Genomic DNA, 57,671 nt, shown 5'->3' on the forward strand with positions numbered 1-57,671 from the left:
AGCGTTTTGGCCTTCATGCTGCAAACGAGATGACGCCTCACCAGTGGTGGCAGGCAGTGAGCGGTGCGCTCGCAGAACAGCTGGATGCTCAGCCTTTGGCAAAGCCGGTGAAGAACCAGCGCCATGTAAACTACATTTCAATGGAATTCCTGATTGGCCGCCTGACGGGCAACAACCTGTTGAACCTCGGCTGGTATCAGGACGTTGGTGACGTCCTTAAAGAACACGACATTAACCTGACTGACCTGCTGGAAGAAGAGATTGACCCGGCGCTGGGCAACGGCGGTCTGGGACGTCTGGCAGCCTGTTTCCTCGACTCCATGGCGACCGTCGGCCAGTCGGCAATTGGCTATGGCCTGAACTATCAGTATGGCTTGTTCCGTCAGTCGTTTGCCGATGGCCATCAGATGGAAGCGCCGGACGACTGGCATCGCAATACCTATCCGTGGTTCCGCCACAACGCGCAGCTGGATGTGCAGGTCGGTATTGGCGGGAAAGTGACAAAGCAGGGGCTCTGGGAACCGGCGTTCACCATTACCGGTGAAGCCTGGGATCTGCCGGTGCTCGGCTACCGTAACGGCGTGGCGCAGCCGCTGCGTCTGTGGCAGGCGAAGCACGCGCATCCGTTTAACCTGACCAAATTCAACGACGGCGATTTCCTGCGCGCCGAGCAGCAGGGCATCGACGCCGAGAAGCTGACCAAAGTCCTCTACCCGAACGACAACCACCTGGCCGGTAAAAAGCTGCGCCTGATGCAGCAGTACTTCCAGTGCGCCTGCTCCGTGGCGGACATTCTGCGTCGCCATCATCTGGCGGGCCGCAAGCTGGCGCAGCTGCCGGACTTCGAAGTGATTCAGCTCAACGACACGCACCCGACGATTGCGATCCCGGAACTGCTGCGCGTGCTGATCGACGAGCACCAGCTGAGCTGGGATGACGCCTGGGCCATCACCAGCCGTACCTTTGCCTACACCAACCACACCCTGATGCCAGAAGCGCTCGAGTGCTGGGATGAGAAGCTGGTGAAAACGCTGCTGCCGCGCCACATGCAGATCATCAACAAGATTAACGACCAGTTTAAAACCCTGGTGGATAAAACCTGGCCAGGCAACAAAGCGGTCTGGGCGAAGCTGGCGGTTGTGCATGACAAGCAGGTGCGCATGGCGAACATGTGCGTGGTCAGCGGCTTTGCGGTGAACGGCGTGGCGGCGCTGCACTCGGATCTGGTGGTCAAAGATCTCTTCCCGGAATACCACCAGCTTTGGCCGACCAAATTCCACAACGTGACCAACGGCATCACGCCGCGTCGCTGGATCAAGCAGTGCAACCCGCTGCTGGCCGGTCTGCTGGATAAGACCCTGAAGAAAGAGTGGGCCAACGATCTGGACCAGCTCATCAACCTGGAAAAACAGGCTGACGACGCGAAATTCCGCGAGCAGTACCGCGCGATCAAGCTGGAGAACAAGGTTCGCCTGGCGGAGTTTGTGAAAGTGCGTACCGGCATTGAGATCAACCCGAATGCCATTTTCGATATCCAGATCAAACGTCTGCACGAGTACAAACGCCAGCACCTGAACCTGCTGCATATTCTGGCGCTGTACAAAGAGATCCGCGAGAACCCGCAGGCCGACCGCGTGCCGCGCGTGTTCCTGTTCGGTGCGAAAGCGGCGCCGGGCTATTACCTGGCGAAAAACATTATCCTCGCCATCAATAAAGTGGCGGCGGCGATCAACAGCGATCCGAAAGTGGGCGACAAGCTGAAGGTGGTGTTCCTGCCGGATTACTGCGTCTCGGCGGCTGAAATGCTGATCCCGGCGGCGGATATTTCCGAGCAGATCTCGACGGCAGGTAAAGAAGCGTCCGGTACCGGCAACATGAAGCTGGCGCTGAACGGCGCGCTGACCGTCGGTACGCTCGACGGGGCAAACGTCGAAATCGCCGAGAAGGTCGGGGAAGAGAATATCTTTATCTTCGGCCATACCGTGGAAGAGGTGAAGGCCATCAAAGCCAAAGGCTATGACCCGGTGAAATGGCGTAAGAAAGACAAAGTGCTTGATGCGGTGCTGAAGGAGCTGGAAAGCGGTAAATACAGCGACGGTGACAAGCACGCGTTTGACCAGATGCTGCACAGCATGGACAAACACGGCGGTGACCCGTATCTGGTGATGGCGGACTTCACGGCCTACGTTGAAGCGCAAAAACAGGTCGACGTGCTGTATCGCGACCAGGAAGCCTGGACCCGCGCGTGCATTCTGAACACCGCGCGCTGCGGTATGTTCAGCTCTGACCGTTCAATCCGTGATTATCAGGCCCGTATCTGGCAGGCAAAACGCTAAGGAAGCGCGATGGAGAGTAAACGTCTGGACAGCGCCGCGCAGGCGGCGGGGATCAGCCTCAGTTACATTAATGCGCACGGCAAACCGCAGTCTATTGGCGCCGACACCAAAAGACGTTTGCTGGATGCCATGCACAAAGCCGACGCGAAAGCGTCGGTTGCGCCGATGCCGAACGTGAAGGTGTTCACCGCAGGCAAAAAGATGCCGCTGGCGGTGGAGGGGCGCGGCGAGTTTAGCTGGCTGCTTACCACCGAAGAGGGGCATCAGCACAAAGGCCACGCCACCGGCGGCAAAACGTTAAACCTTCCGGCGAAGCTGCCGGAGGGGTATCACACCTTAACGCTCACCCAGGACGATCGTCGTTTCCACTGCCGGGTGATCGTCGCGCCAAAACGCTGCTACGAGCCGCAGGCGTTGCTCGAGGGTAAAAAGCTGTGGGGCGCCTGCGTGCAGCTCTATACGCTGCGCTCCGACAGCAACTGGGGCATCGGTGATTTTGGCGATCTGAAAAAGATGCTGGTGGATGTGGGCGAGCGCGGCGGCGCGTTTATCGGGCTCAACCCGATCCACGCGCTCTATCCGGCCAACCCGGAGAGCGCCAGCCCGTACAGCCCGTCGTCCCGTCGCTGGCTGAACGTGATTTATATCGACGTTAACGCGTTAGATGACTTCAAAAACAGCAAAGAGGCGCAGGCGTGGTGGAAACTCAGCACCACGCAGCAGGCCCTGAAGCAGGCGCGCGACGCGGAGTGGGTGGACTATTCCACCGTCACGGCGCTGAAAATGGCCGCGCTGCGTCTGGCGTGGAAAGGCTTTTCGCAGCGCGATGACGAGCAGATGGCCGCGTTCCGCCAGTTTGTGACGCAGGAGGGCGAGAGCCTGTACTGGCAGGCGGCGTTTGATGCGCTGCACGCGTATCAGGTGAAGGAGGACGAAATGCGCTGGGGCTGGCCGGTCTGGCCGGAAGCGTATCAGTCCGTCGACACGCCTGAAGTAAAAGCGTTCTGTAAAAAATATGCCGATGAAGTGGACTTCTACCTGTGGCTGCAGTGGCTGGCGTACAGCCAGTTTGCCGCCTGCTGGCAGGTGAGCCAGGGCTATAAGATGCCGATCGGCCTGTATCGCGATCTGGCCGTCGGCGTGGCAGAGGGCGGCGCGGAAACCTGGTGCGACCGCGAGCTTTACTGTCTGAAAGCTTCCGTCGGCGCGCCGCCGGATATTCTTGGGCCGCTCGGTCAGAACTGGGGGTTGCCGCCGATGGATCCGCACGTCATGGCGTCGCGCGCCTACGAGCCGTTCATCGACCTGCTGCGCGCGAACATGCAGAACTGCGGCGCGCTGCGTATCGACCACGTGATGTCCGTGCTGCGTCTGTGGTGGATCCCGTACGGTGAAACGGCCGATCACGGGGCGTACGTGCAGTATCCGGTTGACGATCTGCTGTCGATCCTGGCGCTGGAAAGTAAGCGCCATCAGTGCATGGTGATCGGTGAAGATCTCGGTACCGTGCCGGTGGAAATTGTCAGCAAGCTCCGCGACAGCGGCGTCTACTCCTATAAAGTGCTCTATTTTGAAAACGACCATGAGAAAACCTTCCGCGCGCCGAAAGCGTACCCTGAACAATCAATGGCAGTCGCGACGACGCATGACCTTCCTACGCTTCGTGGCTATTGGGAAAGCGGCGATCTGACGCTCGGCAAAACGCTCGGGCTGTACCCTGATGAAGAGGTTTTGCGCGGCCTGTATCAGGATCGCGAGCTCTCCAAACAGGGGCTGCTGGATGCGCTGCACAAGCAGGGCTGTCTGCCGAAACGTGCCGGACATAAGGCGTCATTGATGTCGATGACCGCTACCCTCAATCGCGGCTTGCAGCGCTATATTGCCGACAGCAACAGCGCCCTGCTGGGTCTGCAGCCGGAAGACTGGATTGATATGGCGGAGCCGGTGAACATTCCGGGGACCAGCTATCAGTACAAGAACTGGCGTCGCAAGCTGTCCATATCGCTTGAGAAGATGTTTGCCGATGACGGGGTGAACAAGCTGATTAAGGATTTGGACAAGCGCAGAAGAGCGGTGGGCAAGAAGCGGTAGTTTCACCCTCACCCTAACCCTCTCCCAGAGGGAGAGGAAATAGAATGTAGGCCGGGTAAGCGTCAGCGCCACCCGGCTTTTTTACATCAAACCACCATATTCAACAGCAGTACCCCGACCAGACCGCACACCGAAATAATGGTTTCCAGCGCGGACCAGGACTTGATGGTTTCACCGATCGTCAGGTTGAAGTACTCCTTGAACAGCCAGAAGCCAGGATCGTTAACGTGAGAGAAAATCACGCTACCGGAACCGACGGCGATAACCATCAGCTCAGGGCTAACACCCGTGGTCGCAATCAGCGGGGCAACGATACCGCCCGCGGTGATCGCTGCAACGGTCGCAGAACCCAGCGCAATACGCAGAACCGCGGCAATAGACCAGGCCATCAGGAGCGGCGATACGTTGGTTTCATGCATCATGGCAGCGATGTATTTATCCACGCCGCTGTCGACCAGAACCTGCTTGAATGCACCGCCACCGCCGATGATCAGAAGCATCATGGCAATGATTTTGATGGAAGAGGTCAGCGTGTCGTTGATCTGATCCATAGAACGGCCGCGGTTCAGGCCGAAGGTGAACATCGCGATCAGCACCGCAATCAGCGTTGCCATGACCGGGTCACCGAGGAATTCCGCAACGGACAGGAACGGATGACCTTTCGGCAGAATCATCTCCGCCACGGCACGCATCGCCATCAGGATCACCGGTACCAGAGAGGTCCAGACGCTGACGCCAAAGCCCGGCATCTCTTCTTCGGTGAAGGTTTTGGCGCTGTACAGACCTTCCGGGATCGGCTTATCAATGCCTTTCAGGAAGCGGGCATAAACCGGGCCCGCCAGAATCACGGTTGGGATCGCCAGAATCGTACCGAACAGCAGGGTTTTACCCATATCCGCGTGGAAGATGGTTGCGATAGCGGTTGGGCCCGGGTGCGGCGGCAGGAAGCCGTGAGTCACGGACAGCGCCGCAGCCATTGGCACACCGACATACAGCAGCGGGATGTTTGCCGCAGCCGCGATGGTGAACACCAGCGGCAGCATCAGCACGAAGCCCACTTCATAGAACAGCGCGAAGCCGACGGTAAAACCGGTTAATACCACCGCCCACTGGATGTTCTTCTTGCCAAATTTGGCAATCAGCGTGGTGGCGATACGCTGCGCGCCCCCGCAGTCTGCCAGCATTTTGCCGAGCATGGCGCCGAAGCCCATGATCAGCGCCAGGCTGCCGAGCGTGCCGCCGACGCCGGCTTTGATGGAACTGATAACTTTAACCAGCGGCATACCCTGCATCAGACCGACTGCAAGTGCCACCAGAACCAGAGCGATAAATCCGTTCATTTTGAAACGGATCATCAAGAGCAGTAATAACACAACACCGATAGCAACGATGACTAATGGCATGATTTACCTGGCCTTTGAATTGTTATGGGTAACGTCATTGTTTCAACGACAAATTCCGATTGTCCCAACTGGGAACAGAGTGTTAACGGCACTCATACTGATGCCTTCGAAACCATTAAGTTTAGTCGGCTGTTATAAGGATGCTGAGTGCCCACGAGAATGATACGGGTAACATGGCTCGATTGAGAATCACCCTGGGAGGCTAAATTTGAATTATGAGACGCAGGTCAACATATGGGAGGTAAACGCAAAACGGTAACCATGAGGTTACCGTTTTTAATGTTTTCACCCTCTCCCGCGGGAGAGGGCCGGGGGTGAGGGCATCAGACCTCACTATTTCTGTAGGCCCGGTAAGCGCAGCGCCACCGGGCGATACAGACGGATACTGAATTAGTAGTAAGAGTGCTCGCCGCGCTGGTGCTCGGTCAGGTCACGCACGCCTTTCAGTTCCGGGAACTCGTTCAGCAGCTGCTTCTCGATCCCTTCTTTCAGCGTTACATCGACCATTGAGCAGCCGTTACAGCCGCCGCCAAACTGCAGGATGGCAAAACCTTCGTCGGTGATTTCCATCAGGGAAACACGACCGCCGTGGCCCGCCAGCTGTGGGTTGATCTGGGATTGCAGCAGATACTCAACGCGCTCCATCAACGGGGCATCGTCAGACACTTTACGCATTTTCGCGTTCGGCGCTTTCAGGGTCAGCTGAGAACCCAGCTGATCGGTGACGAAGTCGATCTCCGCATCTTCAAGATACGGTGCGCTCAGCTCATCAACGTAGGCGGTGAGCTGTTCAAATTTAAGGGCAGTGTCAGTCGCTTCCACAGCATCCGGAGGACAATAAGAAACACCACATTCTGCATTCGGAGTGCCTGGATTAATCACAAACACGCGGATCTGCGTCCCTTCTTCCTGATTTGCCAGCAGTTTGGCAAAGTGCGCTTGTGCAGAATCGGAAATACGGATCATAGCTTTGGCCTAATAGTTGACTAAATTACCTGGGTATAATCATACGCCCATTGAAGAAGGGCTACAAGGTACGGCACAGACACCATACCTGAACCGACGCGGCGCCGCTTCGCAAAAGCAGTCGGGAAAGTTCAGCAACGGTACTGCCCGTGGTGACGACATCATCCACAATCGCGATATGGAGACCGTCGACCGGCAATTCAAGGCGAAAGGCATTTTTGAGGTTTCTTTTGCGCAGCCGTGCGCTGAGCTGATGCTGGATGGCGGTGGCATGAACGCGTGTCAGCGCGCGGGCCTCATACCGGCAGCCGAGCCACCGCGCGAGGGGACGGCAGAGCAGGTCACTCTGGTTATAGCCGCGCCGCCAGTGCCGACGTCGGTATAAGGGGACATTCACCACCATGTCAATTTTCGGCAGTGCCCGGTGACGTCGCGCCTGCAAAACCGCCAGCAACAGCAGGCGGGCAAGGGGCTGTGCCAGCGAGCTCTGCCCGGAAAACTTCAGCGCGTGGATCAGCCTGTTCAGCGGCGGAACATAATCATCCACGGCCACCAGCGCGCTCCACGGCGGGGATTTTTTCAGGCAGCGGCCACAGGGCAACGAGGGGTTCGTGGCCGGTAAACCACATTGTGGACAGATCCCGATACGCCATTGCAGCGATCGCGTGCAGACGGAGCAGACGCCCCACCCGCTGAGCGCCAGCGGCATTTGGCATAGCCAGCACAAGCCGGGTACTGTTAGCATGTGCAACCTCCATGTGAAAAAAGAGAACAGTAACTGATGAAGACGCTGTGGTGGCAGACCGTAGGGACAGGAAATTGCCATCTTGTGCTGCTGCACGGATGGGGCCTGAATGCGGAGATATGGCATTGCATACGTGAGGAACTTGCCTCGCATTTCACGCTGCATCTGGTGGATTTACCCGGCTTTGGCCGCAGCCGCGGGTATGGCGCGTTGTCGCTTGATGAAATGGCGCAGCAGGTTCTGGACGCTGCGCCGCAAAACGCGGTCTGGCTGGGCTGGAGCCTGGGCGGGCTGGTGGCGAGCCAGATTGCGCTGTCGCGGCCTGAACGCGTAAAAGCGCTGGTGACGGTGGCGTCATCGCCCTGTTTTAGCGCGCAGGAAGAGTGGCCGGGGATCAAGCCTGACGTGCTGGCGGGCTTCCAGCAGCAGCTGAGCGAAGATTTCCAGCGGACCGTAGAGCGGTTCCTGGCATTGCAGACAATGGGCACTGACACCGCGCGTAAGGATGCCCGAACGCTGAAGCAGACCGTGCTTTCGCTGCCGATGCCGGAGGTTGAGGTGCTTAACGGCGGACTTGAGCTCCTGAAAACGGTTGACCTGCGCGAGCCGCTGGCCGCGCTGACGGTACCGCACCTGCGTATCTACGGTTACCTCGACGGGATTGTGCCGCGCAAAGTGGTTCCGCTGCTGGATTCACTCTGGCCGGAGAGTGAATCGCAGATCATTGCCAAAGCCGCACATGCCCCGTTTATCTCTCATCCGACGGAATTTTGTTCAGCGCTGATTGCGTTAAGTCAACGTTTCGACTGATTATTTTCTATCCTGCCTGGAAAAAGTAACACACCGCAACCATACTCCAGATGTCGTTGCGGTTGTTCTGCCTACGATAATCAAAACAACAATCCTATGGAGAGTCAGGCTATGAAACTTGTTACAGGTATTGTCACTTCTCTGGTTATTGGGTCACTGTCATTTGGCGTCTTTGCGGCAAAAGAGCTGGAAAAAGATAAAGTTGCCGGCATGAATCTGACGAAAATTGGTGAGATTTCTACGTCTGACACCACCGCGCCGATGGATGCTCGCAGAGAGCTGTCGAAGAAAGCGGATGAGCTGGGCGGAACGTACTATGTCGTCACCAGTGCAGAAAAACAGACCAAAAACGTACGCGCAACGGCGGACGTCTACAAGTAATACGATAAAGCCGGGCAGCGATGCCCGGCTTTGTTAACGCAGCGTCCACCACTCACTGAGGCAGGCCTTTCCTTCCGGACAGCTTTTACAACTGCCGGAGAGACAACCGTCCGCTTCTTCCTGAATCCGCACGGCTTTCCCCATGGCTTCCAGCCTTTCCAGCATGGCATCGATCATCGGCTGCGGCGTATGCAGGCTGAGGCTCAGCTGTTTCGCCTCCATTCGCCCTTGCAGTGCCAGCAGGTCACGAACCTGAATCAACGATGCCATGGTTTACTCCTTAGTGACAGTCGCCCGCCGGGCTGCTGCAGCAGGTCGCGGCGGTTTTACGGTTTGCCAGCAGGTCGATGTCGACGCGGCTGCGCGCACGCCGCAGTAAACCGAGCACTATCACGTTAAACAGCACAACCGCGAGAATGCAGACCAGGCTGTAGCGCGGATGCTGGCTGAAATTAACGGTTTGATAAAAGAGCGTCGACAGCGAGTACGCAATGTTTAACCCCCACAGGATGGAGAAGCCCATCCAGCCGCGGCTGGACTCGCGGGCAATCGCCCCCATCACGGAGATGCACGGAATGTAGAGCAGAACAAAGATGAGGTAGCTGTAGGCCGCGGACGCGCTGCCAAATTTCTCGCCCATCACGCCCATGGCACCTGTTGCCATTTCGCCGTCACCTTTGCTGGCCTCAATAGGGTTCGCCAGCACGCTCAGGCTGAAGGTGTCTTTCAGGCTCTGCCAGGTCTCCTCTACGGCACCCAGCAGTTCATGACCGAGATGAAACTCTGCCGGATTAAATTCCTGTTCCTGAATGTTCTCTGCGGTGTAAAGCGTGTTCAGGGTGCCGACAACCACCTCTTTCGCCATCGCGCCGGTGAATAGCCCGACGGTTGCCTGCCAGTTATCCTCATGCACGCCAATCGGTTTGAAGACCGGCGTGATGACGCGGCTGACGGAGGCGAGGGCAGAGTCGTTGATGTTATCTGCCGCCTGCCCGCTGAGGGTGAAGCTGTTCAGCGCGCTCAGGAAAATGCTGACGATGACAATCACCTTACCGGCGCGCAGCACAAAGCCCTTCAGGCGCTGCCAGGTCTGGATCGCCAGGCTTTTCAGATGCGGCACGTGATACACCGGCAGCTCCATCACAAACGGCGACGCTTCACCGCGCATGATGGTGTGCTTCAGCATTAAACCGGTAAGAATAGCCATCACGATGCCCAGCACATACAGCGAGAAGACCGCCAGCGCGCCCTGCTGACCAAAGAAGGCTGCGGCAAAGACCGCAAAGATGGCCAGACGGGCACCGCAGGACATAAACGGCGCCATCATGATGGTCATCAGACGTTCACGTGGCGCATCCAGGGTGCGTGCGCCCATCACCGACGGTACGTTACAGCCGAAGCCGACAATCAGCGGGACGAAGGATTTACCCGGCAGACCCAGCGCCTGCATCAGACGATCCATCACGAACGCGGCGCGCGCCATGTAGCCGGAATCTTCCAGGAACGAGAGGAACAGATACATCATGCCGATCTGCGGCACCAGAGGCAGAACGGTGTTGATACCGCCGCCGATCCCCTGTGCAAGGAAGATGGTTAACCATTCCGGGAAGTGCAGGGTGTAACCCACCCACTGAATTCCGTGGACGAAGACCGCGACGGAACCGGCGTCGAAAATAGGCTGGAGTGCGCCGCCGATGTTAATGGCGAGCAGGAACATCACGTACATCACCAGCAGGAAGATGGGCAAACCGAGGAAGCGGTTAAGCACAACTTTATCCACCGCTGCCGTAAAGCGGCTGGGCTCTGCCGTCAGCGCGTTACTGACAACGTCGCAAATCGAGGCGATGGCCTGGTAACGCGCATCGGCGATGTGCAGCGCCGGGTCGTCCAGCTCGTCGCTAAGACGGGCCACCGTCGCGTCCAGCTTATCAGCCGCATGCCCGGCGTAAGCGCGGCTGTAGATATCCCCTTCCAGCATCTGCAGGCCGAGCCACAGGCGCTGTTTCGCAGGCATGCTTTTGTCCATCTCCTGCGCCAGCACATTGGCTTCGCGCAGGAGAGGCTTCGCGTAATGCACCAGCTCAATGTCATGATTTCCCTGGTGACGGTCAATGGCCAGCTTCAGCGCATCAATACCGCGAGCGCGCGTCGAGACCAGCGGAACGACCGGGCAACCCAGGCGCGCGGAGAGGGCATCGACGTCGATGCGCAGCTTTTGTTTCTCCGCAATGTCGAGCATGTTGAGCGCCACAATGCAGGGGATGCCCAGCTCCAGCAGCTGCAGCGTCAGATAAAGGTTACGTTCGAGATTGGAAGCGTCGACCACGTTGATCAGCAGGTCCGCGTCGCCGCCAAGAATATAGTGGCAGGCAATCTGCTCATCGAGCGAGGTTTGCGACGAAATGGTGGTTAAGGAGTAGGTGCCGGGAAGGTCAACCAGCGTCACCTGGTTGTCCGTTGTCGTGAACTGGCCCTCTTTACGCTCAACCGTCACGCCCGCCCAGTTGCCCACGCGCTGGCGGGCTCCGGTTAGCTGGTTAAAAAGCGTAGTCTTGCCGGAATTAGGATTGCCAATTAAGCCAATAGTTAACTTTTTCATTTTTTTAGACTCACTGAAACCGCTGGCTTGTTATCGGGATAAGGCTTCGACTTCTATTAACGCGAGGTCTTTCTTACGCAGCACCAGATTCACGCGGCGGGTTTCGATATGAACCGGATCGCCCAGCGGCGCCACGCGCACGACCTGGAATGACGAGCCGGGCAGCATGCCCAGCGACAGCAGCTTTTGCCGATAGGCCGGGCTAATTTCGCGGGTAAAACCGGTAATCTTCCATGCACTGTCTGGAGTGAATTGCATAACGCCTGATTCCACGAAAGGTTAAATTATCTACTATGGGATGATAATGAGAATAGTTTTTATCAGCAATATTAAAACTGTGACGGAATGTTGTTTACGGTATTAATTTACGGCCTGTTTGACCTGGCTCAATATTTGCTGAATTGCCTGGAAAACAAAAAGGGGAGTATTTGTTAACGGGGTGATAATTCGTGGTTTAAATATGGCTATGCAATCGGTTTCATATATTTCGATATGATTTTATTCCCCCCACCCATGAGGACGAGGGGGAAAGACCGCACCGTGCGATCCCCTCTCCCCTTTGGGAAGAGGGTTAGGGTGAGGGGCATTGCAACCTTAGCGTTTCTTACCCATCGCTGCCGCCAGCGCATCCATCATCGCGCTGTTGCCTGCAGGGTGAGCATCACGTCCGCGCGGTTTTGCCGCTTTTGCGGCCGGGCGCTGCTGCTCGCGGCCACCGCCATTGCCGCCGCGGCGCGCGCTGGTGTCGCCCGGCTGCTCGTCCAGACGCATGGTCAGCGCGATACGCTTGCGCTGCAGATCGACTTCCAGCACTTTCACCTTCACGATGTCGCCCGCTTTGACCACGGTGTGCGGGTCTTCAACGAACTTGTCGGCAAGGGAAGAGATATGCACCAGACCGTCCTGATGCACGCCGATATCCACAAACGCGCCAAAGTTAGTGACGTTAGTCACCGCGCCTTCCAGCACCATGCCGGGCAGCAGGTCGTTCATGGTTTCCACGCCGTCAGCAAAGGTCGCCGTTTTGAACTCAGGGCGCGGATCGCGGCCCGGCTTTTCCAGCTCTTTGATGATGTCGGTGACGGTGGGGACACCAAATTTGTCGTCGGTGAAATCAACGGCTTTCAGGTTGCGCAGGGCGCTGCTGTCACCCATAAGATCTTTCAGTGCCTGCTGGGTGGCGGCCAGAATGCGCTCCACAACCGGGTACGCTTCCGGGTGAACGGTGGAGGCATCCAGCGGGTTATCGCCGTGGTTGATGCGCAGGAAGCCCGCACACTGCTCAAAGGCTTTTGGCCCCAGACGGCTCACCTTCAGCAGCTGCTGACGGTTCTGGAACTGGCCGTTCTCATCACGCCAGGCGACGATGTTCTGCGCCATCATGCGGGTTAAGCCCGCCACGCGGGTCAGCAGGGGAACGGAAGCGGTGTTCAGGTCAACGCCGACGGCGTTTACGCAGTCTTCCACCACCGCATCCAGCTTGCGCGCCAGCTGAGTCTGGCTCACGTCGTGTTGATACTGGCCCACGCCGATGGATTTCGGGTCGATCTTCACCAGCTCCGCCAGCGGATCCTGCAGGCGGCGTGCGATAGAGACCGCACCGCGCAGGGAAACGTCCAGGTCCGGGAACTCCTGGGCCGCCAGCTCGGACGCAGAATAGACGGATGCTCCCGCTTCGCTGACTATCACTTTCTGTGCCGTCACTTTCGGGAACTGCTTCTGCACGTCGAGGTAGAAACGCTCGGTTTCGCGTGAAGCCGTACCGTTGCCGATGGCAACCAGCTCCACATTGTATTTTTCGCACAGCGCCGCCACCACGACGGCCGCTTTCGCTGCCTGGCCGGTGTGCGGATAGATGGTATCGGTCGCCACCAGCTTGCCGGTGCCGTCAACCACAGCGACCTTCACGCCGGTACGCAGACCCGGATCGAGACCCATGGTCGCGCGCAGGCCGGCAGGGGCGGCCATCAGCAGGTCGTGCAGGTTACGGGCGAAGACGTTAATCGCTTCGTCTTCGGCGCGCTCGCGCACGGTGCTCATCAGCTCGGTTTCGAGGTGCATCAGCACCTTGATGCGCCAGGTCCAGCTCACCACGCCTTTGCGCCAGCTGTCCGCCGGGGCGTTGTTCAGGCGCAGGCCGAGATGGTCGATAATGATCTGCTCGCAGTGGCTCTCTTTCGGCGGCTCGTCGAACTGCGGGTCGGCGTTCAGGGAGAGCTGGAGCACGCCTTCGTTGCGGCCGCGGAACATTGCCAGCGCGCGGTGTGAAGGGGCGGTAGAGATCGGTTCGTGGTGATCGAAGTAGTCGCGGAATTTCGCGCCTTCTTCCTCTTTACCCGCGACGACGGTAGAGACGATGTGGGCATTCTTCCACAGGTAATCACGCACTTTAGCGAGCAGGGCGGCGTCTTCGGCGAAGCGCTCCATCAGAATGTAGCGCGCGCCGTCAAGGGCGGCCTTGGTGTCCGCTACGCCTTTGTCGGCGTCGATAAATTTGGCAGCTTCAGTTTCCGGATCGTGGGACGGCTCGTTCCACAGCAGGTCGGCCAGCGGCTCAAGACCCGCTTCAATCGCAATCTGCCCGCGCGTGCGGCGCTTCGGTTTGTACGGCAGATAGAGATCTTCGAGTTCGGTTTTGCTCAGGGTACCGTTAATGGCGCTTTCAAGCTCGCTGGTCAGCTTGCCCTGTTCGCCGATGGATTTGAGGATCGCCTGACGACGTTCTTCCAGCTCGCGCAGATAGCCCAGACGGGTCTCCAGGTTACGCAGCTGCGTGTCATCCAGACCGCCGGTGACTTCCTTACGATAGCGTGCAATAAACGGCACGGTGTTCCCTTCATCAAGCAGGCGAACGGCAGCTTCTACCTGTTCGGCTCTGGCCTGAATATCACCCGCAATAATGCGGCAGAGCGAATCTTTCATCATGGCTTTATCATCTGTTGAGTCGAAAAATCAGGGGATAGTTATACGGGCTGACACGGCAAAATGCCAGCCGGGGAGGGCGCTCTCGGACTATTTTACGTAGACGATCTCATTGACGAACCAGCTGGCTTCACCGGCTGGAGTCTGAACGACGGCCAGATCGCCCACTTCCTTTTTCAGCAGCGCGCGAGCCATCGGGGAGTCGATGGAGATGTAGTCCTTACGACCAAAAATTTCATCGTAGCCGACAATGCGAAAACGCAGAGTGTCGCCATCGTCGTTTTCAATCTCCACCCACGCGCCGAAGAACACTTTGCCCTCCTGTTGCGGGGAGTAATCGACAATTTTGAGATTCTCGAGGCACTTCGTCAGATAGCGAACCCGGCGGTCAATTTCGCGCAGCCGCTTTTTGTTGTACTGGTAGTCAGCGTTTTCGCTGCGATCGCCCAGGCTTGCCGCCCAGGTCACCTTTTTGGTTACTTCAGGACGCTCTTCGCGCCAGAGGTAATCCATCTCTTTTTTGAGCTTTTCGTACCCTTCGCGGGTGATCAGGGGCGTTTTCATGGTAAAGCCTTTGCTGCCTGCCGGTTAACTGTCTTGCGCACAATACGTACCGCACAGTGTAACAGACAGGATTAATAATGATTTATGTGATGAAATGAGCAGATAAGCTGCTGTTAAATATGCTTTGTAACAATTTCGACTAGAATTTATACCAGAATTAACTGGTCGAATACGTGCACTTTTTTAGAATACGCTGTTACAAAGACTATCCGAACCTTTGGGAGTACACACAATGCAAGAGAACTACAAAATTCTGGTCGTGGATGACGACATGCGCCTGCGCGCGCTGCTGGAGCGTTATCTGACCGAGCAGGGCTTCCAGGTTCGTAGCGTCGCGAACGCTGAGCAGATGGACCGTCTGCTGACCCGTGAATCTTTCCACCTGATGGTTCTCGACCTGATGCTGCCTGGCGAAGACGGGCTTTCTATTTGCCGCCGTCTGCGCAGCCAGAGCAACCCGATGCCGATCATCATGGTGACGGCGAAGGGTGAGGAAGTTGACCGTATCGTCGGCCTCGAAATCGGCGCGGATGACTACATTCCAAAACCGTTTAACCCGCGTGAACTGCTGGCGCGTATTCGCGCTGTTCTCCGCCGTCAGGCGAACGAACTGCCTGGGGCACCGTCTCAGGAAGAAGCCGTCATTGCCTTCGGCAAGTTCAAGCTGAACCTCGGCACGCGCGAGATGTTCCGTGAAGACGAGCCAATGCCGCTCACCAGCGGCGAGTTTGCGGTCCTGAAAGCGCTGGTCAGCCACCCGCGTGAACCGCTTTCCCGCGACAAGCTGATGAACCTAGCGCGCGGTCGCGAATACTCCGCAATGGAACGCTCCATTGACGTGCAGATCTCCCGCCTGCGCCGCATGGTGGAAGAAGATCCTGCGCATCCTCGTTATATTCAGACCGTATGGGGTCTGGGCTACGTGTTCGTCCCGGACGGCTCTAAAGCATGAGGCGAATGCGCTTCTCGCCGCGTAGCTCGTTTGCCCGCACCCTGTTGCTGATCGTCACCCTGCTGTTCGTCAGCCTGGTGACGACCTATCTGGTGGTGCTGAACTTTGCGATCCTGCCGAGCCTCCAGCAGTTTAATAAGGTCCTGGCCTACGAAGTCCGTATGCTGATGACCGACAAACTGCAGCTGGAGGACGGCACGCAGCTCGTCGTTCCCCCGGCGTTTCGCCGTGAAATCTACCGTGAGCTGGGCATTTCGCTCTACTCCAACGAAGCGGCGGAAGACGCTGGCCTGCGCTGGGCGCAGCACTACGAATTCCTCAGCCAGCAGATGGCGCAGCAGCTGGGCGGCCCAACGGAAGTGCGCGTTGAGGTCAACAAAAGCTCGCCCGTCGTCTGGCTGAAAACCTGGCTGTCACCCAATATCTGGGTGCGCGTTCCGCTGACCGAAATCCATCAGGGCGACTTCTCGCCGCTGTTCCGCTACACCCTGGCGATTATGCTGCTGGCGATAGGCGGCGCGTGGCTATTTATCCGTATACAGAACCGACCGCTGGTCGACCTGGAGCACGCTGCGCTGCAGGTCGGTAAAGGGATTATTCCACCTCCGCTGCGCGAGTATGGCGCCTCGGAAGTCCGTTCGGTGACGCGCGCGTTTAACCATATGGCGGCAGGCGTGAAGCAGCTGGCGGATGACCGTACGCTGCTGATGGCAGGCGTCAGCCATGACCTTCGCACGCCGCTAACGCGTATTCGTCTGGCGACGGAGATGATGGGGGAAGAGGACGGTTATCTCGCCGAGTCCATTAACAAGGACATCGAAGAGTGTAACGCCATCATTGAGCAATTCATCGACTACCTGCGCACCGGGCAGGAGATGCCGATGGAGATGGCGGATCTGAACGCGGTGCTGGGCGAGGTAGTGGCGGCGGAAAGCGGCTACGAGCGTGAGATTGATACCGACCTGCAGGCGGGTGAAATTCAGGTACGCATGCACCCGCTCTCCATTAAGCGCGCAGTGGCGAACATGGTGGTCAACGCGGCGCGTTACGGCAATGGCTGGATCAAAGTCAGCAGCGGGTCTGAACTCAACCGCGCCTGGTTCCAGGTGGAAGACGACGGTCCTGGCATCAAGCCCGAGCAGCGTAAGCATCTGTTCCAGCCGTTTGTGCGCGGCGACAGCGCGCGCAGCACCAGCGGCACGGGCTTAGGCCTGGCAATTGTTCAGCGTATTATCGATAACCACAACGGACTGCTGGAGATTGGCACCAGCGAGCGGGGTGGGCTGAGCATTCGCGCCTGGCTGCCGGTACCGGTGACGCGGGGGCAGGTGAAAGAGGGTTAAAAAAAGGTGCGGCCTGATGCCCTCACCCCGGCCCTCTCCCACGGGAGAGGGAGAAAACAATAAAAAAGGCAACTTTCGTTGCCTTTTTGCTTTGACCTACAGCTTCGGTCCCGCGCTCACCAGCGCTTCGCCCGCCGGGGTATCGGTATACTTCTCGAAGTTCTCGATAAACAGCTTCGCCAGCGATTCCGCTTTCTCGCGCCACTGCTCCGGAGAACCGTACGTGTTGCGCGGGTCGAGGATATGCGTATCCACACCCGGCAGCGACGTTGGGATCGCCAGGTCAAACATCGGCAGCGTAAAGGTTTCGGCGTCGTCCAGAGAACCATCCAGAATGGCGTCGATAATCGCGCGGGTATCTTTGATAGAGATACGTTTGCCGGTACCGTTCCAGCCGGTGTTCACCAGGTATGCCTGCGCGCCGGATGCCTGCATGCGTTTCACCAGCACTTCAGCGTACTGCGTCGGGTGCAGCGACAGGAAGGCCGCGCCGAAGCAGGCGGAGAAGGTTGGGGTTGGCTCCGTCACGCCGCGCTCGGTACCCGCCAGCTTGGCGGTAAAACCGGAGAGGAAGTGGTACTGCGTCTGGCTGGCCGTCAGGCGAGACACCGGAGGCAGCACGCCGAACGCATCCGCGGTCAGGAAAATGACCTTCGTGGCATGACCCGCTTTTGACACCGGCTTCACGATATTGTCGATGTGGTAGATCGGGTAAGAGACGCGGGTGTTTTCCGTTTTCGACGCATCGTCGAAGTCGATGGAGCCGTCGGCACGCACGGTGACGTTTTCCAGCAGCGCATCGCGACGGATCGCGTGGAAAATATCCGGCTCGGCCTCTTCAGACAGGCGAATGGTCTTCGCGTAGCAGCCGCCTTCAAAGTTGAATACGCCGTCGTCATCCCAGCCGTGTTCGTCATCGCCAATCAGGCGACGTTTTGGATCGGTGGACAGGGTGGTTTTCCCTGTGCCGGACAGGCCGAAGAATACCGCCACGTCGCCTTTTTCACCGACGTTAGCCGAGCAGTGCATGGAGGCGATGCCCCGCAGCGGCAGCAGGTAGTTCATGACCGAGAACATCCCTTTCTTCATTTCGCCGCCGTACCAGGTACCGCCTATCAGCTGGATACGCTCGGTCAGGTTGAAGGCCACAAAGTTTTCGGAATTCAGACCCTGCTCTTTCCACTGTGGGTTCGTGCATTTCGCACCGTTCATCACGATGAAATCCGGGGTGAAATCCTGCAGCTCTTCGTCGGTTGGACGAATAAACATGTTTTTCACGAAATGCGCCTGCCAGGCCACTTCAGTGATAAAACGCACGGAGAGACGGGTATCGGCGTTAGCGCCGCAGAAAGCGTCGACAATAAACAGACGCTTGCCGGAAAGTTGATGGGTGACGAGCCCTTTCAGGTGCTGCCAGGTTTCCGGAGAGAGCGGTTTGTTGTCGTTCTTCCCTTTGCCCTTGTCAGCCCACCACAGCGTATCGCGGGTGGTTTCGTCTCGGACGATATACTTATCTTTCGGCGAACGACCGGTAAAAATACCGGTATCGACGGCGATAGCACCAAGATTCGTCAACACACCACGCTCGTATCCTTCCAGTGCTGGATTGAGCTCTTCCTGATACAGCGTATCGTAGTCGGGGTTGTAGACGATTTCCTGGACGTCGTGAATACCATAAGCCTTGAGATCTTGCGGGGTTAAACCAGTAACACGCATATCACTGCTCCTTAGCCAATATGTACTGCCTGAAATTGTAGGGTTTTTCTGAGGTTGTTAACCGCGACGGGGCTCATAGATTTACGCATCTGGACAAAACCCTTACTAACGGAAAACGCTGCGACTCCAGTCACAGCGCAGGCGGATTATCGCAGGAATCGCTTTTTGGTTGGGGAAAATGTTCCGAAAAGGTTAAAGAGTGGTGATTTTATCGGAAAGAATGTGAATGTAATCGCATACACGTAAGAAAATTACGTAAGAGTTACATAAGGAAAACGATTCAGCTTGGGGGGAGTTTTTTACCCCTCACCCCAGCCCTCTCCCCGAAGGGGAGAGGGGGTTCAAGTTCCCTCTCCCCTTTGGGGAGAGGGTTAGGGTGAGGGGAAAGAGGTTTAGTGAACCTGCGGATCCGCCGGGGAGGCGTTATTGCGGATCTCAGCGATATCCATCGAATTGAACACGTAGTGCGTACCGCAGTAGTCACAGTGCATATCGATTTCGCCGTCTTCCGCCATGATGCTGTCGATCTCTTCATCCGGCAGGGTTTTCAGTGCGCCAGCACAGCGCTCGCGTGAGCAGGTGCACTTAAATTCCACGGACTGCGGATCGTAAACCGTCACTTCTTCTTCGTGGTACAGACGCCACAGCACGTCGGTCGCCGACAGGTTGAACAGCTCTTCCGCTTTGATGGTTTCGGTCAGCGTCGCCAGGTGCTCAAAGTCATTGGTTTGTGCGTCCTGCGCAGGCAGAACCTGCAGCAGCATACCGCCCGCAGCAGGCTGACCGTCCACTTCACCGGTGCGGATGAAGAGACGCGTCGGCAGCTGTTCAGAACGCATGAAGTAATCTTCCAGGCAGGCTGCCAGGGTATCGCCTTCCAGACCCACCACGCCCTGATAGCGCTCGCCTTCCTCAGGGGAGATGGTGATCACCAGGTAGCCATTACCCACCAGCGTTTTGAGGTCTGCATTTTCAGGCACGTCGCCCTGAACGCGCGCCACGCCGCGCATCTGCTGCTGGTTATTGCCGTTGATCACCGCCAGCGTCATCGGGCCGTCGCCCTGCAGCTGCACGGTGATATCACCGGCAAACTTCAGCGTCGCCGTCAGCAGGCTGGTGGCAACCAGCAGTTCGCCCAACAGGGTCTTCACCGGCAGCGGGTAATTGTGGTTTTCCAGAATCTGTTTCCAGGTTTCGGATACGGTGACCAGCTCGCCGCGCACGGCGAATTGTTCAAACAGATAGCGGTGTAATTGGTCGTGTTGGGCCATTTTCATCTCTCGTGCGGGTGAGGTTAATCAGTCTCACCGTGTTTAAATTTCATCAGATCGCGACGCTCTTTTTTATCCGGTCGCCGGTCCGGGTGGGGCATCGTCAGCGCGTTCATTTTGCGCGCCAGCGCGGTCTTCTCGCGCTTTTCAATGCTCTCCGCTGTCTCTTCATAAAGCAGTACGGCTTCCGCTGCAGGTCGACGCTGTTCGGTAATGGCTTTAATCACCACCGTACGTTCATCGTTGCCCTGACGCAGCGTTAAGGTGGCATTCAGCTCAACCAGCTTGCTCGGTTTGCTGCGCTGGCCGTTGTAATGCACTTTTCCGCCGTCAACCATCTCGCGGGCAAGGGCGCGTGTTTTATAAAAACGCGCTGCCCACAGCCATTTATCCAGTCTTACCCCGTCAGAGGGTTTTTCTTTCATGGCGTCTCCTTCACGGTCAGTGAAGGGATCATCTGGCGATAGTCGTTCAGTCCAGGGTGGCGCATATAGCTTTTTTCAGCCAGGCCAGAGTCAGGATTGGTCACGCCCAGACAGTAGCGAATGCCAAACCTTGCCGCGGAATCCAGAATGGGCTCGCTGTCATCAATGAACAACGTACGTTCTGGCTGCAAACCCGTCTCTTCCTTCACCGCATGCCACAACCGCTGATCCTCTTTCGGATAACCAAATGTGTGGGTGGAAAGTAATAAATCAAGGTGCGACGCCAGACCTGTATGCTCCAGCTTCACCGCCAGATTATGTGGATGCGCGTTGGTCAACAAAATACGGCGCTTGCCGCTCGCTTTCAGCGCATCCAGAAAGGGCACGGTATCCTCGCGCAGAACGGCGCGCGGGCCCTGGGCGGTGGCCATGGCACAAATATCCAGACCGAGGCGCTCGCTCCAGTAGTCAAGACAGTACCAGTTTAGCGTATGTTGCACCGCACTATATTGCGAACGAATGAATGCCTGCGCTTCTGCCGGAGAGATCCCCTGCTGCTCGCCATAGGTTTCAGGAACCAGCGTTTGCCAGAAATAGTTATCAAAGGCGAGATCGAGCAGCGTGCCGTCCATATCCAGCAGAACGGTATCTACCTCCTGCCAGGCGATATCAAGATGCATAAGGGGGAACTCCAGCCAGAAGAAACGTGCGCGACAGGGTAGCACAACTTGCCGCGCAACGACGTTATCAGATCAGGCTCTCAGACGAGGGGATCAGCTTTGGATTGAGGCAGTTTTCATAATACTGCTGAATGTCTGCAAGCCGGGTGCGCGAGCGCTGGTAGCGGCGCAGGGCCATAAAGCCGTTCCAGAAAATGGCGATCAGCATCGCGGTCATCAGCAAAGAGGTGCCGATGTAACGCCACAAGCCTGCGCTATCCGGCATCCGGTGCAGGCCGATATGGCGAGTGCCGTTGGCGTCGGTATAAATACTCGTGACAATCCCTTCGGCGCTGAACGGCGTTTGCATCAGCATCTGCGCCAGGCGCTGGAACTGGCTCCACTGCTCCTGCGCCGGGTAGTCATAAAGCGCAACCTGCGGGTAGGGCTGATCGACCAGATCGCTGCCTTCATCGCTTGCTATCACAAAGCCGCCCGGCGCCGGGCTGTTCAGCGCCTGAGCCGCGCGGGTGGTCTCGCGCATCATGAACGGCGACGTCGAGGTGGCGACCAGGTTATCCAGCGATTCCGCGCTCACCGGACGCAGCAGCACGTTAACGCCATCCAGTCGTCCCGCTTCGGCGCGTTTTACCAGCGAGTCCCAGTCTTTGCTGTTCCCCAGGTTTACCAGGGCGTTTTTAAGGCGTATGCACTCATCCTGAGAGGAGCATAAATCCTGCGTTTTCAGGACGATGTCACCAAAATCATCCAGCAGAACCATGCCTGATTTCTGAATGGCCGAGCGCAGCGCGGGGCTGACGCGCGAATCGTCGTCCGGTTTCGGGTGCAGCTGGCGGTTAACCGTCTGGGTAAGAGCCGTGGCCTTGTTCACCACTTCGGATTCCGGCAGCGGCAGCGGCGGCGCGTCGTTCCAGATAATTTGCGAACAGTCGAACGGCATGAACGGCGAGCTCTGACGCGTGTTCCACGCCCCCGGGGTGTGAATATTACACATCCCGGTTCCCTTCAGGCGCAGCGTGTCCCCCACGCGTACACCGGCTTCATCCAGTTTGTTGACGCTTGTCGCTTCAATGGTTTGCGCCCCTTTGATCCACGACAGGGTGAATTTAATGGGCATATCCAGCGGCACGAAAAGCAGCAGCATGGCTAAGACCAGCGCGGCGCCGCCGGCAATGACCGTACTGCGTAGCCAGTGCTGAAGCGGGAAATTTTTCACTTCATCATGCAGAGACAGGAAGCGCCCCTGACGCACAACGTGGCGGTCAAGGTAGATATCAATATCGGTTTTCTGCCCTAAATCCTGTGCGATCCACGGCTGCCAGTGACGCGGGTAGATCAGGTCGATAATACCGAGCGAGATATTGTTGAGATGCTCCTGATCGTTTTCACCGAACAGGCCCCAGCGCTTTGGCGTCCCGCGCAGGCAGTGGATCTCGCGCAACGAGGTTTTAGCCGGTGGAGCAAAGAGACCCCAAAGCCCGCCGGCCAGCAGCAGCACCGCGCCGCCAGCCAGCCAGGGGACAAACACATCCGGCGTCAGCAGGCAGATGAAAAAGAGCAGGAAGGCAGCAACGATCAGAATGGCTTCACGGATGCCGTCCGGGCGGCTCAGGGCGTACTCTTCATGCGTCTCCTGGCGAATGTTCAGCAGTTCGATCTGCTCTGTCTCTTCGCCACGAATGGACGCCTGCGTTGAACTCGCGCGTTCCAGCGCAAAACGCGGGGCTTCCTGAAGGTATTCATTCAGCGTATGGCCGTTAAGCGTGATTACCAGAGGCAACGAATCGGTGTGAATCAGCTCAACGCTGTTTTCGTCATTAATGTATTGCTCCCAGGACGGGGGCAGATGCACTTCGACGGAATCAAGGTAATAGCGCCATTTGTTGGGGTCATCAGTGGTGATGCCATAGCGCGTGATGGAGCGCGTCACGCAGAGCACGGTATCACTTTGCGCATTAAGCTTTAGCGCGACGGGCGCAGCGGTGGCTCCCGTTGGCCCAGGCGTTAACTGAGTACGGTTCAGGATTTCGAGATAGTTTTCAACCGCATCGCGCTCGTCCTGCGTGAGTTTACGCGTGCTCGCACCCGCAAATGCGTTTAAAAAGGGCAGACGATAACGGCGCTGTACGCGGCGCCTGTACAACCACCCTGCAACCAACGCGCCGGCCAGCATAGCAGCGAGAACAATCAAAATGGTGCTCATGCTTTCCCCATCTTACTTATCTTCTTACAGGTGTAGTCAGTAGCACCTTTACATTGAATGAGAGTCTGTGGCTGGCTATCGGCAAGTATGGAGTCGAACTTGAGCATTCTAAAGCGCATCCCAGTGACCGGTGATAATAGCAAAGCCTGTTATGGCGCGATATCAGCAAATTCCTGGAAACATTTCAACCTCTTGACATTTGTTTTGAATTGAGGATTGATCCCAGTTACGTTGCACAAATGTAAATAAAGAACGATTGACATTGCCGAAACCGTGCGGCATATCGCACAATAACGCCAGTTCTCACTGCTAAGACCCATCAAGATGAGCAAACCATTACAAAAACCCACCATTCTGAATGTTGAAACTGTCGCCAAATCGCGCCTGTTTAATGTCGAAAGTGTGGACCTGGAGTTCAGCAACGGTGTGCGTCGCGTTTATGAACGTATGCGCCCCTCTTCGCGCGAAGCGGTGATGATTGTTCCCATTGTCGACGATCATCTGATTTTGATCCGCGAATACGCTGTGGGAACGGAATCTTACGAGCTTGGGTTCTCGAAAGGGCTTATCGACCCAGGTGAAACCGTCTTTGAAGCGGCAAACCGCGAGCTAAAAGAAGAGGTCGGCTTTGGTGCGAATGAGCTTTCATTCCTGAAAAAGCTGAGCATGGCGCCGTCCTATTTTTCCAGCAAAATGAATATCGTGGTGGCTGAAGATCTCTATCCTGAATCGCTGGAAGGGGATGAACCGGAGCCGCTGCCGCAGGTTCGCTGGCCGCTAGCGCACCTGATGGATCTGCTGGAAGACCCTGACTTTAATGAGGCTCGCAACGTGAGCGCGCTGTTCCTGGTACGGGAGTGGTTGAAGGGGCAGGGGCGACTGTAGTGGCTTGATGCCCTCACCCAACCCTCTCCCACGGGAGAGGGAGCAAACACAAAAACGGCAACCAGAGGTTGCCGTTTTGCTTTGTTGTCAGAACAGCTCGTGCGTCTCGCCGTTATCAATAATCTCTGTCCCCACCTCGTGCACCGCCTGCGTGGTTGGCTGCGTGCCCTCGATGAAATACTCTTCGCGGCTATTACCGCCGTTGGCGAGCTGACCGGTGCTGCGGTCGATATTAACCGTCACCACGCCTGGCGGTGGCGTTAACGGCTGCTCCGGCACGCCTTCAAGAACGGACTTCATGTAGGCGTCCCAGGCCGGCTGCGCGCTCTTCGCACCGCCTTCGTAGCCGGAGATCTGATCCTTAATCGCGCCGGAGGCCGTTGTACGGCCTAAGTCACGGCGGTGATCGTCGAAACCGATCCAGACCGACGTCACCACGCCCGGGCCGTAGCCGGAGAACCACGCATCTTTCGAGCTGTTGGTTGTCCCCGTTTTACCGCCGATATCATGGCGCTGCAAATCGCGCCCTGCGCGCCAGCCTGTGCCCTGCCAGCCCGGTTCACCGAAGATGTTGGTGTTCAGCGCGCTTTTGATCAGGAACGACAGCGGCGTGTTGATCACGTGCGGGGCATACTCCGGCGCGCCGGTCTGTGCCACCAGCGACTGGTTAGCCTGCTCAAGCTGCGGCTGCGGCACGACGCCGCTCTGCTGCTCCTGAGACACGGCAGGGTCTTCCATGTCCTTATTCTCAAGCACCTCGGATTTCGGCGTATTGCCATAAATCACCGGAATATCGCAGTCAGGGCAGGCAATTTTCGGCTTCGCTTCGAACAGCACGCCGCCCTGATCGTTCTCAATCTTGCTGATGAAGTACGGGTCAATCAGGAAGCCGCCGTTGGCCATCACCGAGTACCCGCGTGCGACCTGAAGCGGCGTAAACGAGGCGGAGCCTAACGCCAGCGACTCGGTGCGAACGATGTTCTGCGCCGGGAAACCGAAGCGCTGCAGATACTCTGCGGCATAGTCGACGCCCATTGCGCGCATGGCGCGCACCATCACCACGTTTTTCGACTGTCCCAGGCCCTGACGGAGACGAATTGGGCCGGCATACTCCGCAGGAGAGTTCTTCGGCTGCCAGTCGGAACCGGCACCGGCATCCCAGCGGGAGATTGGCACGTCGTTAAGGATGCTGGCGAGGGTCAACCCCTTATCCATCGCTGCCGTGTAGAGGAACGGTTTGATATTGGAACCGACCTGACGCAGCGCCTGAGTGGCGCGGTTAAATTTGCTCTGGTTGAAATCAAACCCGCCGACCAGGGCCAGGATGGCACCGTTCTGTGGATTGATAGAGACCAGGGCCGAGTTGACGTCCGGCACCTGCGCCAGCCACCAGGATTCGCCTACCTTGCGCACCCAGATTTGCTGCCCGGTCTGGACTGCATCGGTCACTTTACGCGGCGTTGCGCCCTGCAGCGTATCCGAGCGGTAAGGACGCGCCCAGCGGATACCGTCCATACGCAGCGAGACGGAGGTACCGTCCGCGAGCGTCGCAACGGCTTCCTGAGGATCGGCCTGCGTCACCACGGCAGGAAGGAGCGGACCATAGGTTGGCAGCGCCTTCAGCGTACTGGTGATTTTTTTGCTGTCCCACGCGCTTTCGCCCACTTTCCAGAGCACGTTTGACGGGCCGCGATAGCCGTGACGCATATCGTAGTCCATCACGTTGTTCCGCACCGCTTCCTGAGCCGCCTGCTGGACCTTACGGGTGACGGTGGTGTACACGCGATAGCCATCTTCGTAGGCCTTGTCACCATAGCGATTCACCATCTCCTGGCGAACCATTTCGGTCAGGTAAGGGGACGCGAAGGCGATCTCAGGGGCGTGGTAGTTAGCGTCAATGACATCGTTACGCGCCTGGTCGTACTCGCTCTGGCTGATGTAGCCTTCGCTCAGCATACGTGACAAAACGACGTTACGGCGCGCGGTGGCGCGATCGAGCGAGTAGAGCGGGTTAAACGTGGACGGCGCTTTTGGCAGACCGGCGATGGTTGCCATTTCGCTTAAGGTTAGCTGCTCAACGGGCTTACCGAAGTACACCTGTGCGGCAGCCCCCACGCCATAGGCGCGGTAACCCAGGTAGATTTTGTTGAGGTACAGCTCAAGGATTTCGTCTTTGCTCAGCAGCTGCTCAATACGGATCGCGAGGAACACCTCTTTGATCTTACGTATCAGCGTCTTTTCAGGGCTGAGGAAGAAGTTACGCGCCAGCTGCTGCGTAATGGTACTCGCCCCCTGAGAGGCGTGACCAGAGAACAACGCAATGCTCGCGGCACGGAAAATCCCCACCGGATCGACACCGTGGTGCTCGTAAAAACGGCTGTCCTCCGTGGCGATAAAGGCTTTCACCATCACGGGGGGGATTTGGTTTAAGGTCAGCGGAATACGACGCTTCTCGCCATACTGCGCCATCAGCTCGCCATCGGCGCTATAGACTTGCATCGGGATCTGGAGGCGCACATCGCGAAGCGTGGCGACATCAGGTAGCTGTGGCTCAATATATTTGTATAAACCGTAAATCGAGCCTGCTCCCAGCAGAATGCAACAGACTGCAAGGATGAATAAATACTTTACGAACTTCACCGGAGATTTCCCATTTGGTTTCACTTGGGCAGTTTCTAAACAATCGCGCGGTAGTATAAAGGCAAGCCTGATTCATTGATATAGCCGTCAAGACGACGGGCGATAAGGAGATCGTGAAGCATGGCTTTCAAAACATGGCAAACGGGCGTTCATATTCAACAGGATAGGGTGCAGATCGTCGCCTTGGCCCGGGAGAAGTCGGGCTGGTGCTTGCGCCGCTGGTGGGCGATTCCTCTGGCCGAGGGCATCATTCGTGACGGCAAAATTTGTCAGCCAGAACAGCTGGTTGATGCGTTACGCGACTGGCGCAAAACGCTGCCGCACTACCACCGGGTGTTCCTCTCTTTCCCGGCAGCACGCACCCTGCAACGGTCGCTCCCCCGTCCGACCGTTGCGCTGCGCGACAGCGAGCAGCTCTCATGGCTTGGCGCGGCGCTCGCGCGCGAACTGGAGATGTCTGCCGATACGCTCTGTTTCGATTACGCGCAGGATACCTTCAGCAATACCTTTCACGTGACCGCCGCGCAAAACAACGAGGTTGATACCCTACTGGCGCTGGCGAAAACGCTGCGTTTGCGGCTGGTGGCCATTACGCCGGATGCCAGCGCGCTGGCGAATCTTCTTCCTGCGGTGGCGCCAGCGACGTGCGTCGCCTGGCGCGACGATCGGCAGTGGCTGTGGGCGATGCGCCACCAGTGGGGACGCCGCTTTACCACAGAAGCCGAAAGCGTGGCCGAGCTGGCGGCGCTGCTGGCGCTTGGTCCGGATGACATCGCGCTGTTTGATAACCGACGTGACCCGTGGGAAATCCTGGAACGCTGCCATGCCCCGCTACCGGACTGCGGCGCTGATTATACCGTTGCGCTGGCGCTGGCCATGAGCGAGGTGCCCGGATGAGCCTCATGAACTTTCTGCCCTGGCGACAGCAGCGGCGCGCGCGATGCCTGCGCTTCTGGGGCGCAATGTGTGTCGGCACAGTGCTGTTGATGTTCGCGGTCATTTTTTGCCTGCGGATAAACCCTGTTATGAGGCTGCACGCGCTGCAAACGGAGCTGACGGGAATGCAGACCGTGCAGCACGCGCTTGCCTCCCGGCAGAAACTCGCCTCACAGGCGCAGAAGCCAGCGCAGACACGTCAACAACGCGCATGGCAACCGGTGCTGGAATCCCTTTCCCGCGCCACTCCTTCACAGGTCTGGCTGACAGAGCTTCGCTATCAGCCTCCTGCTCTGATGTTGACCGGGTATGCCATAACCCTGCCAGCCCTGTCTGCTCTGCGCGATGCGCTGGGCCAAATAGCGGGTTTTACGCCCGGAACGGCGGGTGAGCTTCGGCAGGACAGCCAGGGGCGCTGGATGTTCACCCTCCATCTTAAAAGCGAGGGGTAACGCATGGATACCCTGTTAGAACGCTGGTGCGAAAGCCGTCCCTGGTATCGGGTGCTTTTGTGGTGTCTGGGGAGCCTCCTGGCAGGACTGGCCGCGTGGGGCACCTTGCTCAGACCGCTGGACAGGCAGTGTGCTGAACGACAGCGACAGCTGATTCAGGACGCGAGGACGAACGCGGCGTTATGGCCTGCCGTCAGAAAGTTGCCGTTTCGTACGGAAACAACGGAAGTACGCGAGCTGACGCCGTTTTCCCCGCTCGATTTTCAGGGTGATAACGCAACGCTGGTTCACTGGAAGCCGCTGCAGAACGGAGGGGAACTGATGCTGGAGGTGGAGTGGCAGGCTCTCCCGGCGCTTTTTTCCCGGCTGGCGCAGCGGGATGTGCAGATCGCCGCTTTCGCGATTGCCCCACAAGGTACAGCGTTGCGCCTGCGGCTGGAGCTGGAACATGCGAAATAGCGCGCGATATTTGCTGGTTTGCTCAGCGCTGCTATTGACCGGCATGCGCGATCCGTTTCGCCCGCCGGACGATCCTTGTGCCATTGGCGAGCTGGCGCAGTGGCGCTATCGCGGCATGGTGGGAGGACAGCAGGCTATCGGCATTTTGCAGGATGGGCAAAAGCGCTGGTACCGGCTGAAAACGCATGAGCGCTTCCCGGCGGGCTGGACGATAACAGCTATCAATGAAACGGAACTGGTTGTTGATGTGGGTGACACATGTGAACCAGGAACATGGACGTGGCAACGAGAAGGAACGGATAAGAATGAATTTACGGATAATGCTGTGGCTGCTGGCGTTCAGCCATCCGCTGTGGGCCGCCGCGCCAAAACCGGTCACGCTGGTGGTGGATGACGTGCCTGTAGTCCAGGTGCTGCAGAGCCTGGTCGCACAGGAGAATCGAAATCTGGTGATATCGCCTGACGTCGGCGGCTCGCTTTCGCTCAACCTGACGCGCGTCCCCTGGCGGCAAGCGTTACAGACGGTTGTCACCAGCGCTGGCCTCGTTTTGCGAGAGGAGGGCGGCATTTTTTATGTTCATACCGCGGCCTGGCAGCGTGAACAGCAGGAGCGCTCAGAACAGGAGCGAACGCGTCGACAGCTTGAGGCACCGCTGGTTTCTCACAGCCTCGCTTTCTCCTATGCCGATGCCGGAGAGCTGCAAAAAGACGCGGAAAAACTCCTGAGCCCAAAGGGAAGTTTGTCTCTCGACAAACGCACCAACCGGCTGCTGATTCGCGATAACCAGACGGTGGTGGAGACGCTGCAGCGCTGGGCCGCTCAGATGGATATACCCGTCGAACAGGTCGAGCTGGCGGCGCATATTGTGACCATTAATGAAAAAAGCCTGCGTGAGCTAGGGGTGAAATGGAATCTCGCCGACGCCGCCGACGCGGGCAAGGTTGGCCAGCTCACCACGCTTGGTAGCGATCTTTCCGTCGCCAGCGCCACCAGCCACGTGGGTTTTAACATCGGACGGATCAATGGTCGGCTGCTGGATCTGGAGCTTTCTGCGCTGGAGCAAAAACAGCAGGTCGATATCATCGCCAGCCCGCGGCTGCTGGCCTCGCATATGCAACCGGCCAGCATCAAGCAGGGGAGTGAAATACCGTATCAGGTCTCAAGCGGTGAAAGCGGGGCAACCTCCGTTGAGTTTAAAGAGGCGGTACTAGGGATGGAGGTCACGCCGGTGGTCTTACCGGGAGGGCGCGTGCGCCTGAAATTGCACATCAGTGAAAATATGCCGGGACAAGTCCTGCAGCAGGCTGACGGCGAAACGCTGGCGATCGACAAACAGGAGATAGAAACCCAGGTGGAGGTAAAAAGTGGAGAAACGCTGGCGTTGGGCGGAATTTTTTCGCAGAAGAACAAAACCGGCAGCGACAGCGTGCCGGGGCTGGGGAAAATCCCCTGGCTTGGGCAGCTTTTTCGCCACGATGGGAAGGATAATGAACGGCGCGAGCTAGTGGTGTTTATTACACCACGTCTGGTCGGTATTCGCTGACGGGTAACGATCCCCGCAATGATTTTGCATTCAGTTTGTTGCAGATGTTTGACGTGGGGCATGAATTAGCATACAAGGAGTACCGATTTGAGTTGGACTTACGTCTTATTACCTTATGCGCCCGGCGCGGTGATTTAATCAGTTGCCAAACAAGCCGGAGTATTGAGATAATTTTTAGTCTGACTCTCGCTCTATTGCATATGAGGTTTCAGTTCATGTCCTGCTACGCTGGGTGTCTGCGAAGCGGGAATTACCATTAACGAATAGTCTTAGTAGTACCGATAAAATGGCAGAGAAACGCAATATCTTTCTGGTTGGGCCTATGGGTGCCGGCAAAAGCACTATTGGGCGTCAGTTAGCTCAACAACTCAATATGGAATTTTACGATTCTGATCAAGAGATTGAGAAACGAACCGGAGCTGATGTGGGCTGGGTTTTCGATGTAGAAGGCGAAGAAGGTTTCCGTGACCGAGAAGAAAAAGTGATCAACGAACTCACGGAAAAACAGGGCATCGTTCTGGCAACAGGCGGCGGTTCTGTGAAATCTCGCGAAACCCGTAACCGTCTCTCCGCCCGTGGCGTAGTGGTCTATCTTGAGACGACCATCGAGAAACAGCTGGCACGTACGCAGCGCGATAAAAAGCGCCCGCTGCTGCAGGTTGAAACGCCACCACGCGAAGTTCTGGAAGCGTTGGCCGATGAACGCAATCCGCTGTATGAAGAGATTGCCGACGTGACCATTCGTACTGACGACCAGAGCGCTAAAGTGGTTGCAAACCAGATTATTCATATGCTGGAAAGCAACTGATTCTGGCTTTATATACACTCGCCTGCGGGTAAAAGCATTAAAGGTGGATGTCGCGTCATGGAGAGGATTACAGTTACTCTCGGGGAACGTAGTTACCCTATCACCATCGCGGCTGGTTTGTTTAACGACCCAGCTTCCTTTTTACCACTGAAAGCGGGTGATCAGGCGATGCTGGTCACCAATGAGACGCTGGCTCCGCTTTATCTCGACCGCGTACGCCACCTGCTTGAGCAGGCGGGCGTAAAAGTCGACAGTGTGATTCTCCCCGATGGCGAGCAGTATAAAAGCCTGACGGTACTGGATACCGTCTTTACCGCATTGCTGCAAAAACCGCACGGTCGCGATACAACACTGCTTGCCCTGGGCGGCGGTGTTGTGGGCGATCTGACCGGATTTGCGGCCGCAAGCTATCAACGTGGCGTCCGTTTTATTCAAATCCCGACCACGTTGCTGTCCCAGGTCGACTCCTCTGTGGGTGGCAAAACGGCAGTCAACCATCCGCTCGGCAAAAACATGATTGGCGCGTTCTACCAGCCCGCATCGGTGGTGGTGGATCTCGACTGTCTGAAAACCCTGCCGAAGCGCGAACTGGCTTCGGGTCTGGCGGAAGTGATCAAATACGGCATTATTCTGGATGGCGAGTTCTTTAGCTGGCTTGAAGAGAATATGGATGCGCTGCTGTGCCTGGATGAGGCTACACTGGCATACTGCATTCGTCGTTGTTGTGAACTGAAAGCAGAAGTTGTCGCTGCAGACGAGCGTGAAACGGGCTTACGTGCTTTACTGAATCTTGGGCATACGTTTGGCCACGCCATTGAAGCCGAGATGGGTTACGGCAACTGGCTGCACGGTGAAGCCGTCGCGGCCGGTATGGTCATGGCAGCGCGCACCTCTGAACGTCTGGGGCAGTTTAAACCTGAAGAGACGGCACGCATCATTGCGCTGCTTGAGCGTGCAGGTTTGCCGGTAACCGGGCCGCAGGAGATGTCGGCGCAAGCGTATTTACCCCACATGATGCGCGATAAAAAAGTATTGGCAGGTGAGATGCGTCTTGTACTCCCGCTTGCAATAGGGAAGAGTGAAGTGCGCGGCGGAGTGCCGCACGATGTCGTTCTTGGCGCTATCGCTGATTGTCAGCAGGCGTAACAACTAGAAAGGTCAGGCCACTGTCGCAGGTGGTCGTTTAGCTTCAGGTGAAATGCAAAGTCGTTAGCATAAGCCTTTGAGTGGGGTGTTAAATGGATGAATTCAAACCAGAAGACGAGCTGAAACCCGATCCCAGCGATCGTCGTACTGGTCGTTCTCGTCAATCTTCAGAACGTGATAACGAGCCGCAGATCAACTTTGACGATGTTGATCTGGATGCAGACGATCGTCGCCCTTCGCGCAGCCGCAACGCGCACGAAGAGCGAGCAGAAGAGGATTATGAGTCCGAAGAAGATTCAATGGACGAACAGCCTGTAGAGCGTCGCCCACGTAAACGTAAAAAAGCCGCTGCGCCGAAACCGGCTTCCCGCCAGTACATCATGATGGGCCTGGGCGTTCTGGTGCTTGTGCTGCTGATTGTTGGCATTGGCTCCGCGCTTAAAGCACCGTCAACGAACTCAACCGAGCAAACTGCTTCCGCTGAGAAGAGCATCAACCTGTCCGGTAACGATGCGACCAATCAGGCGAATGGCGCACAGCCTGCACCGGGTGCGACTTCCGCAGAGCAGACCGCAGGTAACACCACAGCGCCGCAGGATGTTTCTCTGCCGCCCGTTTCTTCAACCCCTGCTCAGGGTCAGGCACCTGCTACGCCTGAAGGCCAGCAGCGCGTAGAAGTTCAGGGTGATCTGAACAATGCGCTGACGCAGCCGCAGAACCAGCAGCAGGTTGATAACGTCGTGGTTAACTCCACGCTGCCAACTGAGCCGGCAACCGTTGCCCCAATTCGCGGCGGTAACGCTCAGCCACAAACGGCTGCGACGGAAACCAAACCGCGCCAGACGCAAACTGCGACGCGTCCTGAACGTAAGCAGGCGGTGATTGAGCCTAAGCGTGAAACCAAACCTCAGGCAGTCGTAAAAGCGCCTGAAGTGAAAGCCGTACCGGCACAGCCGAAACGCACCGAAACGGCTGCGGTGAGCGAGCCTGCTAAAGCGCCAGTCACGCAGACTGCGCCGAAAGCAACGGCAACCACAGCGGCACCTGCAGCAACGGCTCCAGCAGCCACGGCAACAGCCTCCAGCAGCGCCGCAGGCAAAACTGCAGGTAACGTTGGCTCGATGAAGTCTGCGCCATCCAGCAACTACACGCTGCAGCTGAGCAGTTCGTCTAACTATGACAACCTCAACAGCTGGGCGAAGAAATCAAATCTGAAAGACTATGTTGTTTATCAGACGACCCGTAACGGTCAACCGTGGTATGTGCTGGTCAGCGGCGTTTATTCGTCCAAAGATGAAGCGAAACGTGCCGTAGCGGCACTGCCAGCGGATGTTCAGGCAAAAAATCCCTGGGCGAAGCCGATTCATCAGGTTCAGGCCGATCTGAAGTAATGTTTAAAGCGCAGGATGCTGTCGGAGCTTTCTCCACAGCCGGAGAAGGTGTAATCAGTTAGTCAGCATGAAAAAAAATCGCGCTTTTCTGAAATGGGCAGGGGGGAAATACCCCCTGCTCGATGATATTAAAAAGCACCTGCCAAAAGGCGAGTGTCTAATCGAGCCTTTCGTGGGTGCGGGATCGGTGTTCCTCAACACCGATTTTTCTCGTTATATCCTGGCGGATATCAACAACGACCTTATCAGCCTCTATAACATTGTTAAGCTGCGTACCGAAGAGTATGTCGCAGAGGCGCGCAAACTGTTTACGCCGGAGAATAATCAGCCGGACGTTTACTACCAGTTCCGCACTGAGTTTAATCAGAGTCAGGATCCGTTCCGTCGGGCGCTGCTGTTCCTCTATCTCAACCGTCATGGTTACAACGGCCTGTGCCGCTATAACCTGCGCGGAGAGTTTAACGTGCCGTTTGGTCGCTATAAGCGCCCGTATTTCCCGCAGGACGAGCTGTACCACTTTGCCGAAAAAGCGCAGAACGCAGAGTTTCATTGCCTCTCCTATGAAGAGTGTATGGAGCTGGCAGGCGTAAACTCGGTGGTTTACTGTGACCCGCCTTACGCACCACTGTCTGCAACGGCGAATTTCACCGCTTATCACACCAACAGCTTCAGCCCGGCCGAACAGGCCCGTCTGGCGGAGATGGCAGAAAAGCTGGTCAGCAAAAGAATTCCGGTGTTAATTTCGAATCACGACACGCCTGATACGCGCGAATGGTATAAAGCCGCGAAGCATTTTCAGGTCAAAGTGCGGCGTAGCATTAGCAGCAACGGCGGCACACGTAAAAAGGTGGACGAACTTCTGGCTCTTTATCGCCCCTGAGCCGTTTTGCCCGCCGGTAAACACATTTCAAGGAGAAGCGGATGAAACAGTTTTTGATTGCTCCCTCAATTCTGTCGGCCGATTTTGCCCGCCTGGGTGAAGACACCGCCAAAGCTCTCGCGGCTGGCGCAGATGTCGTCCATTTCGACGTTATGGACAACCACTACGTCCCTAACCTGACCATTGGCCCAATGGTGCTCAAGGCATTACGTAACTATGGCATTACCGCGCCGATCGACGTTCACCTGATGGTTAAGCCTGTTGATCGCATCGTGCCTGACTTCGCCGCAGCGGGTGCCAGTATCATCACTTTCCATCCTGAAGCCTCTGAACACGTGGACCGCACGCTGCAGCTGATCAAAGAGAACGGCTGTAAGGCGGGCCTGGTGTTTAACCCGGCCACGCCGCTGAGCTATCTCGACTATGTCATGGACAAGCTGGACGTGATTCTGCTGATGTCCGTTAACCCGGGCTTTGGCGGTCAGTCGTTCATTCCCCACACGCTGGATAAGCTGCGTGAAGTGCGCCGTCGTATTGATGAGTCAGGTTACGATATTCGCCTGGAAGTGGACGGCGGTGTGAAAGTGAATAACATTGGTGAAATTGCGGCAGCCGGCGCGGATATGTTCGTTGCAGGTTCGGCAATTTTCGACCAACCGGATTACAAAAAAGTCATTGATGAAATGCGCCGTGAGCTGGCGAAGGTAAGTCATGGATAAATTGCAGGCAATTCGGGGTATCGCATTTGACCTCGACGGCACGCTGGTCGACAGCGCGCCGGGCTTAACGAGCGCCGTAGACCAGGCGCTGTACGCCCTTGAACTCCCCGTTGCGGGGGAAGAGCGCGTGGTAACGTGGATTGGCAACGGCGCCGATGTCCTGATGGAGCGCGCGTTGACGTGGGCGCGTCAGGAGCGCGCGTCGCAGCGTTCCGCGCAGGGTAAACCGAGCGTTGACCACGCTGACATCCCTAAGGATGAACAGCTGCGGATTCTGCGCAAACTGTTCGATCGTTTCTATGAAGAGACCGTCGAGGAGGGCAGTTTCCTGTTCCCGGACGTTCAGGAAACGCTGAGCGCGCTGCACGCGAAGGGCCTCCCGCTGGGGCTGGTGACCAACAAGCCAACCCCGTTCGTTGCACCGCTGCTGGAAGCGCTGGATATCGCGAAGTACTTCTCCGTGATTGTGGGCGGCGATGACGTGCAGAACAAAAAGCCGCATCCGGAACCGCTGTTGCTGGTGGCAGGAAAATTATCCTTAACGCCTGCGGAGCTGCTCTTTGTCGGGGATTCGCGCAATGATATTCTGGCTGCCCGAGCGGCAGGGTGTCCTTCCGTCGGGTTAACCTATGGCTACAACTACGGTGAGGCCATCACGCTAAGTGAGCCGGATGTGGTCTTCGACCACTTCAAAGATTTGTTGCCCGCACTCGGGCTTTCGCACAGTGAACATCAGGAATTGAATCATGACTAAGCCCATCGTTTTTAGTGGCGCACAGCCTTCAGGTGAATTGACCATTGGTAACTACATGGGTGCGTTACGTCAGTGGGTCAGCATGCAGGATGACTACCATTGCATTTACTGCATCGTCGATCTCCACGCGATTACCGCGCGTCAGGATCCTGAGAAGCTGCGTAAAGCCACCCTGGATACGCTGGCGCTGTACCTGGCCTGCGGCATCGATCCAGAGAAGAGCACCATTTTCGTTCAGTCTCACGTGCCAGAGCACGCGCAGCTGGGCTGGGCGCTGAACTGCTACACCTATTTCGGTGAGCTGAGCCGCATGACCCAGTTCAAGGATAAATCCGCGCGCTACTCTGAAAACATCAACGCCGGTCTGTTCGACTATCCGGTGCTGATGGCGGCGGACATCCTGCTGTATCAAACCAACCAGGTGCCGGTGGGTGAAGACCAGAAGCAGCATCTGGAGCTGAGCCGCGATATCGCCCAGCGCTTTAACGCGATTTACGGTGATGTGTTTAAAGTGCCAGAGCCGTTTATTCCAAAATCCGGCGCGCGCGTGATGTCGCTGCTGGAGCCGACCAAGAAGATGTCCAAGTCTGACGATAACCGCAACAACGTTATTGGCCTGCTGGAAGATCCGAAATCCGTCGTCAAAAAGCTCAAGCGTGCGGTCACCGACTCCGACGAGCCGCCTGTTGTGCGCTACGACGTGCAGAACAAAGCGGGCGTCTCCAACCTGCTGGATATCCTCTCCGGCGTGACCGGCCAAAGCATTCCTGAGCTGGAGCAGCACTTCGAAGGCAAGATGTACGGCCACCTGAAAGGTGAAGTGGCAGACGCCGTTTCCGGGATGCTGACCGAGCTGCAGGAGCGTTATCACCGCTACCGTAACGACGAAGCTTTCCTGCAGAAGGTGATGAAAGACGGCGCGGAAAAAGCCAGCGCGCGCGCGTCCGAAACCCTGAAAGCGGTGTACGAAGCGATTGGGTTTGTGGGTAAACCTTGAGCCTGCTTTGCCGGGTGGCGCTGACGCTTACCCGGCCTACGGGATCGTGTAGGTCGGGTAAGGCGGAGCCGCCACCCGACTAAAAACCACACTCTCCAAAACTAAAAAACCGGGAAATCCCGGTTTTTTTACGCCTGTCAAACGCTTACTGCTGCGCCGCCGGGCCGCAACCGCCGATGATCTTCGAAATGGAGATCGCCGGGTGCAGCAGGTAATCGTAGCTGCAGTTATTTTTGGTGTTTTGCACGTGACCGGTGCAGGCGGTCAGAGTCGATAACAGGCCAACCAGAACGGCGGCTTTTGCCAGTTTGAACATACGCATTCCTTGTCTTGAAACTTAAATTGGATGTAACACGAGGGAATAAATGGAAAAGTTCCATTTCAGGGCGGTATGTTATCGACAGCGGTAACAGGGGAGTAGTCCGGTTAAGGACTACTCGAAGAAGAACGGATATGCGTTAGTGATTAGAGAACCAGTTGAGTTTTTCGCGCAGTTCAACCACGCGGCCAACAATAATCAGCGCCGGACTCTCTACCTGCTGCGCCAGTTCACCGAGCTGCGTCAGCACGCCATCCACCACGCGCTGCGTAATGGCGGTACCGTTTTCCACCAGCGCAACCGGCATATCAGCCTCCATGCCGTGCTCCAGCAGCTTCGCCTGAATCGTCGCGGCCTGGTTCAGCCCCATGTAGAACACCAGCGTCTGCTTTTCAGCGGCCAGGTTATGCCAGTCCAGCTCGCTGCCGGTTTTCAGATGGCCCGTCACCAGACGCACGCTCTGGGCATAGTCGCGGTGGGTCAGCGGAATGCCAGAGTAAGCTGAGCAGCCGGATGCCGCCGTAATGCCCGGCACGACGGAGAACGGAATACCCGCGTCACGCAGGGTTTCCAGCTCCTCGCCGCCGCGACCAAAGATAAACGGATCGCCACCCTTAAGGCGCACCACGCGCTTACCTTTCTGCGCCTCGCGCAGCAGGATCTGGTTAATCTCCTCCTGCGGCACGCAGTGATAGCCCGCCCGTTTTCCAACGAATACGCGGTCGGCATCGCGGCGTACCAGGTTCATGATGTCATCAGAGACCAGGCGATCGTAAACCACGGTATCGGCCTGCTGGATCTGCTGTAGCCCTTTCAGCGTCAGCAAGCCCGCATCGCCGGGGCCTGCGCCCACCAGCACCACTTCGCCGCGATGGTCCAGCGGCTCGCTGAGCAGCTGTTCGGTCGTCTCTTCTACGGCTTTGGTGTCCTGATTCGCCAGCGACTGCGCCAGCCTGTCGTTCACAAAGAATTTTTCCCAGAAGCGACGACGCTCGCCAACGGTCGAGAAGGTTTGCTTCACGCGGGAGCGGAGCTGCCCGGCGTAATGCGCAATCTGACCAAGGTGCTGCGGCAGCACGGCCTCCAGCTTTTCCCGCAGCAGGCGGGCGAGAACCGGCGAGCGTCCGCCGGACGACACCGCAATCATCAGCGGCGAGCGGTCGATAATCGACGGCATAATAAAGCTGGCCTCTTTCGGCGCATCCACCACGTTGCAGAAGATTCGGCGCGCTTCGCAGGCGTCGCTGACGCGCTGGTTCACTTCATCGTCGTCCGTTGCGGCAATCGTCAGCCAGCAGGTATCGAGCAGGGATTCATTAAACTCACCCTGTTCCAGCGTGAGCATCCCTTCCTGGGCCCAGACCTCAAACTGTGGGGCGAAGGCGAGGGCGTTGACGGTGAGCCGGGCGCCAGCCTCTAACAGCAGGCGCGCTTTGCGTTCAGCCACGTCGCCGCCGCCCACGAGCAGGCAGTCGCGGTTGCGTAATTGACAAAAAATCGGCAGGTGATCCACGACGTTACCTCGCAGCTTTCATGGAGGGGATAAGAATTGACGTCAGGATAACAGCAGGAATCGTACAAAACATACGGTTTTTCCTGCCGTTACCCATAAGGGGTCATAAGCTTTTCGTATTGAAAAGGCGGGGGATTAGCCTTTCAGCTGCACCTTGCCGTCCTTCACGCGAACGTCATAGTGCTTCACTGAATGACTATCATCTTCCATGCAGTAGCCGTCGCTTAAGCGGAAACGCTGCTTTTTCAGCGGGCTGGCGACCCACAGTTCGCCCTGATGCTCGGCAATCAGCCCGCGGGAGAGCACGCTGGCCTCGAAGAACGGGTCGATATTGCTGATGGCAAAAACCTGTTCATCGTGGCGAGGGCGGAAAATCGCAACCTGCTCGCTGCCCAGCAGCGCGCATACGCCGGTGGCCGGGATGATGTCGTTAATATCGCAAATGTTTATCCACTGGCTCATGCGTTTTCCTCCACCAGCGTGACCGGAATACGTTCATACGGTGTCGCCGGACGATGCTGTTCACGCTCCGGTACAACCTGTACGTTCGGGTCGCGCTGGGTGCTGTTAATGAAGTGTTTGAAGCGCGTCTGCGCCGCCGGGGTGTTGACGGTTTCCGTCCATTCGCAGATCACCGCCTCGCGCAGGCGCGCCATCTCCGCTTCCAGGTGCTCGTTCAGGCCCAGCTTGTCGTCGATGATGACCGCTTTCAGGTAGTCGATGCCGCCTTCCAGGTTATCGAGCCAGGAGGCGGTACGGGTCAGCTTATCGGCGGTGCGGATATAGAACATCATGAAGCGGTCGAGATACTGAATCAGCGTGTCGCGATCGAGATCCGCCGCCAGCAGGTCCGCGTGGCGTGGCTTCATCCCGCCGTTGCCGCAGACGTACAGGTTCCAGCCCTTCTCGGTGGCGATGATCCCCACGTCTTTACCCTGCGCTTCCGCACATTCGCGGGTACAGCCGGAGACGCCAAACTTCATTTTGTGCGGGGTGCGGATGCCTTTGTAGCGGTTTTCCAGCTCCACGCCGAAGCCCACGCTGTCGCCGACGCCGTAGCGGCACCAGGTGCTCCCCACGCAGGTTTTCGCCATGCGCAGCGCTTTGGCATACGCGTGACCGGTTTCGAAGCCGGCTTCAATCAGCTGACGCCAGATTTCCGGCAGATCGTCTTTCTGCGCGCCAAACAGGCCGATACGCTGGGAGCCGGTAATTTTGGTGTAGAGGTTAAATTCACGCGCAATACGGCCCACGGCGACCAGCCCTTCCGGCGTGATTTCGCCACCGGCTGAGCGTGGAATAACGGAGTAGGTGCCATCTTTCTGGATGTTCGCCAGGAAGTTGTCGTTGGTGTCCTGCAGCGGCGTGTGTTCCGGCTTGAGTACGTACTCGTTCCAGCAGGAGGCCAGCAGGGAGCCGACGGTCGGTTTACACACTTCGCAGCCGTAGCCCTGGCCGTGTTTCGCCAGCAGTTCGTCGAAGGACTTGATGCCTTCCACGCGGATCAGATGATACAGCTCCTGGCGAGAATACGCGAAGTGCTCGCACAGGTTGTTGTTCACTTCGATGCCCTGTTTCGCCAGTTCGGCGTTCAGCACCTGAGTGACCAGCGGAATACAGCCGCCGCAGCCGGTACCGGCTTTGGTTTCCGCTTTCAGCGCCGCAACTGTGTGGCAGCCTTTGTTGATGGCGGAGATTAGCATGCCTTTGGTGACGTCGAAGCAGGAGCAAATCTGCGCGCTGTCCGGCAGTTTATCCACGCCGATAGACGGCTTGCCGCTGGACGCGTGCGCCGGGAGGATCAGCGCGTCCGGGTTTTCCGGCAGCTCGATGGCGTTCAGCACCAGCTGGAGCAGGTTGCCGAAGTCGCTGGTGTCGCCCACCAGCACCGCGCCGAGCAGGGTTTTGTTGTCCTGGCTGACGATGAGGCGTTTATAGACTTCTTTGCTTTCGTCGAGATAGACATAGCTGCGAGCGCCGGGCGTGCGGCCATGCGCATCGCCAATACCGCCCACGTCCACGCCCAGCAGCTTCAGCTTGGCGCTCATGTCTGCACCGGTAAACGCGTTTTCGCTGCCGAGGATATGGTCCACGGCGACCTGCGCCATTTTGTAGCCCGGCGCCACCAGGCCGTAGACGCGGTTATTCCAGCTGGCGCATTCGCCGATGGCGTAGATATCCGGATCGGAGGTCTGGCAGGCGTCGTTGATCATGATCCCGCCGCGCTGCGCCACGGCCAGCCCGCACTGGGTCGCCAGCTTGTCGCGCGGGCGAATACCGGTGGAGAAGACGATGAAGTCCACTTCCAGCTCGCTGCCGTCGGCAAAGCGCATGGTTTTGCGCGCTTCAGTCCCTTCCTGAACGATCTCTTTGGTGTTCTTGCTGGTGTGAACCTTCACGCCCATGCTTTCGATTTTACGACGCAGCTGGTCACCGCCCATGTGGTCGAGCTGTTCGGCCATCAGCATCGGGGCAAATTCGATGACGTGGGTTTCAACGCCGAGGTTTTTCAGCGCGCCTGCCGCTTCCAGACCCAGCAGGCCGCCGCCGACGACCGCGCCGCGACGGCTGCGACGGGCGCAGGACTCGATGGCGTTGAGGTCTTCAATGGTACGGTAGACGAAGCAATCCTGAGTTTCCGAGCCTTTGATCGGCGGGATCCACGGATAGGAGCCCGTCGCCATGATCAGCTTGTCGTAAAAAACCGTACGCCCGGCGCTGGAGTGGATCACTTTTTCCTGACGGTTGATGGTGATAGCGCGTTCGCCCACCAGCACTTTTACGCCATGCTTCTCGTAGAAACCTTCGCGCACCAGAGAGAGCTCTTCGGCGGTATGATGGGAGAAGTAGGAAGACAGGTGCACACGGTCGTACGCCTTGCGGGGTTCTTCACAGAACACGGTAATATCGAACTGCTCAGCATCGGCCTTATCGAGAAGATCCTCAATAAAGCGGTGGCCGACCATGCCGTTACCGATGATAGCGAGTCTGACTTTGCTCATTATTGCCTCGATTTCTTTTCTATTATTGCCTACCTTAACGATTCAGCAGGGGCGCTTATTGATGCAAATCAAATACGTCTTCGCCTACTCCTTAGGTGGTATATAACTGATTTGTCAGGATTTTTATAAGTGGCGGAAATCGCAGGCTTTTCGTGCTCGTTGAATTTGTGTACAAATCAGGGGCGGTTTTGCCAAAATCGATACGCCTGAATATCAGCGGCGTTTTTTAGGGGAAGGGTATGTCTACAACACCGTTATGGCTTGTTCAGAATGTTCGTTTACCGGGTCAGGAAGGGCTGTGGCAGCTCGCCATTGAGAACGGGCGATTTGGTGACATCACCCCGATGGACGACACCCACGCCGAAAGTTATGAAGTATTGAACGCGCGTGGCGGGCTTGCTATCCCGCCGTTCATTGAGCCGCATATTCATCTTGATACGACCCAGACCGCGGGTGAGCCGAACTGGAACCAGTCCGGCACGCTGTTCGAAGGCATTGAGCGCTGGGCGGAGCGCAAGGCGTTGCTCAGCCATGAGGATGTTAAAGCGCGCGCCTGGAAAACGCTGAAGTGGCAAATTGCCAACGGCATCCAGTTTGTCCGTACCCATGTGGATGTCTCCGACCCGACGCTCACCGCCCTGAAGGCGATGCTGGAGGTGAAGCAGGAGGTTGCCCCGTGGGTGACGCTGCAAATCGTCGCGTTCCCGCAGGAAGGTATTCTCTCTTACCCGAACGGCGCGGCGCTGCTGGAAGAGGCGTTAAGGCTGGGGGCCGACGTGGTGGGGGCGATCCCGCACTTCGAGTTCACCCGCGAGTATGGCGTGCAGTCGCTGCATATCGCTTTTGAACTGGCGAAGAAGTATGACCGTCCGCTGGATATCCACTGCGATGAAATCGACGACGAGCAGTCGCGGTTTGTCGAGACGGTGGCAGCGCTGGCGTATGAAGCAGGTATCGGCCCGCGCGTGACGGCCAGCCACACCACCGCCATGCACTCCTACAACGGCGCTTACACCTCGCGGCTCTTCCGTCTGCTGAAAATGTCGGGGATTAACTTCGTCGCTAACCCGCTGGTCAATATTCATCTTCAGGGGCGCTTTGATGACTATCCGAAGCGCCGCGGCATCACCCGGGTGAGAGAGCTGCAGGAAGCGGGCATTAACGTCTGCTTCGGTCATGACGACGTCTTCGACCCGTGGTACCCGCTCGGCACCGGCAACATGCTGCAGGTGCTGCATATGGGGCTGCACGTCTGCCAGATGATGGGCTATCCGCAAATCGACAGCGGCCTGAATCTCATCACCCATAACAGCGCCCGTACCTTCGGCCTGAGCGATTACGGTATTGCCACGGGGAACCCGGCGAACCTGATTATTCTGCCTGCGGAGAGCGGGTTTGAAGCGGTGCGCTGTCAGGTGCCGGTGCGCTGGTCGATTCGTCAGGGGCGGGTGATCGCCACGACGCAGCTGGCGCAGACGTGGATCCAGATGGATATCGGAGGAGAAGAGGTAAGTTTTGCCAGAAACAGCCCCTCTGCCGAGCGCAAAGGGGCGTAGGGGTTAGTGAGACGCTGCCGCCGCGTTGTGCTGGCGGTGGCGGGTCACGAAGCCCAGAGCGAAGCACATGATGAACACCACGGCATACAGACCGTTCGCGGTGTGCAGCGCCGCCAGCGGGCCGCTGTGGGCCACGATCGGGCCGGTGACCACGAAGGTCAGCATGGTGCCGATGGTGCCGCAGGTCAGGACGAAGTTAACCAGCTTCGGCGAGGCCACTTTGGTCTGCAGGGAGCCCAGGGTGATGATCGAGGTATAAATGGCGCTGGAGAAGAAGCCCAGGGTCAGAATGAACCACGGCATGTGCTCCGGTGAACCGTTGATGAACAGGTACATCAGCACGGTCGCCAGCCCCGCCAGCACGGTCAGAATGCGCTGCAGGTCGAAGAAGCGCAGGATGAAGCTAAACGCCCACATGCCGAACATGTAAGACATCCAGAAATCGCTCACCACTTTACCCGCGTCGTTCAGGCTCATGCCCAGACCTTTAGCGTACTCCGGTACCCAGGAGATAAAGCCCAGCTGGCCCAGGATGTAGCACAGCGCGGCGATGGAGAGGAACAGCACGCCGATGCCCCACTTTTCCTTCGCAACGGGCTCTGCGGTGGTTTGCGCTTTCTTGCCCAGCACCGGGAACTCGCAGCCGAAGGTCAGAATAAAGATCGCCACGTAGACCAGGCCGATGCAGGCATAAACCCAGTACCACTCAATGCTGCGCGCCAGCAGAACCGCCGCGACCATCGGGAAAATCATTCCGGCCATGCTGAAGAAGGAGTCGGTAAACAGCAGACGCGCGCCGCGCTGGCGGCCTTCATACATGTGGGTAATCAGGAACGTACCGATCGACATGGTGATCCCGCTGACCAGACCCAGCACGAACATAGCTGCGGAGAACAGGGCGATGCTGTGGCTCAGCATCAGGCCCGCCACGGCGGCAACCATCAGCACAAAGCCAAAGCGCAGCTGGGTTTTCAGCGGGACGATTTCCATCAGCCAGGCATTCAGGAAGATAGAGATCAGGATCCCCGCGTTGAGGAAGGTAAAGGTGTTACTCATGCTGGAAACGGGCAGCTGGAAGTAGTCTGCGATATTCCCCATCACCATCCCGGTGACGATCACCAACGCGCCGGTCAGGGCGTAGGAGAAGAAGCTGATCCATGTGAGCTTGATGCGATTGCTGTTAGTCATGTCTGGCCTGTTCAGAAAAAGAAAAGCGCCCGGGGGGCGCTGAGAGCGGGCAGATTTTAGTCGCTAAAGTGATCTATTCCTATCTTTTAAGGGCAATGATTACGTCATTGCAGGTTTTAGTGTGATCTAAATCACATTAATTGACGGCGTAACCAATCGTTTGCGCGGTAATAATTGTTTCAATTTCGTAAAATTAGGTAAAAGGCTGGTCTCCGTTCATACTGCTCTTTAGAATCAAGCCATTCGCTTTTTATACTGCGCTTTGTTAAGGAATTCTCATGCTCAAATCAACACTGGCGGCTGTCGCAGCTGTGTTTGCTCTTTCTGCCGTTTCCCCTGCTGCGCTGGCAGCCAAAGGGGACCCTCACGTTCTGCTGACCACCTCTGCCGGGAATATTGAGCTGGAACTGAATAGCCAGAAAGCTCCGGTTTCTGTGAAAAACTTCCTCGACTACGTGAACAGTGGTTTCTATAACAACACCACCTTCCACCGCGTGATCCCAGGCTTTATGGTACAGGGCGGCGGCTTCAACGAGCAGATGCAGCAGAAGCAGCCTAACCCGCCAATCAAAAACGAAGCGGACAACGGCCTGCTGAACAAACGCGGCACCATCTCCATGGCGCGTACCGCAGACAAAGATAGCGCGACCAGCCAGTTCTTCCTGAACGTGGCGGATAACGCCTTCCTCGACCACGGTCAGCGCGACTTTGGCTATGCCGTTTTCGGTAAGATTGTGAAAGGCATGGACGTGGCCGATAAGATTTCTCAGGTGCCTACTCACGACGTCGGTCCGTACCAGAATGTGCCGTCAAAACCGGTGGTTATCCTCTCCGCAAAAGTTCTGCCGTAATTCTTCTGAGCGCGGGCTTCTTCTGCCCGCGTTATGTGACCCTCCCTGCGAAAGCGCGTTTTGCTGCTTATACTTGTGGCAAACGGACTATTCAGGGAGGCGTTAAGTGAAAAAGCTCACCGACAAGCAAAAATCCCGTCTCTGGGAACAGCAGCGTAACGTCAATTTACAGGCCAGTTGTCTCCTTGAAAAAGGTAATGGTCCCTCAGAGCCCCATATTGAGACGCTGGAGCTTGGGCCTTCCGCGCCCGGGTTGCCCCATCTGTGCCTCATTCATCGTCATCTGTACCGCAGCGAGATGAAGCGGGCAGGCGAGTTACGTACCGACGATATTTTTAAGGGTGACATTCCTTTCTGCCATTTCGAATACATCGAGAAGATGGGCAACGAGCTGATGGCGGCGCTGGAAAGCGAAAAGTATCTCGTGGGTCTTGAGAAAGCGGCGTTTGTTGACCGGGTTAGCCACTATTACTGCGAAATCAACATGCTGCATCCATTTATGCGCGGCAACGGTATTGCCCAGCGCGTTTTCTTCGAGCAGCTGGCGCTCCACGCGGGCTACTCGCTGGACTGGCGCGATATCGATCCCGACCAGTGGGTGACGGCTAACCGAAGCGGCGCAACGGGAGATTTAACCGCGCTGAACGCTATCTTTGCCAAAGTAGTGAGCGAAGCGCGGGAATCTGAGTAGAATAGGGCGGCATTTTTTTCGGGAGCCGCCATGATTCTGCTGATTGATAACTACGATTCCTTCACCTGGAACCTTTACCAGTATTTTTGTGAACTGGGTGCAGAGGTGGTTGTCCGCCGCAACGACGAGATCGGACTGGCCGATATCGGGACGCTGGCTCCGCAGAAAATCGTGATTTCTCCGGGGCCGTGTACGCCGTCAGAATCGGGTATTTCTTTGGATGTTATCCAGCACTATGCCGGCAAGCTGCCGATCCTGGGCGTTTGTCTGGGCCATCAGGCGATTGCTCAGGCGTTTGGTGCCACCATCGTGCGCGCCGCGAAAGTGATGCACGGTAAAACCTCTCCGGTCACCCACGCCGGCACCGGGGTATTCACGGGGCTCAATAACCCGTTAACCGTGACGCGCTACCATTCCCTGGTGATTGACCCGTCGACCCTGCCCGACTGCTTTGAGGTGACCGCCTGGAGCGATACGCAGGAGATCATGGGGATTCGCCACCGCGAATGGGACCTCGAAGGCGTGCAGTTCCACCCGGAAAGCATCCTCAGCGAGCAGGGGCACGCGCTGCTGGCAAATTTCCTCAATCGCTGAATATCTGTTGCCTTGCTGTGATTTTTTATGCATATTTTGTGATTATATTTTCACAATCACTGTGACATAAAAATGGATGGTCATGACATGGCAACTGAACAACCAGCAATTACCCGCGCGACATTTGATGAAGTGATCCTGCCGATTTATGCACCGGCTGAGTTTATCCCGGTGAAGGGGAAAGGCAGCCGCGTCTGGGATCAGCAGGGTAAAGAGTATGTGGATTTCGCGGGCGGGATTGCGGTCACGGCGCTGGGTCATTGCCATCCCGCGCTGGTTGAGGCGCTGAAAACCCAGGGCGAAACCCTGTGGCATACCAGCAATGTGTTCACCAACGAACCGGCGCTGGGCCTGGGCCGCAAGATCATCGATGCGACCTTTGCCGAGCGCGTGCTGTTTATGAACTCCGGCACTGAAGCCAACGAAACTGCGTTTAAGCTGGCACGCTACTACGCGACAACGCGCCACAGCCCGTACAAAACCAAAATCATCGCCTTCCACAATGCCTTCCACGGACGCTCCTTCTTTACCGTCTCCGTTGGCGGCCAACCGAAGTATTCCGACGGGTTTGGCCCGAAACCGGCCGACATTGTCCACGTGCCGTTTAACGATCTGCACGCGGTGAAAGCGGTCATGGACGACCATACCTGCGCCGTTGTTGTCGAGCCGATCCAGGGGGAAGGCGGCGTGACGGCGGCAACCCCGGAATTCCTGAAAGGGCTGCGCGCGCTGTGCGACGAGCATCAGGCGCTGCTGGTCTTTGATGAAGTGCAGTGCGGGATGGGGCGTACCGGCGATCTGTTCGCTTATATGCACTACGGCGTGACGCCGGATATTCTGACCAGCGCCAAAGCGCTCGGCGGCGGTTTCCCGGTGAGTGCGGTACTGACGACGCAGGAGATCGCCTCCGCGTTCCACGTCGGTTCTCATGGTTCCACCTACGGCGGTAACCCGCTGGCGAGCGCCGTGGCGGGTGCCGCATTCGACATTATCAACACGCCGGAGGTGTTGAACGCCGTTAGCGCGAAGCGCGAGCTTTTCGTAAAACACCTGCAAAAGATTGATGAGCAGTACGATGTGTTCAGCGAAATCCGCGGGATGGGGCTGTTGATTGGCGCCGAACTGAAGCCTCAGTACAAAGGCCGCGCGCGCGACTTCCTGCACGCCGCCGCGCACGAAGGGGTGATGGTGCTTAATGCCGGGCCTGACGTGATGCGCTTTGCGCCGTCGCTGGTGGTAGAAGACAAAGACATCGAAGACGGGTTAACCCGCTTTGCTGTCGCGGTCGAGAAGATTGTAAAAGGCTAATACTCGGTTCGCTTTAGCCGGCGCGTTAACCAAATGCCGTGATGCGGACGCTGACGCCATGCCACCGACGAAATGGTGTGCATGGTGTTCAGATGCCCCAGAACGCGCTGTAAATGCTGCTCCAGGGTGCTCATTGGCCCGTGGGTCAACGTCTCCGGCGCTTCAAGAATGTTTGAGTCGCCCGACTCGCCCGGCGCGTCATACTCCAGACGCTGCTGACACCTCTGCAACGCAATTTCACACGACTGCAAATAGCGCTGCGCCAGATCCGGCGTTAGCATCGTGTGCTCGCGCGCCAGCGTGGTCATGGCGTTAATATGCTCGACGATAAACTGGCTGTGCGTCACCCAGAGCTTCATGTCTGCCAGATAGTGCGAGTTAAAGCCCGGCTCCTGCATCGCCTGGTTGAGTGAGTTAAACAGGGCGTTGTGCGCCTGGTTGACCTTCATCCGCTGATAGGCCAGCGGGGAGGGCTGCGGGTCGTTGCTCAGGATCAGGCGAATAGCCTGCTGGTCGGCTTCCAGCGCGTCGTGGGCGTTCTGGCGCAGCAGCCCGCTCTGCCACTGCGGCCACAGCCAGACCATGCCGCCAAAGGCAATCAGGCAGCCGATCAGGGTATCAATCAGCCTGGCGACAATAAACTGTTCGCCATTCAGCGTGAGCAGCTGCAGGGTATATACCGCCGTCACCGTAAAGCCCACCATCGCCCAGCCGTAGTTTTTGCGGATAATCAGGTAGCTCACCAGCGTAATCGCCAGCATCCCTGCCAGGGTATAGCCTTCCGGCACGTGGAAGTGCAGCGTCACGCCCGCAATGATCAGCCCGGCCAGCGTTCCGCCAGCCCGATGCAGAATACGCACCCGCGTGGCGCCGTAGCCGTTCTGGGTGACAAACAGCACGGTCATTAAGATCCAGTAGGGTTTCGGCAGGTGCAGCGCCATGCCCATCAGGCTGGCGGTACTGAGCATCACGCTGATCCTTGCGGCGTTGCGCAGAGCGGACGATTTAAGAGAAAGATAGCTTTTGAGCGCGGGCAATAGCGGAAGCCGTTTTTGCTTATCCGCCATCAGGTCGCGGGGATAAAGCGGGCGCTGGGTGCGCAACACGCGGGCGATGCGGCTGAAGTGCCAGGCGGCAAACTGGCCGACCGGGTTATCGGGATGCTGGCGGGCGATTTTCTCCAGCGCGCCCAGCTGTTTTTCCATGTTAAAGCGCGTCGGGTAGCGGTGGTAGAGAATATCATCGGCCAGCACGCGCAGACGTGCCGAGACGGTCTGCGCGTTCCAGCGGATCACCGCTTCGGCGTGGCTGCGCTCGACCAGCTTTTGCACCTCCTGCGGGTGGTGAAGGCTTACGGAGATATGCTCCTGTAGATCCAGCCCGACCTGGAAGGTACGCAGCAGCCGTTTGTATTCGTGGTTCTTGTTGGCGGCGAGCATATGCAGCTGCTGATAGCACTGGCTTATGAGATCCACCACCTTCTGCTGGCGCGTCAGCAGCGGCGGTAAGGATTTTTCCGGGTCGGTATGCTGGGTGAGCAGGGTGTATTTGGCTTCGCAGTAATCCGCAAGCTGCACATAGAGCAGGCTCAGGGATTCACGCAGCGGCTGCTCCCGCCACAGCCAGAACCAAAACCAGTTAAACAGCCCGTACCATAATGTCCCCAGGGCGTAGATCAGCAGCGGCTCCCACACCGGCATGTTCCCGGCGAGGCTCAGCGTGAAAATGGCCGCAATCAGCGAGGCGGGAAGCAGGCGAGCGTGCAGCGAACTGATTTCCGCCGTGACGCCAAGGGTCATCGCCAGCACGGTCAGGATCAGCGGCAGCGGGATATCCCGGGCAAGCAGAAGTTGTACGGCGAGGCTACAGCCGGCAAACAGGCAGCCACCGATAATCAGGCGTTTGAAAAAGCGCTTATGCGGTGTGTCCAGACCGGCGATGTTGCAGCAGGCGGGCACGAGGGAAAACAGCAGGCCTTGTTGAAGATGTCCGAGTATCAGGCCTATGGCCACAGGAAGACACAACACCAGCGTTTGCCGCAGTGCGTAGTTAACTTCCGGGTGATAGATCAGCCTGCGCCACATGGGGAGTAGAGACAAAAACGGCGTGACACCTTGCGATGGCACGCCGTTTAAGCGGAATTAACGCGTTCCGTAGACCACGATGGTTTTACCGTGGGCGGAGATCAGGTTTTGATCTTCCAGCATTTTCAGGATACGGCCTACTGTTTCACGGGAGCAACCGACGATCTGACCAATTTCCTGACGGGTAATTTTAATTTGCATGCCGTCCGGGTGGGTCATGGCGTCTGGCTGTTTCGCCAGGTTCAGCAGAGTTTGTGCGATACGGCCGGTAACGTCCAGGAAGGCGAGGTTACCCACTTTCTCTGACGTGACCTGCAGACGGCGCGCCATCTGGGAAGAAAGACGCATCAGGATGTCAGGGTTAACCTGAATCAGCTGACGGAACTTCTTGTAAGAAATTTCAGCCACTTCACATGCTGTCTTTGCACGAACCCAGGCGCTACGTTCCTGGCCCTCTTCAAACAGGCCCAGTTCACCGATGAAATCGCCCTGGTTCAGATAAGAAAGGATCATCTCTTTCCCTTCTTCATCTTTGATCAGCACTGCCACCGAGCCTTTAACGATGTAATACAACGTTTCCGCTTTTTCACCCTGGTGAATCAGCGTGCTCTTCGATGGGTACTTATGAATGTGGCAATGAGACAAGAACCATTCGAGAGTCGGGTCTGTTTGCGGTTTGCCAAGCACCATGCGCTGTTATCCTCTGTTATAAGCTGTCACCAGAGTCATCAGATGCATCCGGACTCTGGGGTTGCAATCGAATTCTTACCCATACCCTGGGAAGTCGGCTACCGTAACGTTTCGCAGCCAGTAAAGTTTGATGTCCTCTGCATACACGTGTAACGTCAATGTATTACTGTAGCATCCTGAGTGTTTTAGCATAGCTTTCGCCGCGTGTCTCCTGGTGTCTCGCTTCAGCATGATGCAGGTCGCCTTCCATTGCGATAAATGTAACGCACACGTAATCTGTCACCAAAAATGCAACGTTGGAGTTAATGAATATGCAAGCGCGCGTGAAATGGGTTGAAGGTTTAACGTTCCTGGGCGAGTCCGCGTCAGGACACCAGATTTTGATGGACGGTAACTCCGGTGATAAAGCACCCAGCCCAATGGAAATGGTGCTGATGGCGGCAGGCGGATGCAGCGCAATTGATGTGGTGTCGATTCTGCAAAAAGGACGTCATGACGTGACGGATTGTGAGGTTAAACTCACGTCAGAGCGTCGCGAAGAGGCGCCACGCCTGTTCACCCATATTAACCTGCACTTTGTGGTCACCGGTAAAGAGCTGAAAGACGCGGCGGTCTCGCGTGCGGTGGACCTGTCTGCGGAGAAGTACTGCTCTGTGGCGTTAATGCTGGAGAAAGCGGTAAAAATCACGCATTCGTATGAAGTGATCGAGGCGTGACTGATGGGGCATCGTGCGTGTTGATGCCCTCACCCTAACCCTCTCCCACAGGGAGAGGGAACATGCTCACGCGATCTGCTTCCCTTCCATCAGTCGCTCCACCAGCGGCGTCATGATGAGCTCCATCGCCAGCCCCATTTTTCCGCCCGGCACGACTAACGTATTCATGTGCGAAATAAACGAGCCCTGCAGCATTGCCAGCAGCCACGGGTAATCAATGCCTTCGAGATTGCGGAAATGGATCACCACAAAGCTCTCATCCAGCGACGGGATGCTTTTAGCGGCAAACGGGTTCGAGGTGTCCACCGTCGGCACGCGCTGGAAGTTGATATGGGTGCGGGAGAACTGCGGCGTCAGGAAGTTAATGTAATCCTCCATGGAGCGCACCACGGAGTCCATCACCGCCTCTCGCGAATGGCCGCGCTCGCTCATGTCGCGCGTCAGCTTCTGGATCCACTCCAGGTTAACGATAGGGACCACGCCGACCAGCAGATCCACGTGGCGCGCCACGTCGTGTTGAGGCGTGACCACGCCGCCGTGCAATCCTTCGTAAAAGAGGACGTCGGTGGGTTCCGGCAGCGGCTGCCACGGGGTAAAGGTTCCCGGCACCTGATTCCAGGGTACGGCTTCATCATAGGTATGCAGATACTTGCGGGACTGCCCTTTGCCGCTCTTACCGTACTCTATAAAGGTTTGTTCCAGCAGGCCAAAGTCATTGGCCTCCGGGCCGAAGTAGCTGATGTGTTTACCCGAATCGCGCGCCTTACGAATGGCCATGTCCATCTCCGGGCGCGTGTAGCGGTGAAAGCTGTCGCCTTCGACCTCCGCCGCACGGAGATTCAGCTGGGCGAAAATCTTGCGAAATGCGAGGCTGGTGGTGGTGGTTCCCGCACCACTCGACCCCGTAACGGCAATAACCGGATGTCTGGCAGACATAGCAACTCCCTGACTGAAAAGGGTGGAAGATCAGCCGTGAAACGCGTTGCGGGGCATGATATTGACCGTCTCATGCAGTTCTGACCACACCAGCACCACGTCGCCGCTTTTCAGCTGGCGCTTAACATCGTTGACCTTTTGCTCAAGCGAGCGTTCCTGTTCACCATAATCGGTGCCTTCGCGTAATACAAAGCTTTCAATCAGATTATCGAGCGTTTCGGGAGCCAGATCCTGCCAGGGAATAATCATTTTGCACCGTCCAGATAAGGGGTCAGCCAGTCAGGAATACGCGCCTCAAGCCACATTTTCGGGCGGCGCAGCGTGCCGCCGATAAAGCCGACGTGGCCGCCGTGCTCGGTCAACTGATAGTGAACGTTGTCGGGCAGGAATTCCTGAGCGGGGATCGAGTGATGATCCATAAACGGGTCATCTTTGGCATGAATAATCAGCGTCGGCTGCGTGATCTTGCTGAGCAGCGGCATGGCGCTGCACTGACGATAATAGTCAATCGCATCGGCGAAGCCGTGGATTTTCGCGGTGATCAGGTCGTCGAACTCGCGGATACGACGCACCTTTTTCAGCTGGCGCAGGCTTACCGGCAGGGTATCCGGGTAGGCCTTCAGCTTACGCGCCGCGTTGGCCTTCAGCAGGTTGAGCAGGTAGCGCTGGTAGACGCGGGAAAAGCCTTTATCCATGTGGTAGCTGCACTGCTCGAGCATAAACGGCGTGGAGACAATGACGGCGGCATCCAGCGGTACGCTTTCGCCCTCTTTGGCCAGCAGACAGGCCAGCATATTGCCGCCCAGCGAGTAGCCCACGGCGGCCGTTGGCACGGTGCCATAATTTTCCCGCAGCCAGTGTAAAAACCACGTCCCGTCTTCGGTTTCACCCGAGTGATAAATGCGTTTCTGACGATTCGGTTCACCGCTGCAGCCGCGAAAATGCATCACCACGCCGAGCCAGCCGCGCGCTTTTGCCGCCTCAATTAGCCCATGCGCATACGGGCTGTGCAGGCTGCCTTCCAGACCGTGGAAAACCACCAGACGCGGCTTATGGCGAGCCTGTTCAGGCGCTTCGCTCCAGGCGAGATCCAGAAAATCACCGTCTGGCAGGTCAAGCCGTTGCCAGTGCGGGGTGAACTGAACCTTGCGGCGGATCAGTCGCGGCAGCATGGTCTGCAAATGCGGATTGGCCACGCCGCGCATAGGCACGAACTCAGTGCTGTCTTCGGCCGCAATGTCGAAGTCTGATGGAATGATTTGGGTCATAAGCGCGATGCTGATTCTTGTCGGAAATTTACGATACTTTCCGAATTGTACCCCGTTTAAGCTGGATTTCCGAACCCGGTACGGATTCTGCTCTTCAAACGGGGTAAATAAGTCAGTCAGCCTGCAGCATCGCTTCCAGCTGTTCCTGCGCGTCGAGCCACGCCATCTCGCACTCTTCGAGACTGGATTTGGTCTTCGCCTGGGTTTGCAGGCAGTCGGTCAGCTCAGCCTTGCGGCTCTGGTCATACAGGCCGCTATCGCCGAGCTTCTCTTCAACGATAGCCAGCGTGGCGTTGAGTTTTTCCATCTCTTTTTCGAGACGGGTAATCTCTTTACGCAGGGGCTGCGTCTGGGTGCGCAGCTCCGCCTCACGGCGCTTCTGATCTTTACGCGCCTGCGCGCTGTTGGCGTTGTCTTTCGCTGACTCTTCCGGCTGGTTTTCCTGCTTCTGCACGTCCGTCAGCCACTGCTGATAGTCTTCCAGATCGCCGTCGAACGGTTCGACTTTGCCGCCGTGCACTAAATAGAGATCGTCCGTGGTGGAGCGGATCAGGTGACGGTCGTGCGAAACCACCACCAGCGCGCCTTCGAACTCAATCAGCGCCTCGGTCAGCGCCTGACGCATGTCGAGATCCAGGTGGTTGGTCGGTTCATCGAGCAGCAGCAGGTTCGGGCGCTGCCAGACGATCAGCGCCAGCACCAGACGGGCCTTTTCGCCGCCGGAGAAGCGCTCGGTGTTTTCAGTCACCTTATCGCCCTGGAAGCCGAAGCCGCCGAGATAGTCGCGCAGCTTCTGCTCCATCTCCTGCGGCGCAAGACGCGCGAGGTGCTGAATCGGCGATTCATCCGCGCGTAAAAATTCCAGCTGATGCTGGGCGAAGTAACCCAGCTTGATGCCCTTCGCGAGGCCGATTTCGCCGCTGACCGGGTTAAGCTCGCCCGCCAGCAGTTTGATCAGCGTCGATTTACCGGCGCCGTTACGCCCCAGCAGGCCAATACGTGAACCCGGCACCAGGTTGAGCTTGATGGAGTCGAGAATAATGCGGTCGGCATAGCCCGCGCTGACCTTCTCCATCTTCAGCAGCGGGTTCGGCAGGCTTTCCGGCTCGCGGAAGCTGAAGTGGAACGGGTTATCCACGTGCGCCGGGGCAATCATCTCCATGCGTTCCAGCATCTTGATGCGGCTCTGGGCCTGCTTGGCTTTTGAGGCTTTGGCCTTAAAGCGATCCACAAAGCTCTGCAGGTGCGCCACGCGCTGCTGCTGGCTTTCATACATGGACTGCTGCTGGGCGAGACGCGTCGCGCGCTGGCGCTCGAAGGAGCTGTAGTTGCCGGTGTACTCGAACATCGTTTGCTGTTCGATATGAATAATTTTATCCACCACCGGGTCAAGGAAGTCGCGGTCGTGGGAGATCAGAATCAGAGTGCCCTGATAGCTCTTGAGCCACTTCTCCAGCCAAATAACCGCATCGAGATCGAGGTGGTTGGTCGGTTCGTCGAGCAACAGCAGGTCAGAGCGGCAGATCAGCGCCTGCGCCAGGTTGAGGCGCATACGCCAGCCGCCGGAGAAGTCGCTGACCGGACGTTCCAGCTGTTCGTTGCTGAAGCCCAGGCCGTGCAGCAGGCTGGAGGCGCGGGAGCGAATGGTCCACGCGTCGATGGCGTCCAGCTTGCCGTGAACGGTGGCGATGGCGTGACCGTCGTTGCGCTCGTTAGCAGAATGAAGTTCCGCTTCGAGCTTACGGTATTCACGGTCGCCGTCGATAACATAGTCGAGTGCCGGTTCGCTCAGCGCAGGCGTCTCCTGGTTTACCCAGGCGAGCTGCCAGTTTCCCGGGAAGGTAAAGTTACCGCCATCCGCGCTAATCTCGTTTTTCAGCAGCGCCAGCAGGGTGGATTTACCGCAGCCGTTTTTGCCGACCAGACCCACTTTTTGGCCCGGGTTGATGGTAGCAGTGGCGTTATCCAGCAGGACGCGCACGCCGCGACGAATTTGTAACGAGGAGAAAACAATCATAGAAGCGCCGTATGTTCCGACTATGTTAATTTGTCATTATGATAATGTAAGGTGTGGGCCATTTTCCGCACCGGGCCGCCATGGTAGCCCAAAACAGCGACGATACACAAAAACAGAAACAAGACCGGGAGGGGAATGATGTCTCAGACAGCAAAAGTGCTGCTGCTGTATGCCCATCCGGAATCTCAGGACTCGGTGGCAAACCGGGTGCTGCTTAAGCCGGCCACACAGCTTAGTAACGTAACGGTGCACGATCTCTACGCGCACTATCCTGATTTCTTTATTGATATCCCTTACGAGCAGGAGCTGCTGCGTCAGCATGACGTGATTGTGTTCCAGCATCCGCTTTATACCTATAGCTGTCCGGCGCTGCTCAAAGAGTGGCTGGACCGCGTGTTGAGCCGGGGCTTCTCCAGCGGGGTGGGGGGCAACCAGCTGGCGGGAAAGTACTGGCGTAGTGTGATTACGACCGGTGAACCCGAAAGCGCTTACCGCCACGACGGGCTGAACCGCTATCCGATGAGCGATATCCTCAGGCCATTCGAGCTGACGGCGGCGATGTGCCGTATGCACTGGATGAGCCCGATTATTGTCTACTGGGCGCGGCGTCAGGATCCGAAAGAGCTGGCAAGCCACGCCAGAGCCTACGGTGAATGGCTGGCGTCACCTATTCCGGCAGGAGGTCGTTAATGGAAGGATCGAATTTACTCCTCGCCGGGGTGCTGTTTTTATTTGCGGCCGTCGTCGCGGTGCCGCTTGCAGCCCGTATTGGTATCGGTGCGGTGCTGGGGTATCTGCTGGCGGGGATCGCGATTGGGCCATGGGGGCTGGGATTCATCAGCGATGTCGATGAGATCCTCCATTTCTCCGAGCTGGGCGTGGTGTTCCTGATGTTCATCATCGGCCTGGAGCTGAATCCTTCGAAATTGTGGCAGCTCCGACGCTCTATCTTTGGCGTGGGCGCCGCGCAGGTGTTGTTCAGCGCCGCGATCCTGGGTGGCCTGTTAATGCTGACAAACTTTTCATGGCAGGCGGCGGTGATTGGCGGGATAGGGCTTGCGATGTCGTCGACGGCGATGGCGCTGCAGCTGATGCGCGACAAAGGGATGAATCGCAACGAAGCCGGTCAGCTGGGCTTTTCGGTGCTGCTGTTCCAGGATTTGGCGGTGATCCCGGCGCTGGCGCTGGTGCCGCTGCTGGCGGGGTCCGGGGACGATCACTTCGACTGGGCTAAAATCGCCATGAAGGTGCTGGCCTTCGCGGGCATGCTGATTGGCGGTCGTTTCCTGCTACGTCCCGTGTTCCGCTTTATAGCCGCGTCGGGCGTTCGCGAGGTGTTTACCGCCGCGACGCTGCTGCTGGTGCTGGGATCGGCGTTGTTTATGGACGCGCTGGGGCTCTCGATGGCGCTCGGGACCTTTATCGCCGGGGTGCTGCTGGCGGAGAGTGAGTATCGGCACGAGCTGGAAATTGCCATCGATCCCTTCAAAGGGCTGCTGTTAGGCCTGTTCTTTATTTCTGTGGGGATGGCGCTTAACCTCGGTGTGCTCTATACCCATCTGCTGTGGGTGATAGTGAGCGTAGCTATCCTGGTTGCGGTGAAGATGCTGGTACTGTACGTCATAGCGCGTATCTACGGGCTGCGCAGTTCGGAACGCATGCAGTTTGCCAGCGTGTTAAGCCAGGGAGGCGAGTTCGCGTTTGTGCTTTTCTCGACCGCATCCTCCCAGAAGCTGTTTAAAGACGATCAGATGGCGCTTTTGCTGGTGACGGTCACGCTGTCTATGATGACCACGCCGCTGCTGATGAAGCTGGTGGATAAACTGCTGTCGCGCCGCCTGAACCCAAATGACGATGAAGACGAAGCGCCGTGGGTGGAAGACGATAAGCCGCAGGTGATTGTGGTGGGCTTTGGCCGTT

The 57,671-nt window shown here is 57.3% G+C and carries 52 protein-coding genes (2 of these 52 only partly in view); 27 read left to right on the top strand and 25 right to left on the bottom strand.

Features of this window, described 5'->3' with window-relative positions; translation table 11 throughout:
* Together malP and malQ are read left to right on the top strand one after the other, a co-directional pair.
* Positions 1-2,336: the 3' portion of a maltodextrin phosphorylase gene (gene malP, locus QMN93_RS15130; protein ID WP_033146829.1), read on the top strand. Its footprint begins 58 nt before the window's first position; 2,336 of the gene's 2,394 nt are visible here — the last part of the coding sequence; its start codon lies beyond the left edge, outside the window; it ends in the stop codon at positions 2,334-2,336.
* 9 nt (positions 2,337-2,345) lie between these two features.
* Complete coding sequence (malQ, locus tag QMN93_RS15135; protein ID WP_193140134.1) at positions 2,346-4,427, top strand: 4-alpha-glucanotransferase; 2,082 nt, start codon at positions 2,346-2,348, stop codon at positions 4,425-4,427.
* Between the two features lie 86 nt (positions 4,428-4,513).
* Here malQ and gntT read toward each other — a convergent pair whose 3' ends face one another.
* From gntT to gntX, 3 genes are all read right to left on the bottom strand, one after another.
* The gene (gene gntT, locus QMN93_RS15140) at positions 4,514-5,830 is read right to left on the bottom strand and encodes a gluconate transporter (protein WP_039263070.1); all 1,317 of its coding nucleotides are present in this window, start codon (positions 5,828-5,830) and stop codon (positions 4,514-4,516) included.
* 390 nt (positions 5,831-6,220) lie between these two features.
* Positions 6,221-6,796, bottom strand: coding sequence for a Fe-S biogenesis protein NfuA (gene nfuA / locus QMN93_RS15145; RefSeq protein ID WP_008503055.1), 576 nt, complete (start codon positions 6,794-6,796; stop codon positions 6,221-6,223).
* A gap of 61 nt (positions 6,797-6,857) precedes the next feature.
* A complete protein-coding gene (gene gntX / locus QMN93_RS15150; RefSeq protein WP_047059832.1) occupies positions 6,858-7,541 on the bottom strand; it encodes a DNA utilization protein GntX in 684 nt (227 codons plus the stop codon).
* A 36-nt stretch (positions 7,542-7,577) separates the two neighbouring features.
* Here gntX and bioH point away from each other — a divergent pair, with 36 nt between their 5' ends.
* Together bioH and QMN93_RS15160 are read left to right on the top strand one after the other, a co-directional pair.
* Complete coding sequence (bioH, locus tag QMN93_RS15155; RefSeq protein ID WP_045888430.1) at positions 7,578-8,351, top strand: pimeloyl-ACP methyl ester esterase BioH; 774 nt, start codon at positions 7,578-7,580, stop codon at positions 8,349-8,351.
* 111 nt (positions 8,352-8,462) lie between these two features.
* Positions 8,463-8,732 carry a YdgH/BhsA/McbA-like domain containing protein gene (locus QMN93_RS15160; protein ID WP_033146824.1) on the top strand — a complete coding sequence of 90 codons (270 nt, stop codon included), beginning with the start codon at positions 8,463-8,465 and terminating at the stop codon, positions 8,730-8,732.
* Between the two features lie 33 nt (positions 8,733-8,765).
* On the opposite strand, the gene feoC is transcribed toward QMN93_RS15160, so the two are convergent.
* From feoC to greB, 5 genes are all read right to left on the bottom strand, one after another.
* Positions 8,766-9,002 carry a [Fe-S]-dependent transcriptional repressor FeoC gene (feoC, locus tag QMN93_RS15165; RefSeq protein WP_193140132.1) on the bottom strand — a complete coding sequence of 79 codons (237 nt, stop codon included), beginning with the start codon at positions 9,000-9,002 and terminating at the stop codon, positions 8,766-8,768.
* Between the two features lie 10 nt (positions 9,003-9,012).
* Complete coding sequence (feoB, locus tag QMN93_RS15170; RefSeq protein ID WP_047059829.1) at positions 9,013-11,331, bottom strand: Fe(2+) transporter permease subunit FeoB; 2,319 nt, start codon at positions 11,329-11,331, stop codon at positions 9,013-9,015.
* 30 nt (positions 11,332-11,361) lie between these two features.
* Positions 11,362-11,589: a ferrous iron transporter A gene (gene feoA / locus QMN93_RS15175; protein ID WP_008503050.1), complete on the bottom strand. Its 228-nt coding sequence runs from the start codon at positions 11,587-11,589 to the stop codon at positions 11,362-11,364.
* A gap of 336 nt (positions 11,590-11,925) precedes the next feature.
* The gene (locus tag QMN93_RS15180; RefSeq protein ID WP_193140129.1) at positions 11,926-14,256 is read right to left on the bottom strand and encodes a Tex family protein; all 2,331 of its coding nucleotides are present in this window, start codon (positions 14,254-14,256) and stop codon (positions 11,926-11,928) included.
* An 87-nt stretch (positions 14,257-14,343) separates the two neighbouring features.
* The gene (gene greB, locus QMN93_RS15185) at positions 14,344-14,817 is read right to left on the bottom strand and encodes a transcription elongation factor GreB (RefSeq protein ID WP_064673702.1); all 474 of its coding nucleotides are present in this window, start codon (positions 14,815-14,817) and stop codon (positions 14,344-14,346) included.
* A gap of 232 nt (positions 14,818-15,049) precedes the next feature.
* On the opposite strand from greB, the gene ompR reads away from it, so the two are divergent.
* On the top strand, positions 15,050-15,769 hold the full coding sequence (ompR, locus tag QMN93_RS15190; RefSeq protein ID WP_001157751.1) for a two-component system response regulator OmpR: 720 nt from the start codon (positions 15,050-15,052) through the stop codon (positions 15,767-15,769).
* The gene (gene envZ / locus QMN93_RS15195; protein ID WP_010436407.1) at positions 15,766-17,112 is read left to right on the top strand and encodes a two-component system sensor histidine kinase EnvZ; all 1,347 of its coding nucleotides are present in this window, start codon (positions 15,766-15,768) and stop codon (positions 17,110-17,112) included. Before ompR ends, envZ begins: the two co-directional genes overlap by 4 nt.
* Before the next feature lie 96 nt (positions 17,113-17,208).
* Here envZ and pckA read toward each other — a convergent pair whose 3' ends face one another.
* The 5 genes from pckA to QMN93_RS15220 form a co-directional block, all read right to left on the bottom strand.
* The gene (gene pckA, locus QMN93_RS15200) at positions 17,209-18,828 is read right to left on the bottom strand and encodes a phosphoenolpyruvate carboxykinase (ATP) (RefSeq protein ID WP_047345740.1); all 1,620 of its coding nucleotides are present in this window, start codon (positions 18,826-18,828) and stop codon (positions 17,209-17,211) included.
* Positions 18,829-19,220: 392 nt separating this feature from the next.
* Entirely contained in the window at positions 19,221-20,105 is an 885-nt protein-coding gene (hslO, locus tag QMN93_RS15205; RefSeq protein ID WP_161495995.1) for an Hsp33 family molecular chaperone HslO, read from the bottom strand.
* Positions 20,106-20,122: 17 nt separating this feature from the next.
* Positions 20,123-20,524 carry a ribosome-associated heat shock protein Hsp15 gene (hslR, locus tag QMN93_RS15210; protein ID WP_029740483.1) on the bottom strand — a complete coding sequence of 134 codons (402 nt, stop codon included), beginning with the start codon at positions 20,522-20,524 and terminating at the stop codon, positions 20,123-20,125.
* On the bottom strand, positions 20,521-21,204 hold the full coding sequence (gene yrfG / locus QMN93_RS15215; protein WP_182382782.1) for a GMP/IMP nucleotidase: 684 nt from the start codon (positions 21,202-21,204) through the stop codon (positions 20,521-20,523). The genes hslR and yrfG overlap by 4 nt, the downstream gene beginning before the upstream one ends.
* Positions 21,205-21,271: 67 nt before the next feature.
* Positions 21,272-23,407 (bottom strand): intracellular growth attenuator family protein, encoded by a 2,136-nt coding sequence (locus tag QMN93_RS15220; protein WP_033146817.1) that lies wholly within the window; start codon positions 23,405-23,407, stop codon positions 21,272-21,274.
* Positions 23,408-23,731: 324 nt separating this feature from the next.
* On the opposite strand from QMN93_RS15220, the gene nudE reads away from it, so the two are divergent.
* The gene (nudE, locus tag QMN93_RS15225) at positions 23,732-24,292 is read left to right on the top strand and encodes an ADP compounds hydrolase NudE (protein WP_008503041.1); all 561 of its coding nucleotides are present in this window, start codon (positions 23,732-23,734) and stop codon (positions 24,290-24,292) included.
* A gap of 87 nt (positions 24,293-24,379) precedes the next feature.
* Here the strand turns inward: nudE and mrcA are convergent, their stop codons facing one another.
* Positions 24,380-26,932: a peptidoglycan glycosyltransferase/peptidoglycan DD-transpeptidase MrcA gene (mrcA, locus tag QMN93_RS15230; RefSeq protein ID WP_094934889.1), complete on the bottom strand. Its 2,553-nt coding sequence runs from the start codon at positions 26,930-26,932 to the stop codon at positions 24,380-24,382.
* Between the two features lie 120 nt (positions 26,933-27,052).
* On the opposite strand from mrcA, the gene pilM reads away from it, so the two are divergent.
* The 12 genes from pilM to trpS all read left to right on the top strand — a co-directional run bounded on the left by pilM (position 27,053) and on the right by trpS (position 37,018).
* Positions 27,053-27,829, top strand: a complete 777-nt coding sequence (gene pilM / locus QMN93_RS15235) for a pilus assembly protein PilM (RefSeq protein ID WP_193140127.1) — start codon at positions 27,053-27,055, stop codon at positions 27,827-27,829.
* Positions 27,826-28,320 (top strand): PilN domain-containing protein, encoded by a 495-nt coding sequence (locus tag QMN93_RS15240; RefSeq protein WP_033146814.1) that lies wholly within the window; start codon positions 27,826-27,828, stop codon positions 28,318-28,320. Before pilM ends, QMN93_RS15240 begins: the two co-directional genes overlap by 4 nt.
* Positions 28,321-28,323: 3 nt before the next feature.
* Positions 28,324-28,779 carry a hypothetical protein gene (locus tag QMN93_RS15245; protein WP_064673705.1) on the top strand — a complete coding sequence of 152 codons (456 nt, stop codon included), beginning with the start codon at positions 28,324-28,326 and terminating at the stop codon, positions 28,777-28,779.
* A complete protein-coding gene (locus tag QMN93_RS15250; RefSeq protein WP_033146812.1) occupies positions 28,769-29,173 on the top strand; it encodes a HofP DNA utilization family protein in 405 nt (134 codons plus the stop codon). The genes QMN93_RS15245 and QMN93_RS15250 overlap by 11 nt, the downstream gene beginning before the upstream one ends.
* Positions 29,100-30,323 carry a DNA uptake porin HofQ gene (hofQ, locus tag QMN93_RS15255; protein ID WP_223862645.1) on the top strand — a complete coding sequence of 408 codons (1,224 nt, stop codon included), beginning with the start codon at positions 29,100-29,102 and terminating at the stop codon, positions 30,321-30,323. The genes QMN93_RS15250 and hofQ overlap by 74 nt, the downstream gene beginning before the upstream one ends.
* Before the next feature lie 286 nt (positions 30,324-30,609).
* Positions 30,610-31,131 carry a shikimate kinase AroK gene (aroK, locus tag QMN93_RS15260; protein WP_003861630.1) on the top strand — a complete coding sequence of 174 codons (522 nt, stop codon included), beginning with the start codon at positions 30,610-30,612 and terminating at the stop codon, positions 31,129-31,131.
* A gap of 57 nt (positions 31,132-31,188) precedes the next feature.
* Positions 31,189-32,277: a 3-dehydroquinate synthase gene (aroB, locus tag QMN93_RS15265; RefSeq protein ID WP_033146810.1), complete on the top strand. Its 1,089-nt coding sequence runs from the start codon at positions 31,189-31,191 to the stop codon at positions 32,275-32,277.
* A 92-nt stretch (positions 32,278-32,369) separates the two neighbouring features.
* On the top strand, positions 32,370-33,668 hold the full coding sequence (damX, locus tag QMN93_RS15270; protein WP_033146809.1) for a cell division protein DamX: 1,299 nt from the start codon (positions 32,370-32,372) through the stop codon (positions 33,666-33,668).
* Between the two features lie 67 nt (positions 33,669-33,735).
* A complete protein-coding gene (dam, locus tag QMN93_RS15275; RefSeq protein ID WP_033146808.1) occupies positions 33,736-34,548 on the top strand; it encodes an adenine-specific DNA-methyltransferase in 813 nt (270 codons plus the stop codon).
* 41 nt (positions 34,549-34,589) lie between these two features.
* Positions 34,590-35,267, top strand: coding sequence for a ribulose-phosphate 3-epimerase (gene rpe, locus QMN93_RS15280; RefSeq protein WP_024907923.1), 678 nt, complete (start codon positions 34,590-34,592; stop codon positions 35,265-35,267).
* Positions 35,260-36,021: a phosphoglycolate phosphatase gene (gene gph, locus QMN93_RS15285; RefSeq protein ID WP_193140125.1), complete on the top strand. Its 762-nt coding sequence runs from the start codon at positions 35,260-35,262 to the stop codon at positions 36,019-36,021. Before rpe ends, gph begins: the two co-directional genes overlap by 8 nt.
* Positions 36,014-37,018, top strand: a complete 1,005-nt coding sequence (gene trpS, locus QMN93_RS15290) for a tryptophan--tRNA ligase (RefSeq protein ID WP_193140123.1) — start codon at positions 36,014-36,016, stop codon at positions 37,016-37,018. Before gph ends, trpS begins: the two co-directional genes overlap by 8 nt.
* A 145-nt stretch (positions 37,019-37,163) precedes the next feature.
* On the opposite strand, the gene QMN93_RS15295 is transcribed toward trpS, so the two are convergent.
* From QMN93_RS15295 to nirB, 4 genes are all read right to left on the bottom strand, one after another.
* Positions 37,164-37,334, bottom strand: coding sequence for a YhfL family protein (locus QMN93_RS15295; RefSeq protein ID WP_008503029.1), 171 nt, complete (start codon positions 37,332-37,334; stop codon positions 37,164-37,166).
* Between the two features lie 142 nt (positions 37,335-37,476).
* Entirely contained in the window at positions 37,477-38,850 is a 1,374-nt protein-coding gene (gene cysG, locus QMN93_RS15300; RefSeq protein WP_182382778.1) for a siroheme synthase CysG, read from the bottom strand.
* Positions 38,851-38,985: 135 nt separating this feature from the next.
* Positions 38,986-39,312 carry a nitrite reductase small subunit NirD gene (gene nirD / locus QMN93_RS15305; RefSeq protein ID WP_087823622.1) on the bottom strand — a complete coding sequence of 109 codons (327 nt, stop codon included), beginning with the start codon at positions 39,310-39,312 and terminating at the stop codon, positions 38,986-38,988.
* Positions 39,309-41,852, bottom strand: a complete 2,544-nt coding sequence (gene nirB / locus QMN93_RS15310; RefSeq protein WP_033146803.1) for a nitrite reductase large subunit NirB — start codon at positions 41,850-41,852, stop codon at positions 39,309-39,311. The genes nirD and nirB overlap by 4 nt, the downstream gene beginning before the upstream one ends.
* A gap of 239 nt (positions 41,853-42,091) precedes the next feature.
* Between nirB and QMN93_RS15315 the strand changes: the two genes are divergently transcribed.
* Positions 42,092-43,408 (top strand): cytosine deaminase, encoded by a 1,317-nt coding sequence (locus tag QMN93_RS15315; protein ID WP_058841977.1) that lies wholly within the window; start codon positions 42,092-42,094, stop codon positions 43,406-43,408.
* Positions 43,409-43,411: 3 nt separating this feature from the next.
* Here the strand turns inward: QMN93_RS15315 and tsgA are convergent, their stop codons facing one another.
* Positions 43,412-44,596 carry an MFS transporter TsgA gene (tsgA, locus tag QMN93_RS15320; protein ID WP_193140122.1) on the bottom strand — a complete coding sequence of 395 codons (1,185 nt, stop codon included), beginning with the start codon at positions 44,594-44,596 and terminating at the stop codon, positions 43,412-43,414.
* 278 nt (positions 44,597-44,874) lie between these two features.
* Between tsgA and ppiA the strand changes: the two genes are divergently transcribed.
* From ppiA to QMN93_RS15340, 4 genes are all read left to right on the top strand, one after another.
* On the top strand, positions 44,875-45,447 hold the full coding sequence (gene ppiA, locus QMN93_RS15325) for a peptidylprolyl isomerase A (protein WP_023309471.1): 573 nt from the start codon (positions 44,875-44,877) through the stop codon (positions 45,445-45,447).
* A gap of 106 nt (positions 45,448-45,553) precedes the next feature.
* On the top strand, positions 45,554-46,138 hold the full coding sequence (locus QMN93_RS15330) for a putative adenosine monophosphate-protein transferase Fic (RefSeq protein WP_069303363.1): 585 nt from the start codon (positions 45,554-45,556) through the stop codon (positions 46,136-46,138).
* Between the two features lie 30 nt (positions 46,139-46,168).
* Positions 46,169-46,732 carry an aminodeoxychorismate synthase component 2 gene (gene pabA, locus QMN93_RS15335; protein WP_047059796.1) on the top strand — a complete coding sequence of 188 codons (564 nt, stop codon included), beginning with the start codon at positions 46,169-46,171 and terminating at the stop codon, positions 46,730-46,732.
* 87 nt (positions 46,733-46,819) lie between these two features.
* On the top strand, positions 46,820-48,040 hold the full coding sequence (locus QMN93_RS15340; RefSeq protein WP_193140120.1) for an aspartate aminotransferase family protein: 1,221 nt from the start codon (positions 46,820-46,822) through the stop codon (positions 48,038-48,040).
* On the opposite strand, the gene QMN93_RS15345 is transcribed toward QMN93_RS15340, so the two are convergent.
* A complete protein-coding gene (locus QMN93_RS15345) occupies positions 48,037-50,124 on the bottom strand; it encodes a YccS/YhfK family putative transporter (RefSeq protein ID WP_193140162.1) in 2,088 nt (695 codons plus the stop codon). The two genes, QMN93_RS15340 and QMN93_RS15345, sit on opposite strands and share 4 nt — an antisense overlap.
* Positions 50,125-50,181: 57 nt before the next feature.
* On the bottom strand, positions 50,182-50,814 hold the full coding sequence (crp, locus tag QMN93_RS15350) for a cAMP-activated global transcriptional regulator CRP (protein ID WP_000242758.1): 633 nt from the start codon (positions 50,812-50,814) through the stop codon (positions 50,182-50,184).
* A 311-nt stretch (positions 50,815-51,125) separates the two neighbouring features.
* Here crp and QMN93_RS15355 point away from each other — a divergent pair, with 311 nt between their 5' ends.
* The gene (locus QMN93_RS15355) at positions 51,126-51,530 is read left to right on the top strand and encodes an OsmC family protein (RefSeq protein ID WP_008503018.1); all 405 of its coding nucleotides are present in this window, start codon (positions 51,126-51,128) and stop codon (positions 51,528-51,530) included.
* A gap of 66 nt (positions 51,531-51,596) precedes the next feature.
* Here QMN93_RS15355 and QMN93_RS15360 read toward each other — a convergent pair whose 3' ends face one another.
* The 4 genes from QMN93_RS15360 to QMN93_RS15375 all read right to left on the bottom strand — a co-directional run bounded on the left by QMN93_RS15360 (position 51,597) and on the right by QMN93_RS15375 (position 55,751).
* Positions 51,597-52,466: a phosphoribulokinase gene (locus QMN93_RS15360; protein WP_023309465.1), complete on the bottom strand. Its 870-nt coding sequence runs from the start codon at positions 52,464-52,466 to the stop codon at positions 51,597-51,599.
* Between the two features lie 30 nt (positions 52,467-52,496).
* Positions 52,497-52,715, bottom strand: coding sequence for a YheU family protein (locus QMN93_RS15365; protein ID WP_008503016.1), 219 nt, complete (start codon positions 52,713-52,715; stop codon positions 52,497-52,499).
* Entirely contained in the window at positions 52,712-53,734 is a 1,023-nt protein-coding gene (locus QMN93_RS15370; RefSeq protein WP_193140118.1) for a hydrolase, read from the bottom strand. The genes QMN93_RS15365 and QMN93_RS15370 overlap by 4 nt, the downstream gene beginning before the upstream one ends.
* A gap of 112 nt (positions 53,735-53,846) precedes the next feature.
* On the bottom strand, positions 53,847-55,751 hold the full coding sequence (locus QMN93_RS15375; protein WP_033146795.1) for an ABC transporter ATP-binding protein: 1,905 nt from the start codon (positions 55,749-55,751) through the stop codon (positions 53,847-53,849).
* Positions 55,752-55,886: 135 nt separating this feature from the next.
* On the opposite strand from QMN93_RS15375, the gene kefG reads away from it, so the two are divergent.
* A complete protein-coding gene (kefG, locus tag QMN93_RS15380; protein ID WP_021242220.1) occupies positions 55,887-56,441 on the top strand; it encodes a glutathione-regulated potassium-efflux system ancillary protein KefG in 555 nt (184 codons plus the stop codon).
* Positions 56,441-57,671 carry the 5' portion of a glutathione-regulated potassium-efflux system protein KefB gene (gene kefB, locus QMN93_RS15385; protein WP_193140116.1) on the top strand. The gene runs 575 nt beyond the window's last position, so 1,231 of the gene's 1,806 nt are visible here — the first part of the coding sequence; it begins with the start codon at positions 56,441-56,443; its stop codon lies beyond the right edge, outside the window. The genes kefG and kefB overlap by 1 nt, the downstream gene beginning before the upstream one ends.

This window comes from Enterobacter sp. R-1.6.2 (assembly GCF_035064085.1).
Classification (GTDB): Bacteria; Pseudomonadota; Gammaproteobacteria; order Enterobacterales; family Enterobacteriaceae; genus Enterobacter; species Enterobacter asburiae_B.

Coding starts and splice junctions, on each gene's coding strand:
- nirD (WP_087823622.1), bottom strand. CDS start 39,312: ATGAGCCAGTGGATAAACATTTGCGATATTAACGACATCATCCCGGCC.
- ompR (WP_001157751.1), top strand. CDS start 15,050: ATGCAAGAGAACTACAAAATTCTGGTCGTGGATGACGACATGCGCCTG.
- gntT (WP_039263070.1), bottom strand. CDS start 5,830: ATGCCATTAGTCATCGTTGCTATCGGTGTTGTGTTATTACTGCTCTTG.
- rpe (WP_024907923.1), top strand. CDS start 34,590: ATGAAACAGTTTTTGATTGCTCCCTCAATTCTGTCGGCCGATTTTGCC.
- QMN93_RS15375 (WP_033146795.1), bottom strand. CDS start 55,751: ATGATTGTTTTCTCCTCGTTACAAATTCGTCGCGGCGTGCGCGTCCTG.
- yrfG (WP_182382782.1), bottom strand. CDS start 21,204: ATGCATCTTGATATCGCCTGGCAGGAGGTAGATACCGTTCTGCTGGAT.
- feoB (WP_047059829.1), bottom strand. CDS start 11,331: ATGAAAAAGTTAACTATTGGCTTAATTGGCAATCCTAATTCCGGCAAG.
- QMN93_RS15240 (WP_033146814.1), top strand. CDS start 27,826: ATGAGCCTCATGAACTTTCTGCCCTGGCGACAGCAGCGGCGCGCGCGA.
- dam (WP_033146808.1), top strand. CDS start 33,736: ATGAAAAAAAATCGCGCTTTTCTGAAATGGGCAGGGGGGAAATACCCC.
- bioH (WP_045888430.1), top strand. CDS start 7,578: ATGAAGACGCTGTGGTGGCAGACCGTAGGGACAGGAAATTGCCATCTT.
- aroB (WP_033146810.1), top strand. CDS start 31,189: ATGGAGAGGATTACAGTTACTCTCGGGGAACGTAGTTACCCTATCACC.
- malQ (WP_193140134.1), top strand. CDS start 2,346: ATGGAGAGTAAACGTCTGGACAGCGCCGCGCAGGCGGCGGGGATCAGC.
- pilM (WP_193140127.1), top strand. CDS start 27,053: ATGGCTTTCAAAACATGGCAAACGGGCGTTCATATTCAACAGGATAGG.
- gph (WP_193140125.1), top strand. CDS start 35,260: ATGGATAAATTGCAGGCAATTCGGGGTATCGCATTTGACCTCGACGGC.
- kefG (WP_021242220.1), top strand. CDS start 55,887: ATGATGTCTCAGACAGCAAAAGTGCTGCTGCTGTATGCCCATCCGGAA.
- aroK (WP_003861630.1), top strand. CDS start 30,610: ATGGCAGAGAAACGCAATATCTTTCTGGTTGGGCCTATGGGTGCCGGC.
- QMN93_RS15180 (WP_193140129.1), bottom strand. CDS start 14,256: ATGATGAAAGATTCGCTCTGCCGCATTATTGCGGGTGATATTCAGGCC.
- tsgA (WP_193140122.1), bottom strand. CDS start 44,596: ATGACTAACAGCAATCGCATCAAGCTCACATGGATCAGCTTCTTCTCC.
- QMN93_RS15370 (WP_193140118.1), bottom strand. CDS start 53,734: ATGACCCAAATCATTCCATCAGACTTCGACATTGCGGCCGAAGACAGC.
- feoC (WP_193140132.1), bottom strand. CDS start 9,002: ATGGCATCGTTGATTCAGGTTCGTGACCTGCTGGCACTGCAAGGGCGA.
- envZ (WP_010436407.1), top strand. CDS start 15,766: ATGAGGCGAATGCGCTTCTCGCCGCGTAGCTCGTTTGCCCGCACCCTG.
- ppiA (WP_023309471.1), top strand. CDS start 44,875: ATGCTCAAATCAACACTGGCGGCTGTCGCAGCTGTGTTTGCTCTTTCT.
- QMN93_RS15340 (WP_193140120.1), top strand. CDS start 46,820: ATGGCAACTGAACAACCAGCAATTACCCGCGCGACATTTGATGAAGTG.
- QMN93_RS15245 (WP_064673705.1), top strand. CDS start 28,324: ATGGATACCCTGTTAGAACGCTGGTGCGAAAGCCGTCCCTGGTATCGG.
- hofQ (WP_223862645.1), top strand. CDS start 29,100: ATGCTGTGGCTGCTGGCGTTCAGCCATCCGCTGTGGGCCGCCGCGCCA.
- QMN93_RS15160 (WP_033146824.1), top strand. CDS start 8,463: ATGAAACTTGTTACAGGTATTGTCACTTCTCTGGTTATTGGGTCACTG.
- nudE (WP_008503041.1), top strand. CDS start 23,732: ATGAGCAAACCATTACAAAAACCCACCATTCTGAATGTTGAAACTGTC.
- QMN93_RS15250 (WP_033146812.1), top strand. CDS start 28,769: ATGCGAAATAGCGCGCGATATTTGCTGGTTTGCTCAGCGCTGCTATTG.
- pabA (WP_047059796.1), top strand. CDS start 46,169: ATGATTCTGCTGATTGATAACTACGATTCCTTCACCTGGAACCTTTAC.
- QMN93_RS15360 (WP_023309465.1), bottom strand. CDS start 52,466: ATGTCTGCCAGACATCCGGTTATTGCCGTTACGGGGTCGAGTGGTGCG.
- QMN93_RS15365 (WP_008503016.1), bottom strand. CDS start 52,715: ATGATTATTCCCTGGCAGGATCTGGCTCCCGAAACGCTCGATAATCTG.
- QMN93_RS15220 (WP_033146817.1), bottom strand. CDS start 23,407: ATGAGCACCATTTTGATTGTTCTCGCTGCTATGCTGGCCGGCGCGTTG.
- nfuA (WP_008503055.1), bottom strand. CDS start 6,796: ATGATCCGTATTTCCGATTCTGCACAAGCGCACTTTGCCAAACTGCTG.
- pckA (WP_047345740.1), bottom strand. CDS start 18,828: ATGCGTGTTACTGGTTTAACCCCGCAAGATCTCAAGGCTTATGGTATT.
- trpS (WP_193140123.1), top strand. CDS start 36,014: ATGACTAAGCCCATCGTTTTTAGTGGCGCACAGCCTTCAGGTGAATTG.
- feoA (WP_008503050.1), bottom strand. CDS start 11,589: ATGCAATTCACTCCAGACAGTGCATGGAAGATTACCGGTTTTACCCGC.
- damX (WP_033146809.1), top strand. CDS start 32,370: ATGGATGAATTCAAACCAGAAGACGAGCTGAAACCCGATCCCAGCGAT.
- crp (WP_000242758.1), bottom strand. CDS start 50,814: ATGGTGCTTGGCAAACCGCAAACAGACCCGACTCTCGAATGGTTCTTG.
- QMN93_RS15315 (WP_058841977.1), top strand. CDS start 42,092: ATGTCTACAACACCGTTATGGCTTGTTCAGAATGTTCGTTTACCGGGT.
- greB (WP_064673702.1), bottom strand. CDS start 14,817: ATGAAAACGCCCCTGATCACCCGCGAAGGGTACGAAAAGCTCAAAAAA.
- hslO (WP_161495995.1), bottom strand. CDS start 20,105: ATGAAAATGGCCCAACACGACCAATTACACCGCTATCTGTTTGAACAA.
- nirB (WP_033146803.1), bottom strand. CDS start 41,852: ATGAGCAAAGTCAGACTCGCTATCATCGGTAACGGCATGGTCGGCCAC.
- QMN93_RS15355 (WP_008503018.1), top strand. CDS start 51,126: ATGCAAGCGCGCGTGAAATGGGTTGAAGGTTTAACGTTCCTGGGCGAG.
- hslR (WP_029740483.1), bottom strand. CDS start 20,524: ATGAAAGAAAAACCCTCTGACGGGGTAAGACTGGATAAATGGCTGTGG.
- QMN93_RS15345 (WP_193140162.1), bottom strand. CDS start 50,124: ATGTGGCGCAGGCTGATCTATCACCCGGAAGTTAACTACGCACTGCGG.
- gntX (WP_047059832.1), bottom strand. CDS start 7,541: ATGCTAACAGTACCCGGCTTGTGCTGGCTATGCCAAATGCCGCTGGCG.
- QMN93_RS15295 (WP_008503029.1), bottom strand. CDS start 37,334: ATGTTCAAACTGGCAAAAGCCGCCGTTCTGGTTGGCCTGTTATCGACT.